Origin of the sequence: Enterobacter cloacae complex sp. P29RS (assembly GCF_014893445.1) — a bacterium.
Classification (GTDB): Bacteria; Pseudomonadota; Gammaproteobacteria; order Enterobacterales; family Enterobacteriaceae; genus Enterobacter; species Enterobacter intestinihominis.
Map to the genome: position 1 here is coordinate 1 of NZ_JADBPZ010000002.1, position 57,671 is coordinate 57,671.

At 55.1% G+C, this 57,671-nt stretch carries 55 protein-coding genes, 1 other RNA gene and 1 other annotated feature (1 of these 57 running past the window's edge); of the genes, 29 read left to right on the plus strand and 27 right to left on the minus strand.

The annotated features are described in order from the left end of the window. Nucleotides 1-357: 357 nt before the first annotated feature. The 3 genes from clpB to rluD form a co-directional block, all read right to left on the minus strand. On the minus strand, nt 358-2,931 hold the full coding sequence (clpB, locus tag IM282_RS01580) for an ATP-dependent chaperone ClpB (RefSeq protein ID WP_058646200.1): 2,574 nt from the start codon (nt 2,929-2,931) through the stop codon (nt 358-360). A gap of 129 nt (nt 2,932-3,060) precedes the next feature. After that, nucleotides 3,061-3,792, minus strand: a complete 732-nt coding sequence (gene yfiH / locus IM282_RS01585) for a purine nucleoside phosphorylase YfiH (protein WP_192970040.1) — start codon at nt 3,790-3,792, stop codon at nt 3,061-3,063. Continuing rightward, entirely contained in the window at nt 3,789-4,769 is a 981-nt protein-coding gene (rluD, locus tag IM282_RS01590; RefSeq protein WP_022649057.1) for a 23S rRNA pseudouridine(1911/1915/1917) synthase RluD, read from the minus strand. Before rluD ends, yfiH begins: the two co-directional genes overlap by 4 nt. 131 nt (nt 4,770-4,900) lie before the next feature. Here rluD and bamD point away from each other — a divergent pair, with 131 nt between their 5' ends. From bamD to pheA, 4 genes are all read left to right on the plus strand, one after another. Beyond that, nucleotides 4,901-5,638 carry an outer membrane protein assembly factor BamD gene (bamD, locus tag IM282_RS01595; protein WP_003863164.1) on the plus strand — a complete coding sequence of 246 codons (738 nt, stop codon included), beginning with the start codon at nt 4,901-4,903 and terminating at the stop codon, nt 5,636-5,638. 267 nt (nt 5,639-5,905) lie between these two features. Next, nucleotides 5,906-6,247: a ribosome-associated translation inhibitor RaiA gene (gene raiA, locus IM282_RS01600; RefSeq protein WP_006811628.1), complete on the plus strand. Its 342-nt coding sequence runs from the start codon at nt 5,906-5,908 to the stop codon at nt 6,245-6,247. Nucleotides 6,248-6,350: 103 nt separating this feature from the next. Then, nucleotides 6,351-6,476 (plus strand) — a sequence feature (Phe leader region). Beyond that, a complete protein-coding gene (gene pheL / locus IM282_RS01605) occupies nt 6,352-6,399 on the plus strand; it encodes a pheA operon leader peptide PheL (RefSeq protein WP_100229775.1) in 48 nt (15 codons plus the stop codon). It overlaps the preceding feature by 48 nt. 30 nt (nt 6,477-6,506) lie before the next feature. Continuing rightward, nucleotides 6,507-7,667, plus strand: coding sequence for a bifunctional chorismate mutase/prephenate dehydratase (gene pheA / locus IM282_RS01610; protein WP_023306733.1), 1,161 nt, complete (start codon nt 6,507-6,509; stop codon nt 7,665-7,667). Here the strand turns inward: pheA and IM282_RS01615 are convergent. The 3 genes from IM282_RS01615 to aroF are packed head-to-tail and all read right to left on the minus strand — an operon-like array spanning nt 7,664 to nt 10,799. Beyond that, nucleotides 7,664-8,536: an SMP-30/gluconolactonase/LRE family protein gene (locus tag IM282_RS01615; RefSeq protein ID WP_023298398.1), complete on the minus strand. Its 873-nt coding sequence runs from the start codon at nt 8,534-8,536 to the stop codon at nt 7,664-7,666. The genes pheA and IM282_RS01615 overlap by 4 nt on opposite strands. Nucleotides 8,537-8,596: 60 nt before the next feature. Beyond that, entirely contained in the window at nt 8,597-9,718 is a 1,122-nt protein-coding gene (gene tyrA, locus IM282_RS01620; RefSeq protein ID WP_022649060.1) for a bifunctional chorismate mutase/prephenate dehydrogenase, read from the minus strand. 10 nt (nt 9,719-9,728) lie between these two features. Next, complete coding sequence (gene aroF / locus IM282_RS01625; RefSeq protein ID WP_006811632.1) at nt 9,729-10,799, minus strand: 3-deoxy-7-phosphoheptulonate synthase AroF; 1,071 nt, start codon at nt 10,797-10,799, stop codon at nt 9,729-9,731. Between the two features lie 478 nt (nt 10,800-11,277). Between aroF and IM282_RS01630 the strand changes: the two genes are divergently transcribed. From IM282_RS01630 to IM282_RS01640, 3 genes are read left to right on the plus strand one after another with little or no spacing between them, the layout of a single operon-like run. Then, nucleotides 11,278-11,814, plus strand: a complete 537-nt coding sequence (locus IM282_RS01630) for a YfiR family protein (protein WP_126315074.1) — start codon at nt 11,278-11,280, stop codon at nt 11,812-11,814. Continuing rightward, nucleotides 11,807-13,027, plus strand: coding sequence for a diguanylate cyclase DgcN (gene dgcN / locus IM282_RS01635; protein WP_045308387.1), 1,221 nt, complete (start codon nt 11,807-11,809; stop codon nt 13,025-13,027). The genes IM282_RS01630 and dgcN overlap by 8 nt, the downstream gene beginning before the upstream one ends. A 12-nt stretch (nt 13,028-13,039) precedes the next feature. Next, a complete protein-coding gene (locus IM282_RS01640) occupies nt 13,040-13,522 on the plus strand; it encodes an OmpA family protein (protein ID WP_192970041.1) in 483 nt (160 codons plus the stop codon). Nucleotides 13,523-13,524: 2 nt separating this feature from the next. On the opposite strand, the gene IM282_RS01645 is transcribed toward IM282_RS01640, so the two are convergent. The 7 genes from IM282_RS01645 to ffh all read right to left on the minus strand — a co-directional run bounded on the left by IM282_RS01645 (nt 13,525) and on the right by ffh (nt 18,942). After that, entirely contained in the window at nt 13,525-14,895 is a 1,371-nt protein-coding gene (locus IM282_RS01645; protein ID WP_192970042.1) for a PepSY domain-containing protein, read from the minus strand. A gap of 38 nt (nt 14,896-14,933) precedes the next feature. Further along, nucleotides 14,934-15,338, minus strand: coding sequence for a DUF2946 domain-containing protein (locus IM282_RS01650; protein ID WP_022649065.1), 405 nt, complete (start codon nt 15,336-15,338; stop codon nt 14,934-14,936). Between the two features lie 132 nt (nt 15,339-15,470). Continuing rightward, the gene (gene rplS, locus IM282_RS01655; protein WP_002914145.1) at nt 15,471-15,818 is read right to left on the minus strand and encodes a 50S ribosomal protein L19; all 348 of its coding nucleotides are present in this window, start codon (nt 15,816-15,818) and stop codon (nt 15,471-15,473) included. 43 nt (nt 15,819-15,861) lie between these two features. Beyond that, a complete protein-coding gene (gene trmD / locus IM282_RS01660) occupies nt 15,862-16,629 on the minus strand; it encodes a tRNA (guanosine(37)-N1)-methyltransferase TrmD (protein ID WP_192970043.1) in 768 nt (255 codons plus the stop codon). Between the two features lie 31 nt (nt 16,630-16,660). Beyond that, the gene (gene rimM / locus IM282_RS01665; RefSeq protein WP_003863136.1) at nt 16,661-17,200 is read right to left on the minus strand and encodes a ribosome maturation factor RimM; all 540 of its coding nucleotides are present in this window, start codon (nt 17,198-17,200) and stop codon (nt 16,661-16,663) included. Nucleotides 17,201-17,215: 15 nt separating this feature from the next. After that, nucleotides 17,216-17,464: a 30S ribosomal protein S16 gene (rpsP, locus tag IM282_RS01670; RefSeq protein WP_022649067.1), complete on the minus strand. Its 249-nt coding sequence runs from the start codon at nt 17,462-17,464 to the stop codon at nt 17,216-17,218. 116 nt (nt 17,465-17,580) lie between these two features. Further along, nucleotides 17,581-18,942: a signal recognition particle protein gene (gene ffh, locus IM282_RS01675; RefSeq protein ID WP_003863132.1), complete on the minus strand. Its 1,362-nt coding sequence runs from the start codon at nt 18,940-18,942 to the stop codon at nt 17,581-17,583. A gap of 166 nt (nt 18,943-19,108) precedes the next feature. Here ffh and IM282_RS01680 point away from each other — a divergent pair, with 166 nt between their 5' ends. Both IM282_RS01680 and IM282_RS01685 read left to right on the plus strand, forming a co-directional pair. Beyond that, nucleotides 19,109-19,900 carry an inner membrane protein YpjD gene (locus IM282_RS01680; protein ID WP_192970044.1) on the plus strand — a complete coding sequence of 264 codons (792 nt, stop codon included), beginning with the start codon at nt 19,109-19,111 and terminating at the stop codon, nt 19,898-19,900. Between the two features lie 19 nt (nt 19,901-19,919). Next, on the plus strand, nt 19,920-21,206 hold the full coding sequence (locus tag IM282_RS01685) for an HlyC/CorC family transporter (protein ID WP_026094274.1): 1,287 nt from the start codon (nt 19,920-19,922) through the stop codon (nt 21,204-21,206). Between the two features lie 52 nt (nt 21,207-21,258). Here the strand turns inward: IM282_RS01685 and grpE are convergent, their stop codons facing one another. Beyond that, nucleotides 21,259-21,852 (minus strand): nucleotide exchange factor GrpE, encoded by a 594-nt coding sequence (gene grpE, locus IM282_RS01690; RefSeq protein ID WP_003863126.1) that lies wholly within the window; start codon nt 21,850-21,852, stop codon nt 21,259-21,261. 122 nt (nt 21,853-21,974) lie between these two features. Between grpE and nadK the strand changes: the two genes are divergently transcribed. The 3 genes from nadK (at nt 21,975) to bamE (ending at nt 25,077) form a co-directional block, all read left to right on the plus strand. After that, nucleotides 21,975-22,853 (plus strand): NAD(+) kinase, encoded by an 879-nt coding sequence (gene nadK / locus IM282_RS01695; protein WP_022649070.1) that lies wholly within the window; start codon nt 21,975-21,977, stop codon nt 22,851-22,853. 85 nt (nt 22,854-22,938) lie between these two features. Further along, nucleotides 22,939-24,600 (plus strand): DNA repair protein RecN, encoded by a 1,662-nt coding sequence (gene recN / locus IM282_RS01700; RefSeq protein ID WP_022649071.1) that lies wholly within the window; start codon nt 22,939-22,941, stop codon nt 24,598-24,600. 138 nt (nt 24,601-24,738) lie between these two features. Continuing rightward, entirely contained in the window at nt 24,739-25,077 is a 339-nt protein-coding gene (bamE, locus tag IM282_RS01705) for an outer membrane protein assembly factor BamE (RefSeq protein ID WP_003863121.1), read from the plus strand. 61 nt (nt 25,078-25,138) lie between these two features. Here bamE and IM282_RS01710 read toward each other — a convergent pair whose 3' ends face one another. Together IM282_RS01710 and IM282_RS01715 are read right to left on the minus strand one after the other, a co-directional pair. Continuing rightward, complete coding sequence (locus tag IM282_RS01710) at nt 25,139-25,426, minus strand: RnfH family protein (protein ID WP_003863119.1); 288 nt, start codon at nt 25,424-25,426, stop codon at nt 25,139-25,141. After that, entirely contained in the window at nt 25,416-25,853 is a 438-nt protein-coding gene (locus tag IM282_RS01715; RefSeq protein WP_003863117.1) for a type II toxin-antitoxin system RatA family toxin, read from the minus strand. The genes IM282_RS01710 and IM282_RS01715 overlap by 11 nt, the downstream gene beginning before the upstream one ends. Nucleotides 25,854-26,009: 156 nt before the next feature. On the opposite strand from IM282_RS01715, the gene smpB reads away from it, so the two are divergent. The 3 genes from smpB (at nt 26,010) to IM282_RS01730 (ending at nt 27,521) form a co-directional block, all read left to right on the plus strand. Next, a complete protein-coding gene (smpB, locus tag IM282_RS01720; RefSeq protein WP_003863115.1) occupies nt 26,010-26,492 on the plus strand; it encodes an SsrA-binding protein SmpB in 483 nt (160 codons plus the stop codon). An 88-nt stretch (nt 26,493-26,580) separates the two neighbouring features. Continuing rightward, nucleotides 26,581-26,944: a transfer-messenger RNA gene (gene ssrA / locus IM282_RS01725) on the plus strand. A gap of 283 nt (nt 26,945-27,227) precedes the next feature. Beyond that, entirely contained in the window at nt 27,228-27,521 is a 294-nt protein-coding gene (locus IM282_RS01730; RefSeq protein WP_192970045.1) for a contact-dependent growth inhibition system immunity protein, read from the plus strand. Nucleotides 27,522-27,864: 343 nt separating this feature from the next. Here IM282_RS01730 and IM282_RS01735 read toward each other — a convergent pair whose 3' ends face one another. The 5 genes from IM282_RS01735 to IM282_RS01755 form a co-directional block, all read right to left on the minus strand. Beyond that, nucleotides 27,865-29,181, minus strand: a complete 1,317-nt coding sequence (locus tag IM282_RS01735) for an amidase (RefSeq protein WP_192970046.1) — start codon at nt 29,179-29,181, stop codon at nt 27,865-27,867. 54 nt (nt 29,182-29,235) lie between these two features. After that, nucleotides 29,236-30,531, minus strand: coding sequence for a histidinol dehydrogenase (gene hisD, locus IM282_RS01740; RefSeq protein ID WP_022649092.1), 1,296 nt, complete (start codon nt 30,529-30,531; stop codon nt 29,236-29,238). Then, nucleotides 30,532-31,674, minus strand: coding sequence for an ester cyclase (locus tag IM282_RS01745; RefSeq protein WP_015571629.1), 1,143 nt, complete (start codon nt 31,672-31,674; stop codon nt 30,532-30,534). A gap of 106 nt (nt 31,675-31,780) precedes the next feature. Next, a complete protein-coding gene (locus tag IM282_RS01750; protein WP_022649093.1) occupies nt 31,781-32,752 on the minus strand; it encodes a nuclear transport factor 2 family protein in 972 nt (323 codons plus the stop codon). Continuing rightward, nucleotides 32,749-33,819 carry a LacI family DNA-binding transcriptional regulator gene (locus IM282_RS01755; RefSeq protein ID WP_192970047.1) on the minus strand — a complete coding sequence of 357 codons (1,071 nt, stop codon included), beginning with the start codon at nt 33,817-33,819 and terminating at the stop codon, nt 32,749-32,751. Before IM282_RS01755 ends, IM282_RS01750 begins: the two co-directional genes overlap by 4 nt. 308 nt (nt 33,820-34,127) lie before the next feature. Here IM282_RS01755 and IM282_RS01760 point away from each other — a divergent pair, with 308 nt between their 5' ends. The 6 genes from IM282_RS01760 to IM282_RS01785 all read left to right on the plus strand — a co-directional run bounded on the left by IM282_RS01760 (nt 34,128) and on the right by IM282_RS01785 (nt 40,244). Further along, nucleotides 34,128-35,366, plus strand: coding sequence for an MFS transporter (locus tag IM282_RS01760; RefSeq protein ID WP_192970048.1), 1,239 nt, complete (start codon nt 34,128-34,130; stop codon nt 35,364-35,366). Nucleotides 35,367-35,441: 75 nt separating this feature from the next. After that, entirely contained in the window at nt 35,442-36,764 is a 1,323-nt protein-coding gene (gene hisD, locus IM282_RS01765; protein ID WP_032625873.1) for a histidinol dehydrogenase, read from the plus strand. 3 nt (nt 36,765-36,767) lie between these two features. Then, a complete protein-coding gene (locus IM282_RS01770) occupies nt 36,768-37,532 on the plus strand; it encodes an SDR family NAD(P)-dependent oxidoreductase (protein WP_192970049.1) in 765 nt (254 codons plus the stop codon). Between the two features lie 8 nt (nt 37,533-37,540). Continuing rightward, the gene (locus IM282_RS01775; protein WP_023298422.1) at nt 37,541-38,284 is read left to right on the plus strand and encodes an alpha/beta fold hydrolase; all 744 of its coding nucleotides are present in this window, start codon (nt 37,541-37,543) and stop codon (nt 38,282-38,284) included. Continuing rightward, entirely contained in the window at nt 38,266-39,057 is a 792-nt protein-coding gene (locus tag IM282_RS01780; protein WP_192970050.1) for an aldolase/citrate lyase family protein, read from the plus strand. Before IM282_RS01775 ends, IM282_RS01780 begins: the two co-directional genes overlap by 19 nt. A gap of 11 nt (nt 39,058-39,068) precedes the next feature. Beyond that, the gene (locus tag IM282_RS01785; protein WP_192970051.1) at nt 39,069-40,244 is read left to right on the plus strand and encodes a cupin; all 1,176 of its coding nucleotides are present in this window, start codon (nt 39,069-39,071) and stop codon (nt 40,242-40,244) included. A gap of 101 nt (nt 40,245-40,345) precedes the next feature. On the opposite strand, the gene IM282_RS01790 is transcribed toward IM282_RS01785, so the two are convergent. Genes IM282_RS01790 through opgC form a run of 5 tightly spaced genes read right to left on the minus strand, consistent with a single transcriptional unit; the run spans nt 40,346 to nt 44,451 of the window. After that, entirely contained in the window at nt 40,346-40,765 is a 420-nt protein-coding gene (locus IM282_RS01790) for an ATP-binding protein (protein ID WP_080343380.1), read from the minus strand. 7 nt (nt 40,766-40,772) lie between these two features. After that, the gene (locus IM282_RS01795) at nt 40,773-41,111 is read right to left on the minus strand and encodes an STAS domain-containing protein (protein WP_046621201.1); all 339 of its coding nucleotides are present in this window, start codon (nt 41,109-41,111) and stop codon (nt 40,773-40,775) included. Beyond that, nucleotides 41,101-42,315 carry a PP2C family protein-serine/threonine phosphatase gene (locus IM282_RS01800; protein WP_046621202.1) on the minus strand — a complete coding sequence of 405 codons (1,215 nt, stop codon included), beginning with the start codon at nt 42,313-42,315 and terminating at the stop codon, nt 41,101-41,103. Before IM282_RS01800 ends, IM282_RS01795 begins: the two co-directional genes overlap by 11 nt. Nucleotides 42,316-42,323: 8 nt before the next feature. Then, the gene (locus IM282_RS01805; protein WP_046621204.1) at nt 42,324-43,223 is read right to left on the minus strand and encodes a hypothetical protein; all 900 of its coding nucleotides are present in this window, start codon (nt 43,221-43,223) and stop codon (nt 42,324-42,326) included. Between the two features lie 10 nt (nt 43,224-43,233). After that, a complete protein-coding gene (opgC, locus tag IM282_RS01810; protein ID WP_094948225.1) occupies nt 43,234-44,451 on the minus strand; it encodes an OpgC domain-containing protein in 1,218 nt (405 codons plus the stop codon). A gap of 283 nt (nt 44,452-44,734) precedes the next feature. On the opposite strand from opgC, the gene IM282_RS01815 reads away from it, so the two are divergent. From IM282_RS01815 to IM282_RS01845, 7 genes are read left to right on the plus strand one after another with little or no spacing between them, the layout of a single operon-like run. Then, entirely contained in the window at nt 44,735-46,549 is a 1,815-nt protein-coding gene (locus IM282_RS01815) for a glycosyltransferase (RefSeq protein ID WP_046621207.1), read from the plus strand. Beyond that, nucleotides 46,546-47,877 carry a DUF3131 domain-containing protein gene (locus IM282_RS01820; RefSeq protein ID WP_192970052.1) on the plus strand — a complete coding sequence of 444 codons (1,332 nt, stop codon included), beginning with the start codon at nt 46,546-46,548 and terminating at the stop codon, nt 47,875-47,877. The genes IM282_RS01815 and IM282_RS01820 overlap by 4 nt, the downstream gene beginning before the upstream one ends. Beyond that, the gene (locus tag IM282_RS01825) at nt 47,874-49,421 is read left to right on the plus strand and encodes a DUF3131 domain-containing protein (protein WP_046621211.1); all 1,548 of its coding nucleotides are present in this window, start codon (nt 47,874-47,876) and stop codon (nt 49,419-49,421) included. Before IM282_RS01820 ends, IM282_RS01825 begins: the two co-directional genes overlap by 4 nt. Then, on the plus strand, nt 49,406-50,800 hold the full coding sequence (locus IM282_RS01830) for a DUF3131 domain-containing protein (protein ID WP_192970053.1): 1,395 nt from the start codon (nt 49,406-49,408) through the stop codon (nt 50,798-50,800). Before IM282_RS01825 ends, IM282_RS01830 begins: the two co-directional genes overlap by 16 nt. Further along, complete coding sequence (locus IM282_RS01835; RefSeq protein ID WP_192970054.1) at nt 50,797-51,231, plus strand: globin; 435 nt, start codon at nt 50,797-50,799, stop codon at nt 51,229-51,231. Before IM282_RS01830 ends, IM282_RS01835 begins: the two co-directional genes overlap by 4 nt. 2 nt (nt 51,232-51,233) lie before the next feature. Continuing rightward, nucleotides 51,234-53,921 carry a response regulator gene (locus IM282_RS01840; RefSeq protein WP_192970055.1) on the plus strand — a complete coding sequence of 896 codons (2,688 nt, stop codon included), beginning with the start codon at nt 51,234-51,236 and terminating at the stop codon, nt 53,919-53,921. Further along, nucleotides 53,911-56,112 carry a sugar-binding domain-containing protein gene (locus tag IM282_RS01845; RefSeq protein WP_192970056.1) on the plus strand — a complete coding sequence of 734 codons (2,202 nt, stop codon included), beginning with the start codon at nt 53,911-53,913 and terminating at the stop codon, nt 56,110-56,112. The genes IM282_RS01840 and IM282_RS01845 overlap by 11 nt, the downstream gene beginning before the upstream one ends. Before the next feature lie 7 nt (nt 56,113-56,119). Here the strand turns inward: IM282_RS01845 and IM282_RS01850 are convergent, their stop codons facing one another. Beyond that, nucleotides 56,120-57,043: a LysR family transcriptional regulator gene (locus IM282_RS01850; RefSeq protein ID WP_126315106.1), complete on the minus strand. Its 924-nt coding sequence runs from the start codon at nt 57,041-57,043 to the stop codon at nt 56,120-56,122. A 108-nt stretch (nt 57,044-57,151) separates the two neighbouring features. On the opposite strand from IM282_RS01850, the gene IM282_RS01855 reads away from it, so the two are divergent. Beyond that, a protein-coding gene (locus tag IM282_RS01855; RefSeq protein ID WP_045308437.1) for an NADPH-dependent F420 reductase crosses the window boundary here: on the plus strand, nt 57,152-57,671 show its 5' portion. The gene runs 86 nt beyond the window's last position; only the first 520 of its 606 coding nucleotides appear in the window; the start codon lies at nt 57,152-57,154; its stop codon lies beyond the right edge, outside the window.

Below are 57,671 nucleotides of genomic sequence, written 5' to 3' on the forward strand. Positions count from 1 at the left end.
TTTCGTCCGAGGACGTTAAGAATCCATGTCACTTTGAGTGCCCACACAGATTGTCTGATAAATTGTTAAAGAGCAGTGCCGCTACGTTTTCGCTGCGGCGCGGGGTGTGCATATTACGCTTCCCCGCTTCAGAGTCAAGCGTTTATTTTGCTTTTCTCTGCTGACCCGGCGGCTTGCGTGCCGTTGTTCCGTGTCAGTGGAGGCGCATTATAGGGAGTTATTCTGAGGCTGCAAGTGCAAAGTGAAAATTATTTACTGACTGCTCACTTTCCAGGCAAAACACATCTCAGACCTTAATTCTTGCCTGGTTTTTAAACAAAAACGAGCCGCAAGCGGCCCGTTTTTGCGTTTTGTGACTTACTGCACTGCCACAATTCGGTCTTCGTTGGCTTCCAGACGGATAACTTTGCCCGGAACCAGCTCCCCGGAAAGGATTTGCTGCGCCAGCGGGTTTTCGATCTGCTGCTGGATTGCACGTTTTAACGGACGCGCGCCATAAACAGGATCGTAACCATTCTCGCTCAGCAGTTTCAGCGCATCATCCGAGATGTGGATTTCATACCCACGCTCTTCCAGACGCTTGTACAGACGCTGCAACTGGATCTGCGCAATCGACGCAATGTGTTTCTCACCCAGCGGATGGAACACGACTACTTCATCAATACGGTTGATGAACTCCGGACGGAAGTTTTGGCTGACCACACCCAGCACCAGATCTTTCATATGGCTGTAATCCAGCTCACCGAAGCGTTCCTGAATCAAATCGGAACCCAGGTTCGAGGTCATGATCACCACCGTGTTACGGAAATCGACCGTTCTTCCCTGCCCGTCCGTCAGGCGTCCATCATCCAGCACCTGCAACAGAATGTTAAACACGTCAGGATGAGCCTTTTCCACTTCATCCAGCAGGATGACGGAATAAGGACGACGACGAACCGCTTCCGTCAGGTAACCGCCCTCTTCATAACCGACATATCCCGGAGGCGCACCGACCAGACGCGAGACAGAGTGTTTCTCCATAAACTCGGACATATCGATACGCACCATCGCGTCATCGCTGTCGAACATAAAGTTAGCCAGCGCTTTACACAGCTCGGTTTTACCGACACCGGTTGGCCCCAGGAACAGGAACGAGCCGATGGGACGATTCGGATCGGACAGCCCCGCACGGCTACGACGAATGGCGTTAGATACCGCTTCGACCGCTTCGTTCTGGCCAATGACGCGCTGATGCAGATCCTGCTCCATACGCAGCAGTTTTTCGCGTTCACTTTCCATCATGCGAGCTACAGGAATCCCCGTCCAGCGCGCCAGCACTTCGGCAATCTCGGCGTCCGTCACTTTATTACGCAACAGACGCATGGTTTTGCCTTCCGACTGCGTGGCGATCTCAAGCTGTTTTTCCAGCTCAGGGATCTTGCCGTACTGTAGCTCGGACATCCGCGCCAGGTCCCCTACGCGACGCGCCTGCTCAATGGCAATTTTCGCCTGCTCCAGCTCCGCCTTGATTGTCTGGGTGCCAGAGAGGGAGGCTTTCTCAGCTTTCCACTCTTCTTCCAGCTCAGAATACTGACGCTCTTTCTCATCCAGCTCTTCGTTGAGCATATCGAGGCGTTTCTTACTCGCTTCATCAGACTCTTTGTTCAATGCCTGCTGTTCCAGCTTGAGCTGAATAATGCGGCGATCGAGTCGGTCCAGCTCTTCCGGTTTCGAGTCAATCTGCATACGGATGCTGGACGCCGCTTCATCGATAAGGTCGATGGCTTTATCCGGCAACTGACGGTCGGCAATGTAACGATGCGAAAGCGTCGCCGCCGCAACGATGGCCGGGTCAGTGATCTGCACATGATGGTGCAGCTCATAACGCTCTTTCAGACCACGCAAAATCGCGATGGTATCTTCAACGCTTGGTTCTGCGACAAACACCTTCTGGAAGCGTCGCTCCAGCGCGGCATCTTTTTCAATGTACTGACGATACTCGTCCAGCGTAGTGGCACCGACGCAGTGAAGTTCACCACGTGCCAGCGCAGGTTTCAGCATGTTCCCTGCATCCATTGCGCCGTCAGCTTTACCTGCCCCCACCATAGTGTGCAGTTCGTCAATAAACAGGATGACGTTGCCTTCCTGTTTCGCCAGATCGTTCAGCACGCCTTTCAGACGCTCTTCAAATTCACCGCGGTATTTCGCCCCGGCCACCAGCGCGCCCATATCCAGCGCCAGTACGCGACGGCCTTTCAGCCCTTCGGGCACTTCGCCATTAACGATACGCTGCGCCAGCCCTTCAACGATGGCGGTTTTACCGACGCCAGGCTCACCAATCAGCACCGGGTTGTTTTTGGTACGGCGTTGCAGTACCTGAATAGTCCGGCGAATTTCTTCGTCGCGGCCGATTACCGGGTCAAGTTTGCCCTGCTCGGCACGTTCGGTCAGATCGACCGTAAATTTTTTCAAAGCCTGACGTTGGTCTTCGGCTCCCTGGTCGTTCACGCTTTCACCTCCGCGCATTTTCTCAATCGCCTGGGTCACATTAGCGGTGGTTGCACCGGCGGATTTCAGCAGGTCGGTTAAGGTACCGTGTGATTCAAGCGCCGCCAGAACAAACAGCTCTGACGAAATAAAGTTGTCCCCACGTTTTTGCGCCAGCTTGTCGCAAAGGTTCAGTACACGCACCAGATCCTGTGACGGCTGTACGTCGCCACCGGTACCTTCTACCTGCGGTAAACGACTCAGCGCCTGATCGATGGCGGTGCGTAACTGGCCGGCATTAATGCCAGCGGACGTTAACAAAGGACGTACCGATCCCCCTTCCTGATTCAGCAAGGCGCTCATTAAATGAAGAGGTTCGATAAATTGGTTGTCGTGCCCCAGTGCGAGGGACTGGGCATCGGCGAGAGCAAGCTGGAATTTATTAGTAAGACGATCCAGACGCATAACTCCTCCCATAACAGGTCAAATTTGCTACTGGAGATTAAATGAGGTCATCCCTCAATTATTCAAGGTTAATAACCTGAATTATGTGAAAAGAAAACGGCGCGTACCGGATCGTCTTGATTCTTTAGGTTATATCAGCCAAATGAAACTTGCCATACGGCCTGTCGTCTTGTCACGGCGATAGGAGAAAAAATCACCCTTTTCGGTGAATGTACAGCGATCGCCGCCGAAGATCTGGGTCACGCCGACATTAATAAGGCGCTGGCGGGCAAGCTGATAAATATCGGCCAGATATTTATCGCCGGATGCCACAAACGCATTAACCGCCTGAGGATCTTTTTCCATAAAAGCTTGCCGAACCTCAGGCCCCACTTCAAATGCCTGCGGGCCAATCGCCGGGCCAAGCCAGGCGATGAGATTTGCAGAATCGTCCTGGAAGCAGGCAACGGTCTCTTCAAGTACGCCTTCACACAGGCCACGCCAGCCCGCATGCGCTGCTGCAATCTCCGTACCGGCACGGTTACAAAACAACACCGGCAGGCAATCAGCGGTCATCACCGCGCAAACCGTTCCCGGCGTATTGCTGTACGAAGCATCGGCGCGTTTAGACGCATAGGGCTCACCCGTAAGCTTCAGCACCGCTTTACCGTGCACCTGCTCAAGCCAGACCGGTTTTGAAGGAAGGTTTCCCGCAGCAAAGAGGCGTTTACGGTTCTCTTCGACGTGCTCCAGGTTATCGCCACAGTGCGCACCGAGGTTCAAAGACGCCCACGCACCCTGGCTCACGCCACCGATACGGGTCGAGCTAAAGGCGGCCACGCCTTCAGGCAGCGGCCACTCCGGGACAATCAGTTTGGTCATAACCAGTCCACGTGATCCTTATGTTCTTCGAAATCTGCGCGCATCGCGTCGATAAGTTCCACCATATCCTGTGGGATAGGCGCATGCCATTCCATCTGAATTCCGGTGATTGGGTGGTAAAGACGTAGCATCGTCGCATGCAGCGCCTGGCGATCGAATTTACGCAGCACGGAGATGAATTCATCCGATGCGCCCTTTGGTGGACGCGGACGACCACCGTAAACAGGGTCACCCACCAGCGGATGGGTAATATGCGCCATGTGCACGCGGATCTGGTGAGTACGCCCGGTTTCCAGACGCAGACGCAGGCGCGTATGAATACGGAAATGTTCCATGATGCGGTAATGGGTTACCGCCGGTTTACCCATCGGGTGTACGGACATATGCGTACGCTTGGTTGGATGACGACTAATCGGCTCTTCCACCGTGCCGCCAGAGGTCATATGACCAATCGCCACCGCTTCATACTCACGGGTGATTTCGCGCAGCTGCAAAGATTCCACCAGTCGAGTCTGGGCGGGGATCGTCTTCGCCACCACCATCAGACCCGTGGTGTCTTTATCCAGACGGTGAACGATACCGGCACGCGGTACGTCAGCTATCGGCGGGTAATAATGAAGGAGTGCGTTAAGTACCGTACCGTCAGGATTACCCGCGCCCGGATGGACGACAAAGTCACGCGGTTTGTTGATGACCAGAATATCGTCATCTTCGTAGACGATATCCAGCGGGATATCCTGCGGCTCGAAGCGGACTTCCTCTTCGATTTCAGCATTGATGGCGACAGCTTCCCCACCAAACACTTTCTCTTTTGGTTTGTCCCAGATCTTGCCGTTTACCAGCACGCGCTGGTCAAGGATCCATTCTTTTATACGTGAACGCGAATAATCAGGGAACAATTCGGCCAAAGCCTGATCTAAGCGTTGACCGAGCTGATTTTCGGAGACTGTTGCGGTGAGTTCTACTCGTTGTGCCATAAACTGCTTCTTCGTTTAACGTTGGGTTTTACGGCTTTGCCGTTTAATATAGTGTGCTATTGTAGCTGGTCTTAATCGGGAGCAGGAACTGAGTTTCTCCCGGACAAACATTTGAGGAAAGTCAAAACGTCATGACGCGCATGAAATATCTGGTGGCAGCGGCCACGTTGAGCCTGGCTTTGGTGGGCTGCTCCGGTTCGAATGAACAGGTCCCTGACAATCCGCCGAATGAAATCTATGCGACTGCACAACAAAAGTTGCAGGACGGTAACTGGAAACAGGCGATAACGCAACTGGAAGCGTTGGATAATCGCTATCCGTTTGGTCCGTATTCACAGCAGGTACAGTTAGATCTGATCTACGCCTACTATAAAAATGCCGATCTGCCGCTGGCTCAGGCAACGATCGATCGTTTCATGCGTCTGAACCCTACCCATCCTAACATCGATTACGTGATGTACATGCGCGGCCTGACTAACATGGCGCTGGATGACAGTGCATTGCAGGGCTTCTTCGGGGTGGATCGTTCTGACCGTGACCCGCAACATGCGCGTGATGCTTTCAATGACTTCTCCAAACTGGTGCGTAGCTACCCGAACAGCCAGTACATTACCGATGCCACTAAGCGTCTGGTGTTCCTGAAAGATCGTCTGGCGAAATACGAGTACTCCGTTGCGGAATACTACACCCGCCGTGGCGCATGGGTTGCCGTGGTTAACCGTGTAGAAGGCATGCTGCGTGATTATCCGGATACCCAGGCCACGCGTGATGGCCTGAAGCTGATGGAGAATGCGTATCGCCAGATGCAGATGACGGCTCAGGCTGACAAAGTGGCGAAAATCATCGCCGCGAACAGCAGCAACACCTGATACCGCTACAACGCATAACGGCAGCCCGCAGGCTGCCGTTTTTTTATTCTTTCAGACTTACGCTGAAGCGGTTTAGCTTCAACACATCCAGTCAACTATGACCGCAATTGCTGGCTTCGACAAGGTAAATCTCACCTCTTCCTGCCCTGCCTCACAAAAAAGATTCCCTGACAAAAACCGACAAAATAACGTGATCTAAATCACACATTTTGACATTAGGTCGGGTATGCTGGAATCACCAAGACGGAAAGACAAGAGGTAAAATTTATGACAATGAACATTACCAGTAAACAAATGGAAATTACTCCGGCAATCCGCCAGCACGTCGCAGACCGTCTCGCCAAACTGGATAAATGGCAAACACATTTGATTAATCCACATATCATCCTGTCCAAGGAGCCGCAGGGTTTCGTCGCTGATGCAACTATCAATACTCCAAACGGCCATCTGGTCGCCAGCGCTAAACACGAGGATATGTACACCGCAATTAACGATTTGATCAACAAGCTGGAACGGCAGCTCAATAAAGTGCAACACAAAGGTGAAGCCCGTCGCGCCACGACATCGGTGAAAGACGCCAGCTTCGCGGAAGAAGTTGAAGAAGAGTAATCCTTTAAATTGAGTGTACCGACAACGCGCCTTCGGGCGCGTTTTTTATTGACAGGATCAAAACAGTACAGGTACTTTAACCCTATCAATTTCAGGATGACCTAATGAAACAGACGCCGTTTTTCTTCGCATTCTTTTTTACCTTCCCCTGACCGGGAGGCGTTTCGTCGTGTGATAAAGAATGCGAAGACGAACAACAAGGCCTCCCACAGCGGGAGGCCTTTTTTATTGATAACGATAAAATGAGACAGACAACACTATGACACCGGAAAACCCGCTCCTGGATTTACGCGTAAAAATCAGTGCACTCGACGAAAAGTTACTGGCCCTGCTGGCAGAACGCCGCGCGCTCGCCATTGAAGTTGGCAAAGCCAAGCTGGATTCTCATCGGCCGGTGCGCGATATCGATCGCGAGCGTGATTTACTGGAACGGTTGATACAGCTCGGCAAAGCGCATCATCTTGATGCCCACTACATCACCCGCCTGTTCCAGCTCATCATTGAAGATTCCGTTCTGACGCAACAGGCCCTGCTCCAGCAGCATCTGAACAAAACCAACCCGCACTCTGCTCGGATCGCTTTCCTCGGCCCGAAAGGTTCTTATTCTCACCTGGCGGCTCGCCAGTACGCAGCCCGTCATTTCGAAGAGTTCATTGAGAGCGGTTGTGCAAAATTTGCAGACATCTTCAACCAGGTCGAAACCGGCCAGGCAGATTACGCCGTGGTGCCTATTGAGAACACCAGTTCCGGCGCCATCAACGATGTTTACGATCTGCTCCAGCACACCAGCCTGTCGCTGGTCGGTGAGCTGACTATTCCTATCGATCACTGCGTGCTGGTCTCTGGCTCAACCGATCTGAGTCAGATTGAAACGGTGTACAGCCACCCGCAGCCGTTCCAGCAGTGCAGCCAGTTCCTGAACCGTTATCCGCACTGGAAAATTGAGTACACCGAAAGCACCTCGGCGGCGATGGAAAAAGTGGCGCAGGCAAACTCTCCTGCCGTCGCGGCACTCGGTAGCGAAGCGGGCGGCGCGCTGTATGGCTTACAGGTGCTGGAACGCAATCTGGCCAACCAGACGCAAAATATCACCCGTTTCGTGGTTCTTGCCCGCAAGGCCATCAACGTGTCGGACCAGGTCCCGGCGAAAACCACCCTGCTGATGGCGACCGGCCAGCAGGCGGGTGCGCTGGTTGAAGCGCTGCTGGTGCTGCGTAATCACAACCTGATCATGACGAAGCTGGAATCCCGCCCAATACATGGCAACCCGTGGGAAGAGATGTTCTATCTCGACGTTCAGGCCAACCTGGAGTCTGCATCCATGCAGAAAGCCCTGCGCGAACTGGGCGAGATCACACGCTCCATGAAAGTACTGGGCTGCTATCCGAGCGAAAACGTGGTCCCGGTCGATCCGGCTTAATGTTCGATAAAGCGGCTTTTCTTCATCCCTGCCACATTTACAGGCAGGGTGAAGATGGCACCGGAAAGCGGGTATTTCGCCAGCTCCTCCGCCTCCATATTTTCCCGCGTGGTGGTGATAAACAGCGTTTTCATATCGTCGCCGCCAAAGCAGACCATTGTCGGGCAGCGTACCGGCAGCCGGTATTCTTCCAGCTGTTCGCCTTGCGGTGAAAACCGTGCGATACGCCAGCCGTCAAACAGTGCGCTCCAGTAGCAGCCTTCCTCATCCATTGCCGCTCCGTCGGGTATACCGTCTCCCTCGCTAAAACGGCGAAACTCTTCGCGCTTACCGGGTTCCCCCTGCTTATCAAGCGGCGTACGGTAGATCACACCGTTCGGCGTATCAGAAGTAAACATCCACCGTTTGTCAGGACTAAACGCTAAACCGTTATGCCCCTGAATATCGCACTGGATCACTTTCGGTGTCAGGTCGTTGTCGATACGCATCAACATGGCGCCGTTATAATCTCCCGGCCCCCAGAACGTGCCCGCATAAAACCGTCCCTGATGGTCGGTGCCTCCATCGTTAAAGCGTGCAAGCTGCGGGTTGGACGGGTTATCGCAAACCTTACGCTGGAGCAGGCCGTGTTTATCGGTCAGCCAGATGGCGTTTCGCATCGCGACGATAAATCCGCCGCGTTCACGCAGGGCAAAACACCCAACTTCTTCATGGAATGAGAGCACCGAGTGTTCCGCGGTGGGCAGATGGTACCGATGAATCTCCCCTTCCAGAATATCCGCCCAGTAGAGCGCCTTCTCTTCAGCACTCCACGTCGGGCATTCGGGCAGATGCCCGGTATAGTTCAACAGCAGCTGCGGTTCAGCCATGACAGTTCCCCAAAATGAAAAAAGCCAGCATTGCTGGCTTTTAGTATATACATCATCAGATTACTGGCGACTGTCATTTGCCTGGCGCAACAGCGTGCGGCTTTCACTCTGGAATCGCGTGGCGTAATCACCGAACCAGTGCTCCACTTTACGGAAACTGTCGATAAACGCTTGTTTATCGCCGTGTTCCAGCAAGGTGATCGCTTCGCCAAAACGCTGATAGTAGCGCTTGATCAGCGCCAGGTTATTTTCAGACGACATGATGATGTCGGCGTAAAGCTGTGGATCCTGGGCAAACAGTCGCCCGACCATCGCCAGCTCCAGACGATAGATTGGCGAGGAAAGCGCCAGCAATTGTTCAAGCTGAACGTTCTCTTCCGCCAGGTGCAGACCATAGGCGAAGGTTGCAAAGTGGCGCAGCGCCTGAATAAACGCCATGTTCTGATCGTGCTCAACCGCACTGATACGGTGCAAACGTGCCCCCCAGACCTGAATCTGTTCCAGGAACCACTGATACGCTTCCGGCTGACGACCGTCGCAGTAAACCACTACCTGCTTCGCCAGGCTGCCGCTGTCCGGGCCAAACATCGGGTGTAACCCAAGCACGGGCCCGGTGTGCGCCGCCAGCATTGCCTGTAGAGGGCCATTTTTAACGGACGCCAGATCCACCAGAATGCAATCTTCCGGCAGCGGAGGAAGTTTCGCGATAATCTGCTCCGTCACATGAATCGGTACGCTGACGATAACCATTCCGGCATCCTTCATGAGTTCCGGCGCATGCGGCCAGTCCTCTTTTTCCAGGATGCGCACCTGATAGCCAGAAAGCGTCAGCATTTTTTCAAACAGACGCCCCATCTGGCCGCCGCCACCGACAATCACCACCGGACGCAGCGACGGACAGAGAGTTTTGAAGCCCTTGTCGTTTTCGCTGGAATAGGATTCCCGCATCACACGACGCAGGACATCTTCAATTAAGTCCGGTGAAACGCCCAGCGCCTGTGCCTCTTTACGGCGGGAGGCGAGCATAGAGGCCTCACGCTCCGGAACGTAAATTGGCAGGCCGTATTTGCTTTTAACTTCGCCGACCTCAGCAACCAGTGCCATGCGGCGCGCCAGCAGGTCCAGCAACGCCTTATCCACTTCATCAATTTGATCGCGTAATGCGGTCAATTCAGCAACCATAACTATCCTCTTATGCCAGACGCGTCGCCAGCTGGCCGTTCAAATCTTTGTGGATCTCACGCAGTAGCGCATCAGTGGTTTCCCAGCTGATGCAAGCATCCGTGACGGAGACGCCGGGCTTCATCGCGCTACGCGGCTGTTCCGATGACTGATTGCCTTCATGAATATTACTTTCAATCATCAGGCCGATAATTGAACGGTTACCATCTTTAATCTGTGCAATCACAGATTCTGCAACCGCAGGCTGGCGACGGTAATCTTTATTCGAATTACCATGACTGCAATCTACCATCAGCGCCGGACGCAGTCCCGCCTGTTCCATCTCTTTTTCACACTGCGCGACATCCGCCGGGCTGTAGTTTGGCGCTTTACCACCGCGCAGGATCACATGCCCGTCCGGATTGCCCTGCGTTTGCAGCAGGCATACCTGGCCCGCCTGGTTGATCCCGACAAAACGATGGGGCATAGCGGCGGCGCGCATGGCGTTAATCGCCGTGGCCAGGCTGCCGTCGGTACCGTTTTTAAAACCAACCGGCATAGACAGGCCAGACGCCATCTCGCGGTGGGTTTGTGACTCGGTGGTGCGCGCCCCAATCGCAGACCAGCTAAACAGATCGCCGAGGTACTGCGGGCTGTTCGGATCCAGCGCTTCGGTTGCCAGCGGCAGCCCCATGCTGACGAGCTCCACCAGCAGGCGACGCGCAATCTTCAGGCCCGCTTCCACATCAAACGAGCCATCCATGTGCGGATCGTTAATCAACCCTTTCCAGCCAACCGTTGTACGTGGCTTTTCAAAATAGACGCGCATCACCAGATAGAGGCTATCGCTGACCTCCTCCGCTAATGCTTTAAATCGACGAGCGTACTCAATGGCGGTTTCAGGATCGTGAATGGAGCAAGGACCACATACCACCAGCAGGCGCGGATCGCGGCCTGCGATAATGTCAGAAATGGTCTGGCGAGAGTGCTCAATCTGAGCTTCCTGCGCGACGCTCAGCGGGAATTCCGCCTTCAGTTGATCCGGGGTGATTAACACCTGTTCGTCAGTGATATGTACGTTGTTCAGCGCGTCTTTTTGCATGATTGCGATCCTGTAAAACTCGTTTGCGATAGTGGTTTTCCTCGAAGAGGTGACACAACGATAACATATCAAGTAAAGATTTCAATCCAAAATACGTACATATTATTTTACAGTAGCCATTTAAATGCCAAATCAAAGGTTAAAATCGTAAACATAAAATTACACATACGCTTTTAATGCCAGTCTACGCTCACACCAGGCACGCTATCCCGGCGCTGGCCGTTAGCTTAATTATCCTCGGGTGAATTGAGGGAAAGTTGCGTGGCTACATAAATCCTGGCAACAAAAAATGAATAAAAGTATGAATTCCAGCAGACTTAATTGAGCCTGCCTAAATTACTTTGAATATCGTGCTCTGTAAGATTTAGCTTAGGTCAAGACAGGGATATTTCTGACATAATGACGGCTTTGAGAAAGAATGGTATTCTGCCGGAAATTCATAAGGGCATATATTTCCGGGGCGGTTTGGCGGATTCTGATGAGAAATGCATTCTTGATCGCTTTGCTTCACCTCCCCCTGGTGCTAATGCTGTTCATTTTGGTGAGCCCTGCAAGGGCAGGCTCGCTCACGGAAACGGATAAATCGGTACGTTCGATTGTTTCTGGTATTGTGAGCTACACCCGATGGCCAGCACTTTCCGGCCAGCCTAAGCTCTGTATTTATGCCTCTTCCCGTTACAGACAGGCGCTCAGCAGTGAAGATGTAAATAACCCGTTGCCCTATAGTCCTGTCATTGTGCATAGCGATCGGGAAGCACTCACAGCAAGGTGCGATGCCCTCTATTTCGGGAGCGAATCACCGGCAAAACAACAGGAAATAATAAATCAATATCAGGGACAGGCGTTGCTATTAATGTCAGAGCAAAATACTGAATGCGTTATTGGCAGCGCATTTTGTCTGATAATAGAGCACAACAAGGTCAGGTTTTCCGTAAATCTGGATGCGCTGACGCGCAGTGGCGTAAGAGTCAATCCGGATGTATTAATGCTCGCACGGAATAAGAAGCATGAATAAGGAAGTCACACCAACACCGCGTCCGACGTTTAAAAGAACGTTGCGGCGAATCAGCATGATAAGCGTCATTATAACGATGACGTTTATATGGTTGCTGCTGTGTTTCGCTTCCGTGGTGACATTAAAGCAATACGCGCAAAAAAACCTCGAACTCACCGGCGCCACCATGAGCCACAGCCTTGAGGCCTCTCTGGTGTTCAACGATGCCGTGGCGGCAAATGAAACGCTGGCGACCCTCGGCAAGCAGGGGCAATTTGCCGTGGCGGAAGTGCTTAATGCACATCATAAACGGTTTGCCTGGTGGTCGTGGAACCCGGCGGATAATACCGACACGCTGGGCGCGCTGGTCAACCGGTGGTTGTTCCCTGTTCCTGTCGCACAGCCCATCATACATAACGGTAATGTGATTGGCGAAATTCGTCTGACCGCACGAGACAGCCTGATTAGCCACTTTATCTGGCTCTCATTTGCGGTCCTCACCGGCTGCATTCTTTTTGCCTCTGCCGTCGCATTGACCATCACCCGCTCGCTACATCATGGCATGGTTGTTGAAATGCAAAACATCACTGACGTTGTGCATGACGTCCGTACCAACCGCAACTTCTCTCGCCGGGTAACGGAAGGCCGCATTGAAGAGTTCCACCAGTTTGGTGAAGACTTCAACAGCCTGCTGGATGAAATGGAAGAGTGGCAGCTCAAGCTACAGGCGAAAAACGCTCAACTGTTGCGTACCGCCATGCACGATCCGCTCACGGGGCTTGCAAACCGCGCCGCGTTTCGCAACAACATTGCGGCCTTAATGAATGACGCTTCGGCAAAGACCAATTCTGCCCTGCTCTTCCTGGACGGTGATAACTTCAAGTTTATTAACGACACCTGGGGCCATGCCGCGGGCGACTGCGTACTGATCGAAGCCGCAAAAAGGATGGTCGAATTTGGCGAAAAACGTCATCAGTCTTACCGTCTTGGCGGCGACGAGTTTGCCATGATCCTTTATGGCGTCCACACCGCGCGTGAGGTCGAATATATTTGCGCTGCGCTGTCGCAGCAATTTATCCGTCCGTTTGATCTGCATAACGGACACACAGCATCAATGTCACTCAGCATTGGCTTTGCTCTGGCGTGGGAAAATGCCTCCGTCGAGGCATTGCTTGAGCAAGCCGATCGCAATATGTACCTGGTCAAAAACCAGCGTTCGAAAACAATACCCTGAAAGGAAGACGATATGTTGAAGCGATACTTCGCGCCGTTGTTACTGGCATCTCTGTTTATGTCCGGGTGCCAGACGCCGGAGGGTAAATTCACACCAGAGCAAATCGCGGCCATGAAGTCCTACGGCTTTAACGAACTGAATGGCGACTGGTCCCTGGGCCTGTCGGATAAGATCCTGTTTGATAAAAATGACGCCAGACTGCGTCCGGAAAGTGAAACGCAGATCCAGACTATGGCCTCACGTCTGGCGGCAACCGGTCTGAATCATGCCCGGATGGACGGCCATACTGATAACTATGGCGAAGAGAGCTACAACGAAGCGCTTTCGTTAAAACGTGCCAATGTTGTAGCGGATGCCTGGGCGAAGGGCGCGAACATCCCGCGCAGCAACCTCACTACGCGGGGTTTAGGCAAAAAATACCCTCTCAGCAGCAACCGTACTGCGCAAGGGCGCGCTGAAAACCGCCGTGTTGCGGTAGTTATCAGTACGCCTTAAGGCTATTTAGCGGATGTGCCGGCGAGCGACACGCCTGAAGCCGCTCGCCAGCGCAGCCAGTCAATCACGATAAATACCGCCAGACTGACGCCCATTACCGGCAACGCCAGCCCCAGCAGGAGGCTTATCATGAACGTCACTCCCCTTCCCCACAGCGGCAATGCCAGCCAGCTTTGACAGAGCGTCTGTACCGGGTTCGCGGCTGACATCGCAGGACGACGCATCCACCACATCCGGTATCCCCAGATAATCAGCACGCACAGCGCAACGCCAAACGCGATGAGCAGCAGCTGATTTGCCAGACCAAACAGGATCCCCATATGGAAATCCACGCCCCAGCGGGTGAGTTTAGCCATCAGCGGGAAATCCCCAAAGCGAGTCCTGTCCAGCACCTTCAGAGAGTGGGGGTCCACGGCAACGGCATCAACCTGCGTCGGCCAGCGGCGATCGATTTCCGTCACCGTCCAGGCCTGGTCGACCCTGCTTGCCGGACGGATCTCAACGTTGTTCGCATCAATTCCTGACTGGCGGGCGGCCTGCAATACGCTGTCAAAAAGCGACAGTTCAACAGGCATTTCAGGCATCGACATTCCGCCGTGATGACCACGATGTTCGGCGTGTTCATCCATAATTTCCGGCGCACCGGAAAGGGTGGTGTTTACCTGCGGCGTCAGCCAGTTCATCTCTGCACGCAGCTTATCGACGTTGCCACCGGCCCATTGTGACCAGGTTAACCCGGTGACTGAGAACAGCAGCATTCCCGCCAGTAACGTCCAGCCTAAGATCACATGCAGGCGACGACGATTCTGGAAACGATTGTTAATACGGCGCTTCGGTCGGGTATAGAACCACAGCGCGATCCCGCCCAGGGCAGCAACCCACATCCACGAGGCGGCTAACTCGCTATAGAGGCGCCCGAGGTTGCCCAGCATCAGCGAGGTATGCAGATAATCGATAGTCTGACGCAGCGGTAAAATCCCGCTGGTGCCGTACACAGTCATATCCCCTCGAACCTCAAGGCTGGCGGGATCAATAAAAATAGCCCGATGCTCGGAGGGACCCAGCGCCGGGTCGGCAAACATCACGCGGGTCGTTTCGCCCTCTTCCAGCCCCGGACGAACGGCATGCAGACGCAGGTCTGATTCTACGGCCTTTTCGGCCGCGGCAATTTGTGCAGCAAGAGGCTGCGCCTCACCCACGGCATCCGTGTGGAGTGCATGATGGTACAGCGCATTTTCAAGCTGCGGCGTGGCGACATACAGCGTACCGGTCAGCGCTGCGAAGAAAATAAACGGACCAACAAACAGCCCGATATAGAAATGGAGGCGACGCAGCAGGTTTCCCCATGCCGCGCGCGGAGTGCAGGTAGTCATACTTTTCCTTTTTAAGGCAAAAAGTGAGTGATTTTGTTTTAAAGGGAGAAAGCAGACCGACGCGGCGGCGCGCGGGTATCGGGGTAAAGCCAGGGGAAAAAGTGCCAGTGGCTGACCGCCTGACGAGGCGGCTTCATGCGCAGCCGCTGCAACACCACGCTGAGCAGAACGATAAGCGCCAGCATCACGCCCGGCACATGCGCTAACAGCACGCAGTAGCCGCAGGCTTCCGCATGGTCAACTGGCATGGAATGCGGCATATCCCCATGATGCTCGTCCATCGACATCATGCTCATGTCATGGTGCATGCCCGGCATGGCGCTCATGGGATCTTTTTGCAGCGAGACGGAGATCAGCGGCGCCACGACGATCAGCAGGATCGCAAACAGCGCGGTCAATGCCGCTGCGCGTTTCCAGCTATGCTGATGCAGTACGTTATCCACTTACCCTCCCCCCAAGAGGCGAACATTGTAAATGATTTATGACGGAAGGGTTAACGCGAGAGGTGCGATGGGATAAAAAAAGGGCCAGCCTTTCGGCCAGCCCTTTCTGACAGGATGTCGCTTAAGCGAATCTTAGTTCAGACGCTCTTTAATACGAGCAGACTTACCAGTACGCTCACGCAGGTAGTACAGTTTAGCTTTACGTACAGCACCACGACGTTTAACAGCAATGCTGTCAACTACCGGAGAGTGAGTCTGGAAGACACGCTCAACGCCTTCGCCGTTGGAAATTTTACGAACAGTGAATGCAGAGTGCAGACCGCGGTTACGAATAGCGATAACCACGCCCTCGAATGCCTGCAGACGTTTTTTGGAACCTTCAACAACCCATACTTTCACTTCCACGGTGTCACCTGGACGGAAGGAAGGTACGTCCTGCTTCATCTGCTCTTGTTCAAGTTGCTTAATAATGTTGCTCATAATTTAATCTCTTATCCTGGGTAAACTGATATTCGGGAGCGTATTACGCTTTCCCATCATGTTCATGCTGCTGATGCGCGTGTTCGGTTTTGAACTCGGCCAGCAACTTTGCTTGCTCTTCAGTCAGAGCCAGGTTTTCCAGAAGTTCAGGTCTTCTAAGCCAGGTCCGGCCCAGCGACTGCTTCAAACGCCAGCGACGTATCTCGGCATGGTTTCCAGACAGTAACACTGCCGGGACTTCCATCCCTTCTAACACTTCAGGACGAGTATAGTGTGGACAGTCCAGCAATCCATCGGCAAAGGAATCTTCCGTTGCCGAAGCTTCATGGCCCAGAACCCCCGGAATAAACCGGGCGACGGAGTCAATCAGCGTCATTGCTGGTAACTCACCACCGCTGAGAACGTAATCGCCGATAGACCATTCTTCGTCAATCTCGGTTTGAATTACGCGCTCATCTATCCCTTCGTAGCGACCACAGACCAGAATCAGCTTTTGATTCGTCGCCAGTTCGCTCACGCCCGCTTGATCAAGCTTGCGTCCCTGAGGTGACAGATAAATCACCTTCGCGCCTTCACCTGCCGCGGCTTTTGCTGTGTGAATGGCGTCCCGTAAGGGGTGCACCATCATCAACATCCCCGGTCCGCCGCCGTAAGGACGATCGTCCACGGTACGGTGCCGGTCATGCGTGAAGTCACGAGGACTCCAGCTCTGGATGCTCAGCAGGCCATTCTTTACTGCCCGGCCAGTTACCCCGTAATCGGTAATCGCGCGGAACATTTCAGGAAACAGGCTAATTATGCCAATCCACATAGCGCCGTCTTTTACCGTTTATCCGGAGAATTTAAAAACCAGGATCCCAATCTACTTCAATGGTTTGAGTAGTGAGATCGACTTTCTTGATAACCTGTCCATCGAGGAACGGGACCAACCGCTCCTTGATGCCAAATGCATCTTTCAGGTTTGCCTTAATGACGAGAACGTCATTTGACCCGGTTTCCATCATGTCGATGACTTTCCCCAGGCTGTAGCCTTCAGTGGTCACTACCTGGCAACCCATAAGGTCTTTCCAGTAGTAGTCACCCTCTTCCAGTTGCGGCAACTGCGACGAATCCACGACAATTTCACAATTAGTCAGCGCATTCGCGGCATCTCGATCGTCAATGCCTTTCAGCTTGATGATGATGTCCTGATTGTGGTGACGCCAGCTTTCCAGCTCGACCTCTTCCCACTTACCGGCTTTCTGGATAAACCAGGGCTGGTAATCAAAAATGCTATCAGCGTCTTCAGTGGAGGAAAACACTCTGAGCCAACCACGGATACCGTAGCAAGAACCCATTTTTCCCAATACGATCGGTTCAACAGGTGCTTTATTGCTCATCATGACCACCGTGACAGATTAAGCTGCTTTGTTTGCTGCTTTGATCAGCGTAGCAACGCGATCGGAAACAGTAGCGCCCTGGCCAACCCAGTGAGCGATACGATCCAGATCCAGACGAGTTTCTTCTTCTGCGCCAGAGGCCAGTGGGTTGAAGAAACCAACGCGCTCAATGAAGCGACCGTTGCGTGCATTACGGCTGTCAGTCACAACAACCTGGTAGAACGGACGCTTTTTAGCGCCGTGACGTGCTAAACGAATAGTTACCATAACATCCTCTTGTGTGAATAAAACAACCGGGCCCCATCGAGGAACGGAGCCCGGGTGTCATATTAAAAGCCCGAAAATTTTACTCATTTTCGGGCAAAAAGCAATCTCAAAAGCGATTATCGCCCAGGAAAACCGGGCGGCATCATGCCTTTCATGCCGCGCATCATCTTCGCCATGCCGCCTTTCTTCATTTTCTTCATCATGCGCTGCATGTCGTCGAACTGTTTCAGAAGGCGGTTAACGTCCTGGACCTGCATGCCGCAACCGGCTGCGATACGGCGCTTGCGGGAACCTTTGATGATTTCTGGCTTCGCGCGCTCTTTCAGCGTCATCGAGTTGATGATTGCCTCCATACGCACCAGCACTTTGTCATCCATCTGGGATTTGACGTTGTCCGGGATCTGCCCCATACCCGGCAGTTTACCCATCAGGCTTGCCATACCGCCCATGTTTTTCATCTGACGCAGTTGCTCAAGGAAGTCGGTCAGATCGAAACCGTCACCTTTTTTCAGCTTGCTGGCGAGTTTTTCAGCCTGCGCGCGGTCAACCTTGCTTTCGATATCTTCGATCAGCGACAGCACGTCGCCCATGCCGAGGATACGGGAGGCAATACGATCCGGGTGGAACGGCTCCAGCGCTTCGGTTTTCTCGCCCACGCCGAGGAACTTAATTGGCTTACCGGTGATATGACGAATAGACAGCGCCGCACCGCCGCGAGCGTCGCCGTCGACTTTGGTCAGCACCACGCCGGTTAACGGCAGGGCTTCGTTAAACGCTTTCGCGGTGTTCGCCGCATCCTGACCGGTCATGGCGTCGACAACAAACAGGGTCTCTACCGGATTGATAGAAGCATGAACCTGCTTGATTTCGTCCATCATCGCTTCGTCAACGTGCAGTCGACCGGCGGTATCCACCAGCAGCACGTCGTAGAATTTCAGCTTCGCCTCTTTCAGCGCCGCGTTAACGATGTCAACAGGCTTCTGCGCCACGTCGGACGGGAAGAAGTCTACGCCAACCTGCTCGGCCAGCGTTTCCAGCTGTTTGATCGCCGCCGGGCGATACACGTCCGCCGAAACCACCAGCACTTTTTTCTTGTGCTTTTCGCGCAGGAATTTCCCCAGCTTACCGACGCTGGTGGTTTTACCCGCACCTTGCAGACCCGCCATCAGCACGACGGCCGGTGGCTGAGCCGCCAGGTTAAGCACCTGATTCTCTTCGCCCATCGCCGAAACCAGCTCGTTACGGACGATTTTGACGAACTCCTGACCCGGAGTCAGGCTCTTGTTAACTTCATGACCAACCGCTTTCTCTTTCACGCGGTTGATAAAATCACGCACGACCGGCAACGCAACGTCTGCTTCCAGCAGCGCCATGCGCACTTCGCGCAGCGTTTCCTTGATGTTCTCTTCGGTGAGGCGTCCACGGCCGCTGATGTTGCGCAGCGTGCGCGACAAACGATCGGTTAAATTATCAAACATTGTCTCTCGCCTGGGGTAGAAACGTTAGGTCGCCTGGGCGACACATACACAGAATTTTGCCGGAGTATAACATGAAGGCGCCTTTGTTGTTATGCAACGGTTGGAGCAGGCGTCACGTAACGTTATACTGCTTCTCTTTCTTATTAAGACAACTGTCGACGCCTATATGCCTGTTTTCGCACTGATCGCCCTTGTTGCCTACTCTGTCAGCCTCGCGCTGATCATTCCTGGCCTGCTGCAAAAAAACAGCGGCTGGCGGCGCATGGCTATTCTTTCGGCAGTGATCGCACTGATTAGCCATGCGTTTGCGCTGGAATCACGCATCATTCCCGGCGACGGCAGCGTGCAAAATCTGAGCGTGCTGAGCGTCGGCTCGCTGGTCAGCCTGATGATCTGTACGGTCATGACCATTGTCGCGTCTAAAAATCGTGGCTGGCTGCTGCTGCCGATAGTCTACGCCTTTGCGCTGATCAACCTGGCGTTAGCCACGTTCATGCCCAATGAGTTTATTACTCACTTGGAAGCCACGCCGGGGATGCTGGTGCATATTGGCCTGTCGCTGTTCTCCTACGCGACGCTGATCATCGCCGCCCTTTACGCCATGCAGCTCGCCTGGATCGACTACCAGCTGAAAAATAAAAAGCTGGCGTTTAACCATGAAATGCCGCCGCTGATGGTGATTGAGCGTAAGATGTTCCACATCACCCAGGTCGGCGTGGTTTTGCTGACGCTGACGCTGTGCACGGGCTTGTTTTATATGAAGAACCTGTTCAGCGTGGAGAATATCGATAAAGCGGTCCTCTCCATCATCGCGTGGTTTGTCTATATTGTCCTGTTATGGGGCCATTATCATGAAGGCTGGCGCGGTCGTCGCGTGGTCTGGTTTAACGTTGCGGGTGCGGGCATTCTCACGCTTGCCTATTTTGGTAGCCGCTTCATACAGCAATTTGCTGGCTAAGTAACAAAAGGAGTTCCCCCTGGAACACATCTCTACCACCACGCTGATCGTCATTCTGGTCATCATGGTGGTCATCTCCGCTTATTTCTCTGGCTCTGAAACCGGCATGATGACGCTGAACCGCTACCGGTTACGTCATCGCGCCAAGCAGGGTAACCGTGCCGCGCGTCGTGTCGAAAAGCTTCTGCGTAAGCCGGACCGTCTGATTAGCCTGGTGCTTATCGGTAACAACCTGGTCAATATTCTCGCCTCTGCACTGGGCACCATCGTCGGGATGCGTCTGTACGGCAACGCAGGCGTGGCGATTGCCACAGGTGTGCTCACGTTTGTGGTACTGGTGTTTGCGGAAGTGCTGCCCAAAACCATCGCGGCGCTTTACCCGGAAAAAGTCGCCTACCCGAGCAGTTTCCTGTTAGCACCGCTGCTTATTCTGATGATGCCGCTGGTCTGGCTGCTGAATATGGTGACACGGGTGCTGATGCGCATGGTTGGTATAAAGGCAGACGTCACCATCAGTAGCGCGCTCAGCAAAGACGAACTGCGTACCATCGTGAACGAATCCCGCTCGCAGATCTCCCGTCGCAATCAGGACATGCTCCTGTCGGTGCTGGATCTGGAAAAGGTCAGCGTTGACGACATCATGGTGCCGCGCAATGAAATCGTCGGGATTGATATTAACGACGACTGGAAGGCCATTGTCCGCCAGCTGACGCACTCCCCGCACGGGCGTATCGTCCTCTATCGCGATTCTCTCGACGATGCCATCAGCATGCTGCGTGTGCGCGAGGCCTATCGTCTGATGACTGAGAAAAACGAGTTCACCAAAGAGGTGATGCTGCGCGCCGCCGACGAAATTTACTACGTGCCGGAAGGCACCCCACTCAGCACGCAGCTGGTGAAGTTCCAGCGAAACAAGAAGAAAGTCGGTCTGGTGGTGGATGAATACGGCGACATACAGGGACTGGTGACGGTCGAAGATATTCTGGAAGAGATTGTCGGGGACTTTACCACGTCAATGTCGCCTTCCCTTGCAGAAGAAGTCACCCCGCAAAACGACGGGTCAGTGCTTATCGACGGCAGCGCCAACATTCGTGAAATCAATAAAGCGTTTAACTGGCATTTGCCGGAAGACGAAGCGCGGACGATGAACGGAATGATCCTGGAAGCGCTGGAAGAGATCCCGGCGGCAGGCACGCGCGTGCGCATTGAGCAGTATGATATTGATATTCTGGACGTTCAGGACAACATGATTAAGCAGGTGAAGGTCCTGCCCGTTAAACCTTTACGCGAAAGTATCGCCGAGTAATGTTGTAGGCCGGGTAAGGCGAAGCCGCCACCCGGCACTACGGGTCGGCAAATTACGCTTTCGCTTTCGCCACGGTCACCATCGCAGCGCGAATAGTACGACCGTTCAGGGTATACCCTTTCTGCATCACGCCCAGCACGTTACCCGCGGCAACGTCTTCGGATTCCACCATCGCAATGGCCTGGTGAACGTTTGGATCCAGCGGTACATCCGTATCGGCAATCACTTCAACACCGAACTTACGCACCACATCCAGCATGGATTTCAGCGTCAGCTCGATGCCTTCAATCATCGCCGCGTTATCCGGATTAGCTTTATCCGCCACTTCCAGCGCGCGATCCAGGCTGTCGATCACCGGAAGCAGTTCGTTGACGAATTTCTCCAGCGCAAATTTGTGCGCCTTTTCAACGTCCAGCTCGGTACGACGGCGCAGGTTTTCCATTTCCGCTTTGATACGCAGTACGCCATCGCGTTCACGATTCTGCGCTTCTACCAACTGAGCTTCCAGATTGGCAATTTTTTCATCGCGCGGGTCCACCTGCTCAGCAGACGTGTCTGGCTCTACTGCCTCAACTTCATCGTGCTGTTCCGTGATAATTTCTTCAGGGGCTTGCCCCTCAGGCGTTTTCTGTTCTTTACTACTCATGAATTTCTCCGCGTTTTTCTGCATTCATCTCGCTAACTTCGCTTATTATGGGGATCAGTTTCCTGGATTCAAGGGAACAAGGCAGATTGTCATCATTCATCAGGCACAAGGACCTCCAGAAAATGAATAATCATTTCAGGTGTATTGGGATCGTCGGCCATCCGCGTCACCCTACCGCATTGACGACACATGAAATGTTGTATCGCTGGCTGTGTGGTAAAGGCTATGAAGTGATGGTCGAGCAGCAGATCGCCCAGGAGTTGCAGCTTAAAAGCGTCAGAACCGGCACGCTGGCGGAAATTGGCCAGCAGGCGGATCTCGCCGTGGTGGTCGGCGGCGACGGCAATATGCTGGGCGCGGCGCGAACGCTGGCTCGCTATGATATTAAGGTTATTGGTATTAACCGTGGCAATCTTGGTTTCCTGACCGACCTCGACCCGGACAATGCGCAACAGCAGCTGGCGGACGTGCTGGAAGGTCACTATATCAGTGAAAAACGGTTTTTACTTGAAGCCCAGGTCTGCCAGCAGGATTGCCAGAAGCGCATCAGCACCGCTATTAACGAGGTGGTTCTCCACCCTGGTAAAGTGGCGCACATGATCGAGTTCGAAGTCTATATCGACGAAATCTTCGCTTTCTCGCAGCGCTCTGACGGGCTGATTATTTCAACCCCGACGGGGTCAACTGCCTACTCGCTTTCAGCCGGAGGCCCAATCCTGACGCCATCGCTGGATGCCATTACCCTGGTGCCGATGTTCCCGCATACGCTCTCGGCGCGTCCGCTGGTGATAAACGGCGACAGCACCATCCGCCTGCGTTTTTCACATCGCCGCAGCGACCTGGAGATCAGCTGCGACAGCCAGATTGCGCTTCCCATTCAGGAAGGAGAAGATGTCCTCATTCGCCGCTGCGATTATCACCTGAACCTTATCCATCCAAAAGATTACAGTTATTTCAATACATTAAGCTCAAAACTCGGCTGGTCAAAAAAATTGTTCTGATTTTACATCCAGCGCTTTACTGTATATAAAACCAGTTTATACTGTATACAAACACAGTTATGGTTTTTCATACAGGAAAACAATTATGCTGGCACAACTAACCATCAGCAACTTTGCCATTGTTCGTGAGCTTGAGATCGACTTCCATAGTGGAATGACGGCGATTACCGGTGAAACCGGTGCAGGTAAATCCATTGCCATTGATGCCCTCGGCTTGTGCCTCGGCGGTCGTGCAGAGGGTGATATGGTGCGCACAGGTGCGGCCCGTGCCGATCTCTGCGCCCGCTTCTCGTTAAAAGACACGCCTGCCGCCCTGCGCTGGCTGGAAGCGAACCAGCTGGAAGATGGACGTGAGTGTTTACTTCGTCGCGTTATCAGCAGTGACGGCCGCTCCCGCGGTTTTATCAATGGTACAGCGGTTCCCCTTTCCCAGCTTCGCGAGCTGGGCCAGCTGCTCATCCAGATCCATGGTCAGCACGCGCACCAGCAGCTAATCAAACCCGAACAGCAGAAAGCCCTGCTCGATGGCTACGCGGGTGAGTACGCGCTTACTCAACTCATGGCGGAGCACTATCGTCAGTGGCATCAAAGCTGCCGCGAACTTGCGCAGCATCAACAGCAAAGCCAGGAGCGTACCGCGCGCGCCGAGCTGCTGGAATATCAGTTGAAAGAGCTGAACGAATTTAACCCTCAGGCGGGTGAATTTGAGCAAATCGACGAGGAGTACAAGCGTCTGGCCAACAGCGGTCAGCTGCTTTCCATCAGTCAGAATGCCCTGAACATGCTGGCGGATGGCGAAGACGTGAATTTGCAGAGCCAACTATATACCGTGCGTCAGCTTGTGACCGAACTGACCGGCATGGACAATAAGCTTTCTGGCGTACTGGAAATGCTGGAAGAGGCCGCAATTCAGATTTCAGAAGCCGGGGATGAGCTGCGCCACTACTGTGAACGTCTGGATCTCGACCCGAACCGTCTGTTCGAGCTTGAGCAACGCATCTCCCGTCAGATTTCACTGGCGCGTAAGCATCACGTTACCCCGGAAGAGCTGCCGAATTACTATCAGTCTCTGCTGGAGGAACAGCAGCAGCTGGACGATCAGGCCGATTCCCTTGAAACCTTGTCTCTGGCGGTTAATCTGCATCATCAGCAGGCGCTGGAAACGGCGAAACGGCTGCACGACGTGCGACAGCACTATGCTCTGGAGCTTAGCCAGCATATTACCGACAGCATGCATACGCTGGCGATGCCGCATGGGGTGTTCACTATTGATGTTCGCTTTGAAGAGCATCACCTGACGGCGGAAGGCGCAGACCGCGTTGAATTCCGCGTCACCACCAACCCAGGCCAGCCTTTACAGGCGATTTCGAAAGTGGCTTCTGGCGGTGAACTGTCGCGTATCGCCCTGGCCATTCAGGTGATTACCGCCCGTAAAATGGAAACCCCGGCGTTGATTTTCGATGAAGTGGATGTGGGTATCAGCGGCCCGACCGCGGCCGTTGTCGGCAAACTGCTGCGTCAGTTGGGTGAATCGACGCAGGTTATGTGTGTGACTCACCTGCCGCAGGTCGCCGGCTGTGGTCATCACCACTTTATCGTTAGCAAGGAAACCGATGGCGAAATGACGGAAACGCACATGAAGCCGCTGGATAAACGCTCACGCTTGCAGGAGCTGGCACGCCTGCTGGGGGGCAGTGAAGTCACCCGTAATACGCTCGCGAATGCGAAAGAACTGCTGGCGGCATAAACTTTTTCGGGATCTCAGGGTCATACAGAACAACAAAAACGCCGCCAGACCAGTTTCAAAGTGGGGCAAGGTCTATTATCATCGGCATATTACATATGAGCCGCGTACTGCTCGGGCCCGAAAAGGAATCAAATCACTATGCGCTGTAAAACGCTGACCGCTGCCGCAGCGGTTCTTCTGATGTTGACCGCAGGCTGTTCCACTCTGGAGAAAGTGGTTTACCGTCCTGACATCAACCAGGGGAACTACCTTACTCCTAACGATGTGTCCAAAATCCGCGTAGGTATGACACAACAGCAGGTCGCTTATGCCCTGGGAACCCCGATGATGTCCGATCCGTTCGGCACAAACACCTGGTTCTATGTATTCCGCCAGCAGCCTGGTCATGAAGATGTGACCCAGCAAACCCTGACGCTGACCTTCAGCAGTGCCGGCGTGCTGACCAACATCGACAACAAGCCTGCCCTGACCAAATAATCAGGCGTCAGCAACGCAAAAAGGTGCTCAATGAGCACCTTTTTTGTGTATGTTTATTTGGCTACTTACCGGATTTCTCTGCTCGCTGACGGCGCAACTCTTTCGGGTCGGCAATCAGCGGACGATAGATTTCAACCCTGTCGCCCTCTTTCAGCACATCACCGAGCTTAACCGGACGGCTATAAATGCCGACTTTATTCTTCGCCAGGTCAATATCACGGCGAAGTTCAAGGATGCCGGAGGCCCGGATAGCCGCCTCAACGGTGGCGCCCTCTTCAAGCGTCACGCGCTGCAAATACTGCTTCTCCGGCAGCGCATACACCACCTCAACAGCAATCTTATGCGACACTGTAAACCTCTTTGGCGCGCGTGGTGAACGCCTGAACCATATTCGAGGCCAGCTCTTTAAATATTCGGCCAAACGCCAGTTCGATCAGCTTATTGGTAAATTCAAAATCCAGATGAAACTCAATGCGGCAGGCGTCAGCGCTCAGTGGCGTAAACTTCCACCCTCCCATCAGTTTTTTAAACGGACCATCCACCAGATGCATCAAAATACTCTGATTGCTCGTCAGGGTATTGCGCGTGGTGAACGTTTTGCTGATCCCCGCTTTGGAGACATCCACGGCCGCAGTCATCTGCGTCGGGCCGGATTCCAGCACCCGGCTACCGGTGCATCCCGGAATAAATTCCGGATAGGACTGAACGTCGTTCACTAACTGATACATTTGTTCCGCGCTGTAGGGAACAAGCGCAGTACGGCTAATCTGAGGCATAGCATTTTCCATGGTCACACAACAGACAAATAATAACATTTATCACCTGTTAAAAAAACGCTAAGCCTTATCTCGTGCTAAGATAGCGCGTTAGACCTCACAGGACGCAATGAGGTGACTTTTTAAAATCAGATTACCGACGGCTTTACGACACTTATGACGAAGAAAAAAGCACATAAACCTGGTTCGGCGACCATTGCGCTCAACAAGCGTGCTCGCCACGAGTATTTCATCGAAGAAGAATTCGAGGCCGGCCTTGCGTTGCAGGGCTGGGAAGTAAAATCGCTGCGTGCCGGGAAAGCCAATATCGGCGACAGCTACGTGATCCTGAAAGACGGTGAGGCCTTCCTGTTCGGCGCGAACTTTACGCCGCTGACCGTCGCCTCTTCACATTACGTTTGCGATCCTACCCGCACCCGTAAGCTGCTGCTGAACAAGCGCGAGCTGGAATCCCTCTACGGACGCATCAACCGCGAAGGCTTCACCGTAGTTGCGCTCTCTTTGTACTGGAAAAACGCCTGGTGCAAAGTGAAAATCGGCGTGGCGAAAGGTAAGAAACAGCACGACAAGCGTACTGACCTGAAAGCACGCGAGTGGCAGCTCGACAAAGCACGTATCATGAAAAACGCAGGACGTTGATCTGCGCGCTTATTGTACTATTCAATAAGTTAGCGTTTCGGGCTGGTATCGAGGAAGTGAAATCTGGTATACTGAGTTCAACACTATTGGGGCTGATTCTGGATTCGACGGGATTTGCGAAACCCAAGGTGCATGCCGAGGGGCGGTTTGCCTCGTTAAAAGCCGCAAAAAAATAGTCGCAAACGACGAAAACTACGCTTTAGCAGCTTAATAACCTGCTAAGAGCCCTCTCTCCCTAGCTTCCGCTCTTAAGACGGGGATCAAAGAGAGGTCAAACCCAAAAGAGATCGCGTGGAAACCCTGCCTGGGGTTGAAGCGTTAAAACTAATCAGGCTAGTTCGTTAGTGGCGTGTTTGTCCGCAGCTGGCGTGCGAATGTAAAGACAAACTAAGCATGTAGTACCGAGGATGTAGAAATTTCGGACGCGGGTTCAACTCCCGCCAGCTCCACCAAATAAAACAAGGGGTTACGTGAAAACGTAACCCCTTTTTTTGCCCATGTCCACATTACGTCCACTCGGCAAAACTTTGGCCAGCGCTAACTTCAGTAACCCCAGTTTTACATTTTTGCATCCAGTGCCCATATGCCGCTTGCCACGCCTCTTGTTCATCGGCAAAAAGATGTTCTGCAATAGGCAACTACTCAATGCCATTTGAACCAAACTCCAAGTACAGGGATGACCAGCTCTGTCGCTATATCCTTACAGCATTCCCGACCCCATAGGACAAATGGATTATGCAAAGTTTCTATCATCTTGATCAGCTGATTCAGGGTTATTTCAATCAGGATCATGACCTCATAAATGAGGGAGAGGATACTATTGAGGGCACTATTGAACTCTATAAAAAAACAGCCCCAGATTGGATGTTAAAAGAGTTAGCCGAAGAGGTCGATTGTTTCCTTGAGCTTTACGAAGACAGGCTGGATGAGCAATTCAAAAGCCGGTATGGATTTGATTTCTCACCTGAGTTGTGGGATTCAACCCCATTCGATTTCCTGATGACTGTGCGCAGACTTGCCCTTTCTTAGAAGTAGCTACAGGAAGACAAACCCGTAACGGCTTAACCGACCTCAGACCGGCAACAGCCGGTCTTTTTCTTTCTAAATATAAGTTAAGGGTGAACAGTTAAATCCAAAAAAGCTTTTTCTTGATGTGATCCATTCAAAAAACAGGTTTGCTTAACCACAGGAAACACTGCAACAAATCGCCATTGGCATACCCGTGAAAGTTGAATTTATAAATTATCAACAAAAAAACAGCCTATTAATGAATTTATTCAGACTCCACCAGTCCAAAAATCCTCCATCGGTGATTACCAGAATCACCCGATGAAGTGCTAAAAGCCCGCACGGCGCAAGCTCTGCGGGCTTTTTATATCTGTCCCTTCCCGTCCAGCGCCCCCTCACACGCCAGCGCCAGCACCATCAGCGCCGTCTCATTCTCCTGCACCGATAACATCTCCATCCCCACCGACAGACCGATACGGCTTACGCCGCACGGCAACGTTATAGCTGGCAGGCCGCTGATGGCGGCCAGTTCCGGCGCGCAGCCTGGCGGCATCTTCGCCATACTTTCTGGTAACCGTTGTACGGTGGGATACACAAATCCGTCGATGCGCTGCGCCTCCGCCACCTGGCAAAGGTTCTGCCGCAACAGGCGCTGAAAGCGACGCCCCGCCAGCCAGAGCGGAGTTTTCAGCGTGCTACTCGCCAGCATCTGACGTAGAAACGGCGCAAACTCTGGCAGGTAAGCGCCGGAGTCCACAATGCTTGTCAGTCCGGAGGGAGCGCCAGGCTGTTTGCCAAGCCAGTCGTCAATCGCCACGCGAAATTCATACAGGCTCAGGCATGTCGCCTGACTTACGTCGTCCAGCAAAGGTAATGATACCTCCACCAGCGTTGCTCCGGCACGACGCAACGTGTGCAGCGCCGACTGCCAGACCTCCAGCTGTACCTCATCCTCTCCCTGTAACGCGGTTACCACACCAAAGCGAACGCCTTTCAGCGAACGCACAGGAAGCGCAACCGGTGGCAAACCATGGATCACCGCATGCAGCAAGGCGGCATCTTCAACGCTATGTACCATTGGCCCAACGGTATCTTTGCTGGGCGAGAGCGGCGCCACGCCATCCAGCTGTGAACGGCGAAAAGCAGGCCGTAGCCCCACCAGCCCGGTATAGCTACAGGGAATGCGGATAGAGCCGCCGGTATCGGTACCCAATGCGCCATCCGCCATCCCCGCCGCCACCGCCGCGGCGCATCCTCCGCTGGAACCTCCGGCGGTGAGTGACGGGCGAAGCGGGTTTGCCACATCGCCCCCCAGCGAGCTTCGCGAGCGCACGTCAAAAGCAAACTCGGACATATTCGCTCTGGCGAGGATAATCGCTCCTGCCCTACGCAACCGCTGTATAACAAGCGCATCCGACGTCGCGTTAAGTGAGGCCAGCGCCCGGCAGCCAAGAGTAATGGGCATCGGTGCGCAGGCAATATTATCTTTGACGATCAACGGCACGCCGTGCAGGGGGCCGATCGGCTCCCCGCGTCGACGCTGCTGCTGATGCTGTTCCGCCTGAGACATGGCGTCAGGGTTAACCCCGAGGATCGCGTTGAGCGCCCGGTGCTGCTGAATGACGTCGAGACGGCGGGCAATTTCCTCCGGGCAGTCGTCTGGCGGTATCAGGCGCTTCATAGTCTCAGGCTCCCTCGTGATGAAAACCGGGCAGAAGGCTGCCCGGGATACGTTTTAGTCCCGCATGCCGGTAGTAATTGCATCAATGTCCTGCGGACGCAGACGAATTTCCGCCGCCCGTCGGTGCCCCTGCATCCCCTCGGTACGGCTCTGGCGGATCGCCGGTTCTGCGATTGCCGGGATACCCTGCTCGTCAATCCACTGATGGGTACAGATTTTGACGTACGCCCCAACCCACAGACCACCGGTATAGCGTGCCGCCGCCATCGTCGGTAACGTGTGGTTGGTGCCGCAGCATTTATCAGAGAACACCACGCTGGCGTTCTGACCAATAAACAGCGAGCCATAGTTGCGGATCTTCGCCGCCGTCGCGTGCGGATCGCGGGTATGCACCTGCAAATGCTCCGTCGCCATATGGTCAGCAAACGCAATCAGCTGCGCTTCATCTTCGCAGAGCACAATCTCACCCTGCCGGCGCCACGCCTCCCCCGCCGTGGCGGCCGTTGGCAGGCTGGCAAGCTGACGCTCAACCTCCGCCAGGGTACGCTCAGCGATATCCCGGCTGGTTGTCGCCAGCCCGACGCGGGTATGAATATCGTGTTCTGCCTGCGCCAGCATATCGGCGGCCAGAATGCGCGGATCGGCGCTGTCGTCAGCGATAGTGAAAATCTCGCTCGGCCCGGCGAGGGCATCAATGCCGACTCGACCAAACACCTGGCGTTTCGCTTCGTTAACGAAGGCGTTGCCTGGCCCAACGATTTTGTCCACCGATGGAATGCTCTCCGTTCCCCAGGCCATGGCCGCAATGGCCTGCGCGCCACCTACCCTGAAAATGCGGTGCGCGCCCGCCAGATGGCAAACCGCGATCATCGCCGGATGCGCTCCCGGCGGCAGACAGGCGATGATCTGTTCGCAGCCCGCCACCGTCGCAGGGACAATCGACATCACCGGCGCAGAGAGGATCGGGTAACGCCCACCCGGCACGTAGCAGCCCACCGTCTGCACCGGGATGATCCGGTGACCGAGATGTACGCCAGGCAGCGTCTCAACTTCCAGCGGCTGCATGGTCGCCAGCTGCGCCTGCGCAAAACGACGCACCTGATTAATAGCAAACTCGCTGTCGCGGCGCGTCTGGGCATCCATCCCCTGCAGTGCTTCGGCGATCTCCTGCTCGCTCACCTCAAACTGCGTCGGCACGACGTTATCAAACTGCTGCGAAAAGGCTCTTAGCGCCGTATCGCCTTCGGTTTTCACGCGCTCGATAATGGCGCTGACCTTCTCCGTCAGGGAACGATCGGCCTGCGCATCCTGCCCCTGCGGGCGCTTAATCCAGCTCACCTGATTTAACATTTACGCGTCCTCCATCTGGCCGAGTTTGATTTGCGCCAGCAGCGCCAGGTGGTCATACACGACCCATTCATCAACAATTTTGCCGTTGACGATGTGGTAGTGCGACATGCCCATCACGAACAGTCGTTCTCCGGTCGGCTTGCCCAGTTCGCCGTAACCCAGGTGATGCCCTTCGATGATCCAGCGAACCGCCACTTTGACGCCGCCTTCATCGCACGGGTTGGAACAGATATGCTGCGGCAGCCACGCGCCGTCAGGGATCATCCCCACCAGCGCCAGCGTCTGATGGGTTACCGCCGCGGTGCCGTACAGCTCTTTCATCAGCGGGCCATGCCACTGCACGTTAGGGGCGTAAACCTCTTTGATTTTGCCGAACATCCGACGATTGTAGATCTCATGCAGCCAGCGCAGGCACTGCTCTTCCGTATCGGTGTGTGCAATGGATACATCGCACTCCATCTCCGGCGGATATTGCCCCAGCATGCGGCCGTTTTCGCCGATGTCCATCACGCGGAAGCCTTTATCAAACTGCTCCTTTGCCATATTAAATGCGATTTGATCGGTATTCAGGCCAAGCTGTTTCATTAACGACATGTTGTCGCTGACTACCCACTCCCGGTAAATTTTATTCTCGTGGATCATGCAATCTGCCACGGTACGGGTAACGAAGGTGCGGTTGGTCGGCTTGCCTAAATGGCTGTGCTGGGTATGCCGCCCGCTTCCCGTCACCAGGTGAGAGGTATAAAAACCGTCAACATCATTTCCGTTCCAGATAACCTGGGTTGCCATGCCGCGCCGCTCCGGGAAGGCAATTAAGCGTTGCAGCGTATCCTGTACCACCTGCTCACGGTTATAGAGTGTCCCCAGCGCGTTATACAGCACGCAGTTATGGGTATAGTGAGAATAAATTAAGCCGACATCGCGCTCGTCCCATATTTTATGGGTGCAGCGAACTATATAATCGACAATATCGGTATAGCAGTCATCAAAGCCGCGTAATGATTGCACGCGCGGTCTTTTTTCCGGTACCAGATCGACAAAATCACGACGTTCCACCTGTAATACAGGCTCCTCTTTCAGCGATTTCACGCTGCTTTTTTCGGGTACGGCTGGTGCTTTATTTGTTGCTTCGGTGGAAGACATATAAACTCCTGCTCTGTTTTCAGACAATAAGAACCCGCACCCGTAAGTGAGGGTGAATTAAACTCGATTATTTTCGGCAGCCAGAATAAGGGGGCTGCCGCCCCTGTTAATTCACTATTTGCGACCAAATCGCTAATTCATCGATCCCCAGATATTCACGGAAAATTAAACCATCACGTAATTCAAGCTGGCTGATACCGGTAATTGATATGGGTTTACGGGTTGGCGCACCAAATTTGCCGTAACCGTCATGCCAGGTTAATAACGACCAGCGCAGGGAAAGCCGAATCGGCTCGTTAGGATCTTTACGCACAATCAGATGATGGAGCTGCGTTTCGCTGTCGGCAAATGAAGCGCGGTAGCCAGAAAGCTGTGCGCCAATTTCCTGCTCACCGGTGCAGAGGCAATGACCCGGCGCGTAAAGCGTCGCCGCCGGGTGATAGAGACCGGGCACCACGCCACTGTTACCGCCCGCCCACATGGTTAAGTAGCGCTCAACGACGCCTGCCAGCGCCCCTTCTACGTCGTCGCCCTCGGGCCCGCCCGCCCAGCGGGCATCCAGCGTCTCGGCAGAGACCGCCTCCACGCCAAGCTGCTGGCGCATGGTCGCCAGGTTAAAGGCAAATTCGCGGATATCCAGCCCCAGTTGCGCCACAATCGCAGCACGATCCTGAAGCAGCCACTCCTGGCGTACGGCCCCATCAACACAGATGCGATCGGCCCAGGTGCGGACCCAGACATTTTTCCCGGTCGGCGGGCCAAAAAACCCCTCCCCCTGATGCTGAATGCGGGCTACGGTACGCTGAGCCGCATAGTACTCGTCCCCCGGGTTCTGGCTGCACAGAATATCCTCCGTCAGCACCGCTCGCTGCGGGAAGCTGTGCATCGCCTCAAGCGTCAGGCGCATAAACTGGGAAAGCTCATGCAGCTGTTTTTCGGGGGTAGTGAAAACCACCGGCGTGGCGTAAAAATCCGCCAGCTGGCCGATATCTTTCTGCTCCCAGACGACATGCGTCAGCGTCAAAATGAACTGCTGGATAGAGTCGAATTGAGGGCTGAAGCCCCGCAATCTGGTCATGTGCGCTCCTTAGAATGGAATAGCGTTAAACCATTGGTTTCGATAACGCCGCTGCGTGGGCGACGCGCCGAGTGGCGTATCACCAGCGTACCGGGCACCGTAATCTGTTCAGGCTCTATGGTTCCGCTGTCAATTTGCTTCATTAACAGTTCCACCGTGGCATCTACCATCGCGCCGACCGGCTGCGACGCCGAAGTCAACGCATAAGAGGGCCAGCCGGAAGGGCCGATGTCGTCATACCCGACAATGGAGACCTCCTCCGGAATGCGCAAACCAAACTCATAGCGCGCCACATCCATTACCGTGACGGCCATATGATCGTTGGCGACAAAGACCGCATCCGGCGCTGGCGACGCCGAAAACAGGGTATAAGCCGCCCGGGTGGTTTGCTGAGCGTCGTAATTCCCGTGCACCACCCGCACATCGGTGATGCCATGTTCTTCCAGCGTGGAGATGAACCCGTGCTGGCGGGCGATATTGACCGGGGAATCAGCTACGCCGCCCACGTAGGCAAAACGCTTGTGCTCCCCCGCCAGCAGAAACTCGGCAATCTGCCGCGCGGCCGCTTCGTTATTACTGTTGACGCTGGAGGCCATGCCACTCTCTTCGCTGCGGTTAAACAGCACTACCGGGATCCCGGCGGCAAGACACTCCTCGGATAACTCCAGCGACAGCGTCACCGAGGCCAGCACAATGCCATCCACCCGGTACTGCATAATCTGGTCAAAAATACGGTCAACGTTACCGTCCCGGTCGCCAACGAACAGCAGCAGGTGATAGTTCAGCGTATCCAGCTTTTGTGCCAGCGCCTCCAGCACCTGCGAGTAAAAGGGGTTATCAAAGTAAGAAATGACGACACCGATAATGCGCGAACGCGCCGTGTTGAGCGAACGGGCTATCGCATTCGGGCGATAGCCCAACTCGCGCGCCGCCTTCAGCACTTTTTCACGCGTTGCCGGTGAAATGCTGGCCCCCGGCGTGAACGTTCGCGACACCGCAGATTGCGATACCCCCGCCAGTTGAGCGACCTGTTGGGATGTGACTGCTGCAAAAGTCTTACGTTTCATTACCCCTGATTCCTTATCAACGTCCTGCCCATTTGCGCGTGCTTCAAACGCCTCAGCAAGTGGGTGTTTTTTATACTTACACCACCTTTGCATGCGTATGCAACACAAAAAATTAAAATTCTCACAACAAGATCGAGATCACTTTACAAACATGAAACCTTTTCGTAACTTCAAATCTTGAATACGTATGCAAAGAGTTTTCATACCGTCAAAGGTACCGGAGAGAACAGGAGTCGCCCAAAGGATTGAACCGGTAAACGTCGTCCCTGACTGGTTATAACCCATTAATTCTTAAGAGGTTCAAAACCATGTTTCAAGCACTGTTACGCCGTCGGGAAGCCCGGCTCTTTTTCATCATCAGCATCCTGTTCTTTATCTGCATCCATAGCATTGATGCATTCCTGGCCCCCATGATGATCAACCAGGGCATTGAGCCACAGATCATGGGCATCATCATGGGCGCATCCGGGCTGGCAACCCTTCTGATACGCTTCCCGTTAGGCATTATTTCCGACGTGGTTAAAAGCCGCAGGATCTTCATCCAGATTGGCCTGCTGCTGCCAATTATCGCCTGGCCAATTGCCTGGCTTGAACCCAATGCCATTACGCTGTATCTGGCGAAAGCGGCAGACGGCGTCACGGCGGCGACATGGGTGCTGTACAACATCCTGTTCATGCGTTACTTCGGTCGCAACGAAGCCCCTGCCGCCGTCGCGCTGCTGGCGCTGGCAGGGCCCATCGGCGTGTTTCTCGGCAACTGTATTGGCGCGGTGCTGATTCACTATTTTGCCAATAACATCGCCTTTTTTGTCTCCTGCATCTCCGCCCTGGTGGCGTTGATCCTGACGACCCGCATTCAGGACGTGCACGACCCGGTGCAGGCCCCCACGCTTAAAGCCTGCATCACCGGCGCGCGCCAGCAGCTGGCCGACCGTTCCGTCTGGCTGATTGGCATCCTGGCGACCGTCGTCATTCTGGTGCCCTTCGCCACCCGGGACACGCTGACGCCGGTCTACGCCGAACAGCTCGGCGCCCGGGCGGGGATCCTCGCGGTGCTCGGAAACATCCACCTTCTGTTTTACGGGCTGGCCATCTCCCTGTGCAGCTCGGTGTTTTATCAGCGCCTTGGGCTGGTAAAAACCGCCGTGCTCGGCATCGTTTTACAGGTGATCTCCACCTTCGGCATTCCCTTTACCAGCAATATGTACGTCATTTACCTGTGGCAGGCGCTGGCAGGTTTTTCGTTCGGTATGGCCTTTGCCGCATTCATGTCGCTCAGCGTAGTGAATACCTCGTCTGATGAACAATCCACGCGAATGGGACTATTCCAGACCATTTATTCCTGCGGCATGTTTGTCGGGCCGGTAATGATGGGCGTAATGATGCAACATATTAACCTGTCGTCCGGTTATATATTGATTGCCGCCCTTTCCGTTGTGGCCGCTATTGCCACGCCGCTGTCCGCTCGATGGGTATATGCCCGTAAAACGCAAACCTCAGCCCAATTATTAAAAAACGGTGCGTACGCCGCCGCGCCGGATCAATAACCCACTCTGAAGTAAACACCCTTTCCCGGTCTGCCGGGAGGACAACTGACATCTAAAAAAGGTAAGGAGAAGCGTGTGTCCTGGAAATTAAAAACCGGTAAATCTACCGAAGAGCGCCAGCAAGCCAACCAGCAAATAAGAGAAACGGTTGAGCAAATACTTGCGGATATTGAAAAGCGTGGAAATAAAGCCATTCGCGAATTATCCATTAAATTCGATCGTTATGACCGTCAGGATTATCGTCTGGCCCCCGCGGAGATCGACCGCTGCATAAAACAGTTAAGCCGCCAGGATATTCAGGATATTGAATTCGCCCAACAGCAGGTGGCGAATTTTGCCCGCGCGCAGAAAGAATGCCTGCGGGATCTGGAAATTGAAACGCGTCCCGGCGTTATTCTCGGGCATAAAAATATTCCGATTAACGCCGTGGGATGTTACGTGCCTGGCGGAAAATATCCCCTGCTCGCCTCCGCGCACATGTCGATTATCACCGCCAGCGTGGCGGGGTGCTCAAGAATTATCAGCTGTGCCCCGCCGTTTAACGGTCAGCCCGCCCCGGCGATTGTCGCGGCGCAAAAAATGGCTGGCGCAACGGAAATCTATGCCCTTGGCGGCATTCAGGCGATAGGCGCCATGGCGCTGGGCACGGACTCGCTGGCACCGGTCGACATGCTGGTCGGCCCCGGTAACGCCTTCGTCGCGGAGGCCAAACGCCAGCTGTTCGGCCGGGTAGGTATCGATCTGTTTGCCGGTCCGACGGAAACGCTGGTGATTGCCGATAACACCGTTGACGCGGAAATGTGCGCCACGGATCTGCTGGGCCAGGCCGAACACGGCGTCACCACCCCTGCCATCCTGCTGACGAACTCGCTCCAGCTTGCCAAAGAGACGCTCAGCGAAGTGGAACGGCTGCTGAAAAAGCTCCCTACCGCCGACATTGCCCGCCAGTCCTGGCAGGACTACGGGGAAATCATCGTCTGCGACAGCTACGAAGAGATGCTGCTGGAGGCAGATCGTATCGCTTCCGAACATGTTCAGGTGATGACCGACCGGGACGACTGGTTCCTGGCTAACCTGACCAATTACGGCGCGCTGTTCCTTGGGCCGCGTACTAACGTGGCCTATGGCGATAAGGTGATCGGAACCAACCACACCCTGCCGACGCAAAAAGCCGCACGCTATACCGGCGGCCTGTGGGTGGGCAAGTTCATGAAAACCTGCACCTTCCAGAAAGTCCTCAGCGACGAAGCCACCGCCGAAATCGGCAGCTATTGTTCGCGTCTGTCGTTGCTGGAGGGTTTCGCCGGACATGCCGAGCAGGCCAATATTCGCGTGCGCCGTTATGGCCAGACGGAGGTTCCCTACGCCACACCGGCCCCGGTCAGGGAAAAGGTGTAAGCCATGACGCTTTTGCAAACGCCCTCTTTCACCCTGCACGGCAAACGCGCGCTGGTAACCGGCGGGTCAAGAGGGATTGGCTTCGCTGCCGCCGTCGCCCTCGCACAGGCGGGCGCAGAGGTATGGATCGCCGCCCGGGGCCGCGAGGCGCTGGCGCATGCCGCAAGTCTGGCAGCGGAACACAGGCTCGCATTTCACCCGCTGGAGCTGGATATTACCGACGCTCAGGAGGTGGAGCGTGTGCTGGCGACATTGCCCACGCCCGACATTCTGGTGAACAGTGCCGGGCTGGCACGCCACCAGCCGTTTCTTGAGGTGAACGAGGACAATTTCGATGCGGTGATGGCGCTTAACCTGCGCGCCACCTTTTTTGTCAGCCAGCGCGTGGCGCGCAGAATGCGGGCGGGCGGTAAGGGAGGGTCGATTATTCACATCTCATCGCAAATGGGACACGTTGGTGGCCCCGAGCGTAGCGTGTACTGTGCCTCCAAATTCGCGCTTGAAGGGTTAACCCGAACGATGGCGCTGGAGCTGGGCGAGGCGGGGATCCGCGTTAATACGCTGTGCCCAACCTTCATTGAAACCGACCTGACGCGCCCGGCGCTCGCCGATCCGACGTTCCGCCACTACGTGCTGGACAACATCAAGCTGCGCCGGTTAGGCAGGCTGGAGGACATTATGGGCCCGGTAGTGTTTCTCGCCTCAGATGCCGCCGGGCTGATCACCGGCAGTGCCCTGATGGTTGACGGCGGCTGGACGGCTACGTGAGGGATGCAATGGAATATCCGCTTCTGGACAATACCGATCTTCCGCTGGTGCTGCTTGGTGGCACGCTTTGTAACGCCCGGCTCTGGCAGCCCGTTATTGAACGGCTGAATGTCGCAGCGGTGTCGTGTATTACGCTGACGGGTGCGGAGTCCGCGCCGCAGGCGTCACGGCGGTTATTAGAGGTTCTGCCGCCGCGCTTTCTGCTGGCAGGGTTTTCTCTCGGTGCCATAGTCGCGCTGCAAATGGCCGCCGACGCGCCAGAAAGAGTGAACGGGCTGACGCTGATTTCCGTTAATCCGTTGCCCGTTGCGCCAGACACCCTCGCTTCACGCCGGGAAGCGGTACGCACCGCACAGGCGCGGGGCCTGGCCGACTGGCTGGTCTCCTCGCTGTGGCAGAGCTATGTCGCCCCGTCACGTCTGTCCGATCGGATCCTGCAAGAGACTATTTGCCGAATGGCGCAAGAGTGCGGCATTGAGACCTTTGCCGGGCAAACGGAAATGGCCATTCACCGGCAGGACAACCGGACTGCGTTTAACGCCCTCTCCTGCCCCACATTACTTCTAAACGGCGCGCAGGACGTTATCTGCACGCCCCATCATCATCAGCTACTGGCCGCAGGCAACGCGAACGTGACCAGACATACGGTGGAGGCTGGCGGGCATTTTATTCCGCTGGAAACCCCGGATGAGATCGCGCCGCTGCTGCGTCAGTGGATAACGGAGTGCATACAGTGCGCAAAAACAGTTTAAAGACCGCATTTCTGGAAAATACTCCCATCATAAACGGCTGGCTGGCGATCCCGTCCGGTTATAGCGCGGAAATTATGGGCCATCAGGGTTACGACGCCGTCACCGTCGATTTGCAGCACGGCATGATTGATTTTGCCAGCGCGCTGTCAATGCTACAGGCGCTATCGGCCACGCCTGCCGTGCCGCTGGTGCGGGTGGCAGATAACGATCCGGCGCAAATCATGCGCGTATTAGACGCAGGAGCCTACGGCGTAATCTGCCCGATGATCTCCAGCGCGGAACAGGCTCGCCGTTTTGTCGCTGCCTGTCGCTATCCACCGCTGGGTGTTCGCTCCTTTGGTCCGGCCAGAGGTCTACTCTACGGCGGCAGTGATTATCCACAGCACGCTAACAACGAGATCCTGACGCTGGCGATGATTGAAACCCGCGAAGGGCTGGCTGATCTTGACGCCATCCTTGATACCGAAGGGCTGGACGGTGTGTTTATTGGCCCCAACGATCTCTCACTGACGCTGACCGGCAGCGCCAGCGCCGAATCGCAACATCCCGAAATGCTTGCTGCTATTGAGCGGGTGATTCACTGCTGCCGCCAGCAGCAGAAGATTGCCGGAATTTTCTGCACTTCCGGCGCGGCCGCCGCAGCGCGCATTGATCAGGGTTTTCAGTTTGTTACCCCTGCAAACGACGTTATGCAACTGGGTCGCGCCTCGCGTGAAGCCATTGCCCTCGCCCGCGGCAACTCTATCCCTACCACCGGTGCATCCGGTTATTAAAAGGAGAAATAATGAAAACCATCCATCTTACCCAGAGCCAGGCACGAACACGGTTAATCGCCCCCGAGGACATGATTTCCTGTAATCTTGCTTTTATTGATTGCAAGCTACCCGGCTCGCATCTCAAACAAAACTATTCCTTCATCGGCCCGGGTGTAACTCAGTCCAGCGAGCAGATTGTTAATATCCCCGAGCCGCACGGCTTTAACATTGGCGCGGCGGCTATGCCGAAAGGGGTAACCAATAACCTGCATCTGCATTTCACCGCAGAAGTGTTCCTGATCCATGAAGGGACATGGCGTTTTCGCTGGGGCGCCAACGGCGAGCATGAAGCGGAATTTAGCGCGCCCACCATCCTCTCAATACCGACCTGGATCTTCCGCGGTTTCACCAACGTCAGTAAAGAAGATACCTGCGGCATGGTATTTACCGTGCTCGGCGGGGACAACACGGGCGGCATCATCTGGCACCCGTCAGTGCTGGCGGCCGCCAGCGAGTACGGTATGTATCTCAGCAAGGATAATATGCTGATTGCGCAGGAGGCAGGTGAACCAATGCCCGATCCCGCCACGCTGCTGACGCCGCTGTCAGAGCAATATATTGCCGGGCTGCGTGACTACAGCGTTGAGGAGATGCGCCAGCGTGCGGTAACCGGCGATGACCGCTGCTGGTCAGCCCAGGGACTGCTGGATTCGGTGCTGCCAGGACACGGCGGCGAAATTGCGCCGGTTATCGGTTTCGGCATTTCACAGGATCGGGATTCCGCTCCCGCTATCGTGAGCCCGCACGGTTTTTCCGTCGAATGGCTGCGTCTCGCCGAGGATCACGTTGTGGGCCGCCATCTCTGCCCGGATATTCAGGTCATTATGGTCTTTAAAGGCCAGCTGGAGGTCACCTGGAACGAGGCGGGCGAAGAAGTGAGCGTTATCGCCCCGGAACGTTCGGTGATCTCTGTTCCGGCAAACAGCTGGCGTCGCTACCGCGCGGTTGACGGCAAAACGGAGTTTATTCTGACGACCCGCGGCGATCAGCGTAAGCGCCTCTACTGGGATGAAGCGATCCTGCAACAGGCGAGAGAACACAATCGCTGTCTCGATCCCGATGGCTACGTGGCCGATGCCGACATCCTGCCTGCCACGGCCCGTCGGGCCGGTGCGATACTGGAGAAATGGCAGTCGAATGCCTGACTGAGCTTATACTCGTCATCACGATACTGGCGCAGACTGTTCACTGCGCCATTGTGGTTATCAACATACCGCCCCTCACCGGGCCTTCTTAAACGTCAACATTATCCGACCATCCTCTTCTCCAGAACGGTGATATTTTTCCCTGCAACGTTTTCCACCGTGAAATTATCGACATACAAAAAAATGAGTTTCAGTCCTCTGCCGCTTTCAGCCAAAAGAGAGGCATCGAACGTCGCGTCGTCCCGCACCGCCACGAGACGTTCAGCGGGAAATTCATCGCCATCGTCCGTAAAACGCAGCGTCGCGTCCGAGACGGTAGCGATGAACTCCACGCTGAAGCAACGTTCCGGATCCTCATGTAGCGCATGACGAATAATGTTGGTAGCCGTCTCACAGGCGGCGAGATCGAGCGCAAAGCGCCAGTCATCGCTGACGGATAGCGAGGCCATCTGGCTCTCAAGCCATGCCGCAAGCGGCGAGACTGAAGTTAACGTGGCGGGAAAAGAGATGTGGTTAGCCACAGTCAACTCACTGATTTAGCTGCGCAAGTGCCGTTGCGCGATCCGGGCAGATGCGAAATATGCGATCCATACGGGTCAGGGTAAACATGTTGCGTATACCGGGGTTCAGCGCACATAACATCATTTCACCTTTACCGTTCATCATTTTCAGCAGGGAAACCAGCGCACCAAGGCCGCTACTGTCGATAAAATCGATTTTGCTGAAATCGACTATCAGGGATTTACGATCTTCCCCAATCTCCCTGGCAATGGCTTCCTTAAATCCCGCCGCCACCGAGGCGTCCAGTCGGCGCACCGATGGGGTCATAATGTTTACCTCGCTCAGCCGGTCTGTATCAATGTTCATCGTTTACTCCAGTACGCTCAATTACTAATAAGGAAACATCATCGGCCATGGCCTGCTGTTCACGACATTCTCCGCTGCGCCAGCGTATAAGATGCTGTGCAAACTGCGGTAAGAGCTGTTCCAGCGCTAGCGTGACATCACTCTGAAGCCGACGCTGCAAACGCGCCTGACCAAACTGTTCGTTATCAGGGTTCTCACACTCGGTAATACCATCGCTAAACAGACAGAGGCGATCACCCGGTGCCAGCGAGAAGCTCACGTCTGTCCAGCTGAGATCCGGCATCAATCCTACCGGCGCACCGCCTTCACCGACCGTCCTGACCTCGCCACCAGGGTTCACAATGAACGGTGTAGGATGCCCGGCCTGGCACAGCTTGCCTTCGCCTGTCGCCAGGTCGATAACGCCGTAAATCATGGTGAAATAACTCATTATCTCAGCCTCTTCGCTGCAAAAGCGACCGTTCAGGATGCGAACGACTTCTGCAGGGGACGCAACATCGCTCTCGTCCGCAAACAGAAAACGCTCTACCGCCCTGCCATGCAGAAACTGACGGGCAACAGCAAGTGACATCATCGCCGCACCGACGCCGTGCCCCGACACATCAACACAGTAGAATCCCAGATGGTTGTCGAGAGGGAAGACATTGAAAATATCGCCCGATACCCAGGCTGACGGCAGGAAAATCCAGTCGGCAAAATAATCCCGGTAGCGCAGCTGATGCGCGGGCAGAACCGACTGCTGGATCCGTGCCGCCACCTCAAGGTCTTGCTCTATCTGCCTTAACGCCTCGCTGAGGCGCGCATTACGCGCAGCAAGCGTGGCTTCAAGGGACAAAACCCGTGCCCCCGCGTGCAATCGCGCCCGTAGCTCACTCTGCTCGACTGGCTTATTGAGAAAATCATCCGCACCGGCGTCAAAACCCACCGTCAGATCGCCCGGCTCTTCGCGCGCGGTAAGCAAAATTACATAAACATAATGGCCGAACTGGCGGCTGCGAACCTCCCGGCACAATGTCAGGCCATCCATTTCCGGCATATCCCAGTCGCTAATCACCAGGCTGACGGGCTGGTTTTCAAGGATCTCAAGCGCGGCGACGCCATTCTCCGCCTCGTAGACGATATACCCCCACTGCGTCAGCATACGGCTAAGCAGGCGACGATAAACCAGTGAATCTTCAACTATCAGGACGTGCTGGGACAACATACGCCCTCCTATAGCGGTAAGAACCAGATGACGCTGACGGTGCCTTCCCGGAATTTACCGCTGCCGCTCTGGTGGCCGGGGTAACGGGTGCCGGAGTAGTTTGCATACTGAACAGAGAATGAACCTGGCGTATAACCCGCATAGCCAAAGCTATAGCTGTAGTCGCCGTTCCAGGGCTGCTGCTGGCTGCTGTCCGGAAACCAGAACGCCGTGGCGCGTACGAAAAAATGCTGCTTAAAGGTATAACCACACCCGCCCAATACCACGTTCTTGTTTTTGCGGATATCGTTGCTGTCCAGATCGTAATAGCGCGGAACCCAGCTGTAGCCCATCTGGCAAATGATGGAGTCGCCTTTGTTGATCAGAAGCTTATTCTCTACGGGCTTCGGCAGTGAAAATTTATACGCCAGCGTCACGGCCCCCTGCTCAAAATAGGTGTGACGACGGGTTCCTGACGTCCAGAAGCGGTTATCCCCGTAATTACTGTAAACCAGGCTGACCGTGTTGGCATGCCAGTCGTCATAGCCAAAGCTGTAGCGAAAATCGGCCGTGTAGCGGCTGGTGTCCGTCACCGGTAACCTCGATGTCACGTTGGCAAACCAGTAGCTGTAGGGTGAGTATTGCAGGCTAAGATTGAGCGTCTGGTTGTATTTTCTTTTCTGATCTGCGCTGTCCGAGCTGTTCGGGATGGTCATCCACTGCTCTTTCAGGCCGGAACTAAAGCTCAGCGCGCCAGAGAAAACGTCTTCATTCCCTGAAAACAGACGTCCCCAGCGGCTGGTGAACACGCCAGCCTGCACCGGCTCACCGTTCTTGTCACGTAGCGATTCCGCATCGTCCTTCGGCGCAGCCTCAGCCCCAGTGGCAACGCACAATAGTGCGCAGGTCAGCAAAAATTTATCCCGCATCTGCCCTTCCTTAGTTAGGTATCCAGCGCGCGGCGACATTATATTTCGCCATCAGCCACAGCACGCCCAGCGTCGCCGCGTGAATGAAGGTATTCACAGCCCAGTCATGGCGCCACAGATCGAACGTAACGAACTGGCTTACCAGGAATACGACGTAGACGTGCAAAATAAAGGTATAAAGCGAATGCTGACCCAGGGGGATAAGAAACCAGCCCGCGAAGCGATACAGGGGCAGCCAGTACCAGGTCAGCAGCAGATAGACCGTCACCATCAGGCTGATATCGTTAAGCACCCTGATGGGTCCCAGGCCATTTTTCGCCGCCCAGGTATGGTAAAAAGCATTAAAGTCCTCGGGTGAAAGACTGTGCATGAGCAGCGCGGGCGGCATAAACGGGTTGGTATGGTTCTGGGCAATAAAGCCAAGAATCAGCGCAATCATCACCAACGCCACGAGCACTACCTTACCGGCGGGCGTGCGGGCAAAGGAGATCAACTCCTCTTTGTACCAGCCGCTGCACATTCCCAGCACAAAAATAAACTGCCAGGCCAGCAGTGGAAACGCGAATTCAAACTGAGACGGCGTAACCCGCACCGGCCACACCTGCCAGCAGCCGTAAACGAGTAACGATAGACCCAGCAGCCAGTAGACGTATCCTTTCTGAAGCATTCCCAAAAACAGGGGGCTTAACAGCAGAAGAAAAATATAGAGCCCAAGGATTTGCGTTTGATGAGGACCAATTTGCAGGTAGAGGACAATGTTAAACCAGGTTTCTTTAATTTGCGGCGTCACCGGATACAGTGACCAGGTTGTCCCCGAGTAACGATCGGTAAAATGGGTAACCTCAAAGACGTTAATAAACGGAAGATATCCTAACAGTAAAAATGAAAGAATAATGATGATATTTACGCGATATATTTTCCACGCGCGCAGATAAAGCCCCCAGGATATAGTCAACAATACCGCTTTTTGCAATCTGACACGGTTTAACATTCCCAGCATAAATCCGGAAAGGATGACAAAACCCTCGGCACCAGTGACCAAACCAAATCTTTCCCAGGTAAATATATTAAATATCGACATCACTTCCGTGTGCGCCACCACCATCATCACTAACGCGATACCGCGCATAAAATCAATACGTAAATCACGTTTATCCGCCAGGGCGTAACGCCATGTTGTTGGTTTGTCAGCATCTTTTTTTATAAGCACAGGCGCAATCTGGCTCATGGGGCGTCGCGTTCTCCATGCTAAAAAAGTTTCTTGTATTTTATTTAGATAGCGTAAAGAAAAGCATATGGCAATGTTTGGAAGATCTTCCGATATTATTAAGCGTGGTTAACAATTAATTAAGCAGATGTAAATAATCGACTATTAACACCTCTGGAATTATTTCCCCCACGTTCTACACTTACTTTACTTTTTGTTTGCGGACGTGATTTTTCGTTTTGCGATCCCTTTCGGTAACGGGTCTGTTATTAATATCTATCGTGGAAACAGGATATCCTTCTGTATGGATTTTTATTTTACCCGTTTTGAACATCGCCAGCCGCCTGAACCGCTTAAGACACCGCGCTGGATAATGCTAACATGGCAGGTATTGGCGGTTGCTGCGCTGATTTTAGGCGCTAATTATCTTTACTGGCGCTGGACAGCCTCCTTAAATACCGACGCGCTGTGGTATGCCATTCCGCTGGTGCTGGCTGAAACCCTGGCCTGGATCGGCACCGTGCTGTTCACCATTAACCTGTGGAAAGAAGAAGATCCGCCGCAAAATCCCCCGCCGGTTGAGATCAATGATTGCCTGCGCCCCGAAGACGCGGAAGCATCAAGACCCATAAAGGTCGATCTCTTTATCGCAACCTATTCAGAAGATGTAGAGCTGGTCAGGCTTTCTATTCGGGACGCCATGAAGATGGATTACCCCTTCCCGCTGGACTACAGGGTACATGTGCTCGATGACGGCCGACGCCCGGAGATGAAAGCCGTCTGCGATCGGGAAGGCGCCAACTACATCTCCCGCCAGACAAATATTGGCTTCAAGGCCGGTAATTTGCGAAACGGACTTGAGCAAACCGACGGTGATTTCCTGATCATTTGCGATGCCGATACCCGTGTCTTCCCCACCCTGCTCAGCCACACGCTGGGCTACTTTCGCGACCCTGACGTAGCCTGGGTTCAGACACCGCAGTGGTTCTTCGACCTGCCGGAGGGGGAAAACCTCGCACGCTGGCTTGGGCGAAAAGCAGGCAAAACGGGATACGGGCTGGGATGGCTCGCCCAGAAGTTCGTCGGGCCAGTGACCATCGGCCGCGATCCCTTTTTTAACGATCCGCGCATGTTTTATGATGTGATCCTGCGCCGGCGAAACTGGGCCAACGCTGCCTTCTGCTGCGGTGCGGCCTCTGTACACAGGCGCGAAGCGGTGATGCAGGCGGCGCTGCGCAGCTACGTATGGACGGTTGAAGAAGAGATCGATCGCCACACGCGGGATATACGCGATCCTGTCATGCGCGAAACCCTGCAGGACGCCATGCGTCCCCACGTGGCCTTCGATACGGAACTCACGCCCTATAAATTTCACGTATCGGAAGATATTTATACCTCTATCCTGCTCCACGGCGATGCCGCCCGCCGCTGGCGCTCGGTAATGCACCCGCGGATCGAATCGAAAATGCTCTCTCCGCAGGATATGCTGACGTGGATGATCCAGCGCTTCAAATATGCCGCGGGTTCACTGGATATTCTGTTCCACGACAATATTTTCAGCCGTCGTCGCTTTAAGCTCTCTTTGCCGCAGACTCTGATGTACGCCACCACCTTCTGGTCCTATCTGGCCTGCGTGTGGAACACTATTTTCCTGATATCGCCCATTGTTTACCTTTTTACCGGTATACCCCCTGTATCAGCGTGGTCTGAACCCTTTTACCTCCATTTTTTGCCCTTTTTTATTGTGTCGGAGCTGGCGTTTATGTTCGGCACCTGGGGAATATCAGCCTGGGATGGCAGAGCATCATATCTCTCATTCTTCTCCATGAATCTGCGCGCGCTCGACACGGTCCTGCGCGGAGAGCAGATCAAATTCCACGTCACCCCCAAAGAGCGGCAGACGGGGCGTTTTCTTTATCTGGTAAAACCGCAGATCGCCATCGTCGTGCTCACCCTGGCCGGGCTGATTTGGGGCGGTATTCAGGTTGCACGCGGGCAGGTTGACGATCCGTCTGGCTACGTCATCAACATCTTCTGGGGTGCAGTCAACATTGCCGCCATGCTGCCGCTGATCTTCGCCGCCATGTGGACCCCGGCGGAAGAAGAGGTGAGCGAATGAGAAAACGCGACGCGCTTTTGTCTGCCCGCAGCTACCTTACTATTCTGCTCGGCTTTCTGCTGGGATTCGCCATCGTCGTCTGGGTTGAAAAACAGATGCCGACACGGGTTGAGAGCAGCGCGGGGATGTCGCTGAGTAACGATTTCCCGCCCTTGCCCGCTCCGCGTGAACTGACATTCGAAGAAGCCATCTGGGCGCGGGTAGCCTGGCAGTATTATGTGAACAACACGCAGCCTAATGGTCTGGCCAACGCGCAGAATGGCGAGCCCTGGCTCAGCCTGTGGAGCACCGGCAGCTATCTGTTTGCCGCTGTAGCCGCCAGGCAACTCAACATTCTTACTCCCGGCGAATTTGATGAACGCATCGCGGCCGCACTGGCCGCTCTCGCCAGCCTTCCACTCAATCCTCAGGGGCTGCCTGCCGCCTATTATCATGCCGACACGCTGGAAGCCCTGGGCAAACCGGACGCCTCGGCGATCGGCATGGGCCGTCTGCTTAACGCTCTGCAAACGCTGCTATGGCGCTATCCTCAGCACGCTGGCCCCGTGCGCAATCTGCTTGAACGCTGGAATATGGGCGCCCTGATTGCCAACAACACCACCAGCCAGGCCGCGGTCCCGCTACACCAGTGGGCGCTGGCGACGGACGAGCCGCGCAACAGCTTCGGCTATCGCCTCTATGCCAGCCATACGCTTCGGCTGATCGACAGCGCGGCGGGACTGGCGGTAACGAATCCGCCGGAAGGACAGCAGATGATCGACATCGACGGAATAATGGTGCCTGACGAAGGGCTACGCACGCCGTGGGGTCGGCAGCCTTCGCTTATCAGCCTTCCCTATCTATTAACGGGTCTCGAATTGGGTTTTGATGCGCAGAGCGCAGAAATCACGTGGCGCATAATGCAGATCCAGCAGCGCCGTCACGGCCTGCGGGTCCGCAAGCCACCGATCAGCACCGATTACGCCGAGCCCGCGCCGGATTACGTCAACGATCTGCCCGATCGCCAGCCGCTGCAAAATAGCGCTCTGCTTGACGCTACCCCCGAGCAAACGGCAATTACCTCTACCCGCACCGCCTTTGCCTGGTACGCCCTGTTCCGTAATGGCTGGAGCGAAGCAATGCGCCAGCAGGTGCAGAAGCTACAGGTTCCGGGTAAGGGCTGGCAGCGCGGACTTAACCTTAACAGCAGCGTGAACGAGATCGTTGACGCCGATACCAATGCGATCGTGCTTGAGAGCCTGGCGTACATTGCTCACGGTCAGATGCTTTGTCTGGCCTGCCCTGGTCCCGCCACTTCCCTCACATCTTCAGCAGGAGCGAAGCCATGAAGCTGAAATCTATCCTCTTTTTTCCTCTTCTGGCCGGGCTTGTGGCAGGCTGGCTCTCACTCTCTGCGGCCCAGGCAGCGACCGGCCTTCCCGCCTCGGATTACCCGCCGCGTAGCGGCGAACTCACGCCTCGGGAGATGACCATTGCCAAAAACGCCTGGCAATATTTCGTTGTGAACTACCAGCCTACGACCGGCCTGGTGAACGCCGTCAATAAATTTCCCTCAACCACCATGTGGGATAGCGCCTCCTATATGGCCGCGATGACGGCCGCAAGGGAGTTGGGAATTATTGATAAAGCCGAATTCGATCGCAGAATGCTGAAATTACTCGCCACCCTGAACAAACTGGATTTGTTCCGCAACGAACTGCCCAATAAAGCCTATAACACCATCACCGCCCAGAAGGTTAACTACCAGAACAAACCTGGTGAAATTGGCTTCTCGGCACTGGACATCGGCAGGATGCTGATCTGGCTGAAGGTCATTAAGGAGCGCTATCCGGAATACGGCAACAGCATTGATAACGTGATGCTGGGATGGAATTTCACCAACGTCATCAACCCCTGCGGGATGATGTACGGAGCCTATCTGGAAAACGGCCAGCCAAAGTACGTGCAGGAGGGGCGGCTGGGCTATGAAGAGTACGGCGCCGCGGGCTTCGCGTTGTGGGGCTTTGGAACCTGTCAGTCCAGCCAGCCCCAGCCCTATGAGCTGGCTGAGATCTACTGCGTAATGGTGCCCTATGACTCGCGCGATCCGCGCCTCACCAACCAGCATAATTACGTCGTAACCGAATCGTATGTGCTTTACGGCCTGGAATTCGGTTTCGACAAGCCGACGGACAGAGAGAACAGTCCGCGCGACTACTCCCATCCGTGGATGAAAAACTTCGCCGACAGGGTTTACCAGGCTCAGGAGAATCGCTACGCCATCACCGGTATTTTATCCGCTCGCTCTGAACATCAACTCGATAAGTCCCCTTACTTCGTCTACGACACCGTTTTTAGCGACGGCTTCAACTGGAATACCATCACCGATAAAGGCGTATACGTTCCCAATACGGCCGCCGTCTCTCTGAAAGCGGCGCTCGGGATGTGGGTTCTCTGGAACTCGCCTTATACCGACCGCCTGCTGGACGCCATTGAAAACGCCAACGAGACGGACAAAGGATACTATGAAGGGCTGTACGAAAACGGCGACGGCCCCATCAAAGAGTTCACCGCCAATAACAACGGCATCATGCTAGAAGCATTGCTGTTCAAAAAAGAGGGCAAGCTGTTGCAGTTCAACAGCGATAATCCCAAAGATCGCCACTTCGCCCCCTCCCTGTGGGAAAAAAAGCTGGTGGATCTCTTTGAGCCAAATAATGCCTCGCGCAACCGTCCGTTCCTGAACAGTACGCCAGCGGTGAAGACATGGTGTGAACAGACCGGAACCACCCTTCGCACCAAACCCGCTTGCCAGGCCTGTCAGTGTGCTACCTGTAATACGGACGAGCCTGTGAAACTGCCGCCGGTGACCGCACAATGCTTAAGACCTTAGCCCGCTGGCTGGCTGCCGCCGTCCTAATTCTTATTATCGCCTTCGCCCTGTTTAGCCGTGAAGGCGCAGGTTGGCGCTGGCTGACCAAAGGTGGCTGGCACACCACCGCGCGCATCAGTAATCTGACCCCACAGGAGCGGGAGTGGGCACGTATCGCATGGCGCTATTTTGAGAATAACACCCAGCCTCAGACAGGGCTGGTCAACGGTAGCGATAAACAGCCGCGTGTTACGCTGTGGCAAATTGGCGATACGCTTATTGCCCTGCTGGCTGCCCGCGAGCTGGGTCTGATCCAGGCGGACGAATTCGACGCCCGGCTGACGCGCCTGCTCGGAACCCTCAACCGCCTGACGCTGACCGAAACCCGCACCCCCGGCAGGCTCTATTCCAGCCGAACGGCTTCGCCCATCGATTTCACAGAAAAACCGGCGCTGCGCGGTTGGTCGGCAAAAGATATGGCCCGTGTGATGCTGGCGCTGCGTCTCACCGCTGAGCGCGCGCCTGAGTACCGTGAATATCTGGATAAAATCATCCTGCGCTGGAACTTCTGTCCGGTGATGGATAAGGACGGGGAGCTGTGGTCTGCGTCCATGCAGAACGGGCAGCCGGTGGTGCGCGACGAGCTGCGGCTGGGTGAAAGCGAATATGCCGCCAGCGCGTTTCGGCTGTGGGGATTTCCATCGGGTAAGGCATTTTCCCCGCCTTCTCAGAACATCATTCTCTACCAGCGTAGCCTCGCCGTTGACGCGCGCGATCCAAGAACGACCTGGCAGCCGTCGCTACTCTCCACCCTCCCCGCTATGCTGCCGGGGCTGGAGTTTGGCTGGCAACCGCCCGGTGTGGCGTCCGATATTCACAAAACGCTGCGCGCACGGGCCGAAGCCGTATGGCTTAGCCAGAAAACGCGCTGGGAGCGTGAGCGCGCGCTAACCGCACGCGCCGATTTTTACCTCTCTCAGGCCCCCTGGCACGTAGAGGACACCGTCTGGGGAAATGGCTATGCCTGGAATACCCTGGGCGACGACGGAAAAAGCTATCCCCGTCTGGCACAGGTGAGTACTAAGGCCGTCTTTGTGCTCTGGGCGCTGTGGGAGACAGATTACACTGACGCGTTGATGACCGTTACCCGGCACCTGAATAACCCGAAACAAGGCTGGTATGAGGGCCGCGTTGAGGCAACCGGCGACATTAACCCGACGCTCACACTCTCGACGAACGCCATGGTGCTGGAAGCACTGCTGTACAAACACAACGCCGGGCCGCTGTTTGAAAATGGCCTTGTGGAAAGCGATGGCTATTTTGCCCGCCGCACGTCGGATCCCTTCAACCCGCCCGGCCTCTGCATGCCCGGCGAACGTGCCGCGAGGCCCGCACCATGAAATTTTATCGCGATCTCTTTGACGCCAGCCTGAGCCGCGTCCTGCCGGAGAATGATAAACGGCACTTTTTTGAGGCATTCTGGGAGACTTTTATTCATATGTCCCCCGATACGGAGCAGCACTTTGCCCAGGACCAGGGCCGGGATGGCCAGCAGATGATCTTCAAGAGCTTTTTCGCCATGCTTGCCGTTGACGGTTCGCTCTTTGTGCCCGATTTTCTGGAACGCCTGGCGCGGGAGCAGAGTAATGAAGGGCTGCGCTTGCCACCACGATTTTTCGGCCTCTGGCGGGAGGCAATGCTCCGGACCGTACGCGCCTGCGATCCACTTTGCGATGAAGAGATCCTAACAGCCTGGGCGATGGCCATTGCCCCCGGGCTGGAGTATCTGCGCCGTCAGGCGGAGCTGCACTATAAGGCCAGAGGTGAGTAACCATGCGAGCCACATCCCGTTTCGATCTCAACGCGCTGCCTGTGGGGGTGATGATTTACGATCCCGCCGAGCATCTGCTGGCCTGGAATGACCAGATATCGCGCTTTTACCCGGTGATCGCCCCCTGGCTGATCGCCGGTGCCACCCTTGAGAGCCTGGCGGAGAAATTTATTGATTCGGGTTATAACATTGACCCCACCCGCCGCCGGACCCTGCGTGAAGCGATCGTTCGCAACTGCCGTCAGTCAAGCCATCGAGAGGTGCGGCAGTCAGGAAACCGGCGGCTCTACGTGCAGCATCAGCGTCTTGCTGATGGTGGCATCCTCAGCCTGCATACCGATATTACCGAGCTTGACGACGCCCAGCGCTCGCGCCAGCAGCTGCACGATGATTTTTTACTGACCGCAGAGTCCATTCAGATCGGCATCTGGAACTGGCAGGTCTCTCACGACAGCCTGGAGGTGAACGATACGCTGCTGGCGATGGTGGGTCAGTCGCGTACGCAACTGCACTACCCGCTGCGCTTTTTACTGAACCTGGTCCATGAAGAGGATCGTGCCGTCCTGCGCAACGCGATGATCGCCTCCAGGCAGGAGCACATGCCGGTGTTTGAATGTGAGATTCGCGTGCAACACGCGACGCAGGGCTGGCGCTGGATGCTGATTTCGGGACAGGTGGTCACCCTCACTATGCAGCAGCAGGCCGAACGGGTGATCGGCACCCTACAGGACATCACCCGCCGCAAGGAGGCCGAGCTGTTAGCCATTGAAGCGGCGAAAGTGGCCCGGGAGGCCAACGAGGCGAAGAGTGCATTTCTCGCCAACATGAGCCACGAAATTCGCACTCCGATGAACGGCATTCTGGGCATGACTCAACTCTGCCTCGATACACAGCTCAACCCCGAACAGCGGGAATATCTTTCTCTGGTGATGAGTTCAGCGCAGTCACTGCTGCATATCATCAATGACATTCTCGATTTCTCACGCATTGAGTCAGGTAAGATGACCGTCGATACAGAGCCGCTGGAAATCCGCCCCTTTGTGCAGTCGCTCATCCGCCCGCATATGCCCTCCGCCAGCGAAAAAGGCATTGAACTGCTGGTGGATATCGCTCCGGGGGTGCCTGAAGTGCTCATCGTTGATGGTCCCCGACTACGTCAAATTCTGACTAATCTCCTGGGCAACGCGCTGAAGTTCACCCATCACGGTGAGGTTATGCTGGCAATAGAGCCTACAGAAAGTGAAGGACACTGGCGTTTTCGCATACGCGACAGCGGCATTGGCATCCCGATGGAGAAACAAAAAGCCATTTTCGAGGCGTTCAGCCAGGCCGATAGCTCTACCACCCGCCGCTACGGCGGTACTGGCCTCGGACTGACCATTTCTGCCCGCCTGGTAAGCCTGATGGGCGGAGAGCTAACGGTTCAGAGCGAGCCGGGTGCAGGCAGCGAATTTGCTTTTACGTTGCCACTGGAAGGTCAGTTGGCTGTCCCAGCAACCGATGCTCCTGTAGCACGCTTTAACGGCGAATCGGTACTGGTTGTAGACGACAATAGTACCAACCTGCGGCTGCTGGATACCATGCTTCGCCAGATGGGTCTGACACCGACCTGTGTTAACAACGCCGGGGAAGCGTTAAGCCTGACTGCAAAAAGGGGATACTGGCCGCTGATCCTGCTGGATGCCCAGATGCCGGATATGGACGGTGTATCGCTAGCCCTTGAACTCTCTGTTATGCCGCAGGCCGAGCAAAGCCACATCATTATGCTCAGTTCCATGAGCCGCCATTTCGATGCCAATCTGCTCAAGCGTATCGGGATTGCCCACTATTTGCATAAGCCGGTTGCCCAACGTGAACTTTATCAAACCATAGCCAGCGTCCTGGCCCCCACACCACAGCTGGCATCGCCCCCTTCTCTTTCTCCCTCTCCCGTCACCTCGCCTGTACAGGTGCAGAACGGGCTTCACATCCTGCTGGCCGAGGACAACCTGGTGAATCAGAAAGTCGCCAGACGCCTGCTGGAGCAGCTCGGCCACCGTTGCGAAGTGGTATCCAATGGCCGGGAGGCTCTCGAACGCTGGCGTGAACGGTCGTGGGATTTGATGCTGATCGATCTGCAAATGCCAGAAATGGACGGTGAAACGGCCATTCGCCTGCTTCGTGAAGAGACACTCACGCGGGGGCGTAGCCACCAGCCCGCCATTGCGATGACTGCCCATGCCATGCAGGGCGACCAGGCGCGCTGCCTGGCAATGGGCTTCGACGGCTATATTGCCAAGCCGGTGAGTCAGGAGGCGCTCAGGGAGGAGATAGCCCGTGTTGTCGCCGGAGAAGAAAAGGGTCTGCCGGATGAGGCTCACCTGTTAAAACAGTGCGCTGACGATCCCGATCTGGTTAATGAGCTGCTGGCGCTGTTCGGTAACGGGCTTGATGAGGCAATGGCAGCCATAGAAAGAAGTATTGTAAACGATGACCGCGAGGCCTTGCGTCGGGCTGCACATAAGCTTCGCGGTGAAGCCGTCACCCTGGGGTTCGCATGCTTTGCGGAAACTCTCCAGTTCGTCGAGAGTCAGGCAGTGTCGTTGAATCAGAGCGAGCTGAGCGTTATGCGAGGCGAGCTCATCAAGCAGGCCAGGCGCAGTATGGCATGGCTGCACCGCCGAGGGCAGGAGGTTAAAGATGATCTCTAGGCATATTATGCTGCTGGCATTCGCCCCTCTGCTTGCACAGGCAAGCCAACCTATCACCTGGTCATTAGCTGGAATGTGGCGCGTACATGACGCAAATAACGCCACCTTCGACGGAGCCAATGCGCCTGATCATGACTGGCGAACGATTCGGGTTCCGGCCAACTGGTACAGCGCCGGATACGATCATCAGGGGGCCCTCTGGTATCGTCACGAATTTACCTTGCCCAAACCCGCTCCCGATATCATGGCCACACTGGTGTTTGAGGGGGTGGATTATTTCACCGACGTCATACTTAATGGCAAACATCTGGCTCGCCACGAAGGGTATTTCCAGCGCTTTTCCGTAGACGTGAGTGATGCCCTGTACCGGCATAATAAGCTTGCCGTTCGGGTGGACAGTCCCTGGGAAGATCCGAAAACAATCTGGCCGCTACATAAAACGATGGTTAAAGGCGTACTTAACCAACACGATACTCGCCCTGGCGGGGCCTGGTCAGAGGACGGCCAGGATGCCAACTCCGGGGGGATCTGGTCGCCGGTAAAGCTACACTTGAGCCGCGGAGTGACCATCGACGAGGTGATACTGCGTCCGGACTGGCGCGAAGGACTGAGCAAACCAGCGCTGCACGCCGAGATCCGCTATCGCGCGCTGTCTGCCGGTGACGTAACTCTGCGCCTGTCGGCCACACCGGACAATTTTATGGGCCCGCGTATAAAGCAGGAATTCCCTGTAAACCTTGCGAGGACTGACGGGAAGCCGCAGTCGCTTCGCGTCACGCTGCCGATGAAAGACGCCAGGCTCTGGTGGCCAGTGGGCTATGGCAGGCCAAACCTCTACAGGGTGCGCGCAACCCTGATGGATGAGCAAGGGGTGATGGATACTGCGGTTGCCCGAACCGGGTTACGCAAGATAGTGAAGCAGCCTGACAACAAGGGCTGGCTGCTCAATGACAGACGCCTGTTTATCAAGGGGAGTAACTACATCGGCTCCCCGTGGCTTAGCACCATGACGCGCAAAAAATATCGCCGCGATTTTAGGCTGGTGCAGGCGATGAACGCCAACGCGATACGCGTTCACGCACATGTGGCAGGTCGGGCACTTTACGATGTGGCTGACGAGATGGGGCTAATGATCTGGCAGGATGTCCCCCTGCAATGGGGTTACAACAACAGCGACGCCTTTGCGGACAATGCCACGCGGCAGACCCGCGAGATGGTCGAACAGTTTGGCAATTCCCCGGCCATTATCGTCTGGGGCGGTCATAACGAGCCGCCGTGGAACTCACCGTGGATGGAAAAACGCTTCCCCGACTGGAATAAAAACCTGAACCAGACGCTGACGAAACGCGTGGGAGAAGCGCTTGCGCAAGACACCTCGCGCATTGTTCATCGTTTTTCCGCGGTTGAAGAACATTACTGGGCCGGGTGGTACTTTGGCACCATGCGCGATCTCCTTGGCCCCGCCAAAACCGCGATCATTACGGAATTTGGCGCTCAGGCGCTACCGCGACTCTCAACCCTGAAAACCATCATCCCCGCCCGCCTGATATGGCCGAAAAGCACCGCCGCCGACGATCCTGGCTGGACGCACTGGAAATACCATAACTTCCAGCCTTTCCAGACCTTCAAATTTGCCAACATTCCGCGGGGCAATACCATTCAGGAGATGATTGCCAACACCCAGCGTTACCAGGCGGAGCTGGTGGCAATGGCGGCGGAGAGCTATCGTCGGCAACGCTATCAGCCGGTTACCGCCCTCTTCCACTTTATGTTTGTTGAAACCTGGCCCTCCATCAACTGGGGCGTCGTGGATTATCTGCGTAAGCCCAAACCGGGTTACTACGCGCTGCAAAAAGCCTATCAGCCCATTCTGCCGTCGATTGAACCCGTGACGGCGGTGTGGCGCAAGGGAAGCCAGGCCACGGTTCGCCTGTGGGCAATCAATGACACCTGGTCCGCCTGTGAGGCGTGTCGCCTGAAGTGGCAGGTGAAGCAAAATGGTCAGGTGTTGGCTAAAGGCGATACAACGCTTACGCTTCCCCCTGATTCGGGCAGCAAGATAAAGGACCTTACCGTCACACCGACCAGCAGGCATAACGTTACCATTGAATATGTGATTTCGGATCGCGCCGGTAAAACCGTGGGTTCCAACCAGCGCAATGAGAGGGTGGAAAGCCCTCCTGAGCCATGAATGCTGGCTACCCGACGCTGCTATTAATACCCGGCATGCCAGCCTGCATTTTCAGCCTGTTAACGAACCAGCGTCCGGCCGGGCCGGGCGGATGTTCCTCCAGGTGCACCGCCTGCATGGAAAAACCGGGCCCGACGTCGGGCTGCATCGGCACGTTCAGCGTAACCAGTTTTCCCGCTGCGAGATCTTCCTCGACCATTGGCAGCGGCATATAACCCCACCCCAGTCCGGCACGCAGGAAGGCGTGCTTCGCGCCCATATCCGCTAAATGCCATGTCTTTGACGACATGACGCCAAAGCTTCGGCCCACGGTGAGAGAGGAGCGATCGGTCAGCACCAGCTGGACGTGTTCCTGTAAAAGTGAACGAAGGATCGGACCGGACGCGGTCGCCAGCGGATGCTCAGGGGAGACAACGGCCACCGCAGGCACGCTGAGAAGGAATTCTGAGATGCATCCCGCCGGAAGATGCGGCAGCGATCCGGTTATCGCCACCCGGCAATGACCGTCCAGTAAAGGCTGGAACACCGCCCCCAACGCTTCCACATACAAACGCAGCGGGGTGTCAGGAAATGCCTGCTGAAACGCCTGCACCGCAGCGGTGAGCTGCGCTACGGGAAACATCACGTCGACGGACACCGCCAGTTCAGGCTCAAGACCTTCGGCTAAGGTGCGCGCCTTAGCCTTAAAGGCGTCCATCCCGGCAGTGGCAAGACGCGCCGCTTCCAGCATGGCGACGCCCGCCTCCGTCAGCGTCGGATAACGCCCGGTACGATCGAATAATGGAAACCCGACCTGTGCCTCAAGGTTTGCCAGCGTCGCGCTGACAACCGACTGCGCGCGCCGCAGCCTGCGACCGGCGGCGGAAAAACTCCCTTCATCAACGGCAGCAATAAAGGTGCGGAGTTGATCAACAGACATACCGTCCAGCATGTATCGCTCCAGCAGATGGATCCCATCTAATTATATAGGCTATTCAGATAGGTCAAAGATTACTACTCTCAGTGCATGTTCACTACTCTTCAATGAAGGAAATACAATATGAAAACGACTACTGTAGGTATCATCGGCGCTGGCGCTATCGGGCAAGCCTTTGCAGAACAACTGGTTAAAGCGGGCATGAACGCTATTCTGAGTAACAGCCGCGGGCCGGAAAGCCTGACTGCGGTGGTTGAGAAACTGGGCCACGGGGCTCGCGCTGGCACCGTAGAACAGGCCGCCCAGGCCGACATCGTTTTTGTCAGCACAAACTGGGACAAAACCGAGGCCGCGTTACGCGGCATCAACTGGGAGGGGCGTATCCTGATCGACGCGACCAACCCGGTCATACTGCCAGGCTTCACGCTGGCTGAACTGGGCGGAAAAAACTCAAGCCAGGTGGTGACACAGTGGGCTCCGGGTGCACGCGTCGTTAAAGCCTTCAATACTCTCCTTGCAGGGGTGCTGGCTCAGGATCCGGCGCAGGCGGGTGGCCGTCGTGTCGTCTTTATCTCCGGAGACCATCCTGACGCAAAGGCGGAAATAACAGCCTTAGCCGGGCAACTGGGCTTCGCAAGTATTG

Bases quoted from the DNA above. Each gene is read 5' to 3' on its own strand.
- clpB (WP_058646200.1), bottom strand. From the start codon at position 2,931: ATGCGTCTGGATCGTCTTACTAATAAATTCCAGCTTGCTCTCGCCGAT.
- yfiH (WP_192970040.1), bottom strand. From the start codon at position 3,792: ATGACCAAACTGATTGTCCCGGAGTGGCCGCTGCCTGAAGGCGTGGCC.
- rluD (WP_022649057.1), bottom strand. From the start codon at position 4,769: ATGGCACAACGAGTAGAACTCACCGCAACAGTCTCCGAAAATCAGCTC.
- bamD (WP_003863164.1), top strand. From the start codon at position 4,901: ATGACGCGCATGAAATATCTGGTGGCAGCGGCCACGTTGAGCCTGGCT.
- raiA (WP_006811628.1), top strand. From the start codon at position 5,906: ATGACAATGAACATTACCAGTAAACAAATGGAAATTACTCCGGCAATC.
- pheA (WP_023306733.1), top strand. From the start codon at position 6,507: ATGACACCGGAAAACCCGCTCCTGGATTTACGCGTAAAAATCAGTGCA.
- IM282_RS01615 (WP_023298398.1), bottom strand. From the start codon at position 8,536: ATGGCTGAACCGCAGCTGCTGTTGAACTATACCGGGCATCTGCCCGAA.
- tyrA (WP_022649060.1), bottom strand. From the start codon at position 9,718: ATGGTTGCTGAATTGACCGCATTACGCGATCAAATTGATGAAGTGGAT.
- aroF (WP_006811632.1), bottom strand. From the start codon at position 10,799: ATGCAAAAAGACGCGCTGAACAACGTACATATCACTGACGAACAGGTG.
- IM282_RS01630 (WP_126315074.1), top strand. From the start codon at position 11,278: ATGAGAAATGCATTCTTGATCGCTTTGCTTCACCTCCCCCTGGTGCTA.
- dgcN (WP_045308387.1), top strand. From the start codon at position 11,807: ATGAATAAGGAAGTCACACCAACACCGCGTCCGACGTTTAAAAGAACG.
- IM282_RS01640 (WP_192970041.1), top strand. From the start codon at position 13,040: ATGTTGAAGCGATACTTCGCGCCGTTGTTACTGGCATCTCTGTTTATG.
- IM282_RS01645 (WP_192970042.1), bottom strand. From the start codon at position 14,895: ATGACTACCTGCACTCCGCGCGCGGCATGGGGAAACCTGCTGCGTCGC.
- rplS (WP_002914145.1), bottom strand. From the start codon at position 15,818: ATGAGCAACATTATTAAGCAACTTGAACAAGAGCAGATGAAGCAGGAC.
- trmD (WP_192970043.1), bottom strand. From the start codon at position 16,629: ATGTGGATTGGCATAATTAGCCTGTTTCCTGAAATGTTCCGCGCGATT.
- rimM (WP_003863136.1), bottom strand. From the start codon at position 17,200: ATGATGAGCAATAAAGCACCTGTTGAACCGATCGTATTGGGAAAAATG.
- rpsP (WP_022649067.1), bottom strand. From the start codon at position 17,464: ATGGTAACTATTCGTTTAGCACGTCACGGCGCTAAAAAGCGTCCGTTC.
- ffh (WP_003863132.1), bottom strand. From the start codon at position 18,942: ATGTTTGATAATTTAACCGATCGTTTGTCGCGCACGCTGCGCAACATC.
- IM282_RS01680 (WP_192970044.1), top strand. From the start codon at position 19,109: ATGCCTGTTTTCGCACTGATCGCCCTTGTTGCCTACTCTGTCAGCCTC.
- grpE (WP_003863126.1), bottom strand. From the start codon at position 21,852: ATGAGTAGTAAAGAACAGAAAACGCCTGAGGGGCAAGCCCCTGAAGAA.
- nadK (WP_022649070.1), top strand. From the start codon at position 21,975: ATGAATAATCATTTCAGGTGTATTGGGATCGTCGGCCATCCGCGTCAC.
- recN (WP_022649071.1), top strand. From the start codon at position 22,939: ATGCTGGCACAACTAACCATCAGCAACTTTGCCATTGTTCGTGAGCTT.
- bamE (WP_003863121.1), top strand. From the start codon at position 24,739: ATGCGCTGTAAAACGCTGACCGCTGCCGCAGCGGTTCTTCTGATGTTG.
- IM282_RS01715 (WP_003863117.1), bottom strand. From the start codon at position 25,853: ATGCCTCAGATTAGCCGTACTGCGCTTGTTCCCTACAGCGCGGAACAA.
- smpB (WP_003863115.1), top strand. From the start codon at position 26,010: ATGACGAAGAAAAAAGCACATAAACCTGGTTCGGCGACCATTGCGCTC.
- IM282_RS01730 (WP_192970045.1), top strand. From the start codon at position 27,228: ATGCAAAGTTTCTATCATCTTGATCAGCTGATTCAGGGTTATTTCAAT.
- IM282_RS01735 (WP_192970046.1), bottom strand. From the start codon at position 29,181: ATGAAGCGCCTGATACCGCCAGACGACTGCCCGGAGGAAATTGCCCGC.
- hisD (WP_022649092.1), bottom strand. From the start codon at position 30,531: ATGTTAAATCAGGTGAGCTGGATTAAGCGCCCGCAGGGGCAGGATGCG.
- IM282_RS01745 (WP_015571629.1), bottom strand. From the start codon at position 31,674: ATGTCTTCCACCGAAGCAACAAATAAAGCACCAGCCGTACCCGAAAAA.
- IM282_RS01750 (WP_022649093.1), bottom strand. From the start codon at position 32,752: ATGACCAGATTGCGGGGCTTCAGCCCTCAATTCGACTCTATCCAGCAG.
- IM282_RS01755 (WP_192970047.1), bottom strand. From the start codon at position 33,819: ATGAAACGTAAGACTTTTGCAGCAGTCACATCCCAACAGGTCGCTCAA.
- IM282_RS01760 (WP_192970048.1), top strand. From the start codon at position 34,128: ATGTTTCAAGCACTGTTACGCCGTCGGGAAGCCCGGCTCTTTTTCATC.
- IM282_RS01770 (WP_192970049.1), top strand. From the start codon at position 36,768: ATGACGCTTTTGCAAACGCCCTCTTTCACCCTGCACGGCAAACGCGCG.
- IM282_RS01775 (WP_023298422.1), top strand. From the start codon at position 37,541: ATGGAATATCCGCTTCTGGACAATACCGATCTTCCGCTGGTGCTGCTT.
- IM282_RS01785 (WP_192970051.1), top strand. From the start codon at position 39,069: ATGAAAACCATCCATCTTACCCAGAGCCAGGCACGAACACGGTTAATC.
- IM282_RS01795 (WP_046621201.1), bottom strand. From the start codon at position 41,111: ATGAACATTGATACAGACCGGCTGAGCGAGGTAAACATTATGACCCCA.
- IM282_RS01800 (WP_046621202.1), bottom strand. From the start codon at position 42,315: ATGTTGTCCCAGCACGTCCTGATAGTTGAAGATTCACTGGTTTATCGT.
- IM282_RS01805 (WP_046621204.1), bottom strand. From the start codon at position 43,223: ATGCGGGATAAATTTTTGCTGACCTGCGCACTATTGTGCGTTGCCACT.
- opgC (WP_094948225.1), bottom strand. From the start codon at position 44,451: ATGAGCCAGATTGCGCCTGTGCTTATAAAAAAAGATGCTGACAAACCA.
- IM282_RS01815 (WP_046621207.1), top strand. From the start codon at position 44,735: ATGGATTTTTATTTTACCCGTTTTGAACATCGCCAGCCGCCTGAACCG.
- IM282_RS01820 (WP_192970052.1), top strand. From the start codon at position 46,546: ATGAGAAAACGCGACGCGCTTTTGTCTGCCCGCAGCTACCTTACTATT.
- IM282_RS01825 (WP_046621211.1), top strand. From the start codon at position 47,874: ATGAAGCTGAAATCTATCCTCTTTTTTCCTCTTCTGGCCGGGCTTGTG.
- IM282_RS01830 (WP_192970053.1), top strand. From the start codon at position 49,406: ATGCTTAAGACCTTAGCCCGCTGGCTGGCTGCCGCCGTCCTAATTCTT.
- IM282_RS01835 (WP_192970054.1), top strand. From the start codon at position 50,797: ATGAAATTTTATCGCGATCTCTTTGACGCCAGCCTGAGCCGCGTCCTG.
- IM282_RS01840 (WP_192970055.1), top strand. From the start codon at position 51,234: ATGCGAGCCACATCCCGTTTCGATCTCAACGCGCTGCCTGTGGGGGTG.
- IM282_RS01845 (WP_192970056.1), top strand. From the start codon at position 53,911: ATGATCTCTAGGCATATTATGCTGCTGGCATTCGCCCCTCTGCTTGCA.
- IM282_RS01850 (WP_126315106.1), bottom strand. From the start codon at position 57,043: ATGCTGGACGGTATGTCTGTTGATCAACTCCGCACCTTTATTGCTGCC.